The organism is Lutibacter sp. (assembly GCF_021647475.1).
Taxonomy (GTDB): Bacteria; Bacteroidota; Bacteroidia; order Flavobacteriales; family Flavobacteriaceae; genus Lutibacter.
In genome coordinates this window covers 1-48136 of record NZ_JAKIUR010000020.1, presented here as the reverse complement: position 1 = coordinate 48136, position 48136 = coordinate 1, and the positions used below count along the sequence as shown (strand labels likewise).

The window sequence follows — 48136 nt, the reverse complement described above, 5'->3', positions numbered from 1 at the left end:
TACTACTTGATGTCATTGATGTAAATTATTGATTATCAGTATAATATACAAATAATTAATAACTTTGACAACTATAAATCAACTGATTATCTAGCTTTTATCAAAGAAAAAGTGTGAGTTTGCCCTGTACTTAATTGTAGTTCCTTTTTTTTATCCTTAAAATTGATTAACTTGTGTAATTAAATTTAGGTATAACGTTTTAAACTCTTTTGGTTATGTTAGTCTTTAATAAAATATCAGTCCTGAAAAAATTAAGTCTTTTAGGCATCTTTTTTCTAGTTTTTCAAAATTCATTTGCAATAAATACTCTTGTTCAACAACAAGACACCACTAAATTTGTAGTTTACAAAGGTAAAGTTATAGCTAGTAATACACATAAATCGCTAGCATTTGCTACCTTAACCATAGTTGCTACAAATATAAGTACAGTTACTAATACTCAAGGAGAATATCAATTAAAAGTTCCTTTAAAATATATAAATAACAACATTATTATTTCATTTTTAGGGTATACAAGTGAGGTTATAAATTTGAAAGACCTTCCAAGTAAAAATGCAAAAATAACATTAGAAACCTATATTGAAAAACTATCAGAAGTAAAAATTCATTTTAAAGATGCAAAATCATTAGTAGAGAAAGTATTACAAAATAAAGGAAATAATTATCTTGATTTTTTGAGTAATATGACTGCGTTTTATAGGGAAACTATAAAAAAAAGGAATACTTATGTTTCTTTATCTGAAGCAGTAATAGAAATTAATAAACAATCCTATACCAATGAGAGAAATGATATTTTAAAACTGTACAAAGCACGTAAAAGTACAGATTATAAAAAATTAGATACGGTAGCTTTTAAGTTAAAAGGCGGTCCTTTTAGTAATTTATATATTGATATTATTAAAAATCAAAATTCTTTTTTTGCTGAAGATATGTTTGCTATTTATGATTTTACTTTTGGCACTACAACTAAAATAGATAATAAACCCGTTTATGTTGTTAATTTTAAACAAAAACCACGTATTACATCTCCATTATATTACGGGCAACTATTTATTGATGCTAAATCATTTGCCTTAATATCAGCAAAATTTCATTTAAATTTAACCAATAAGGAAAAAGCTAGTCGATTATTTATTGTTAAAAAACCTAGAAATGCTAAAGTTACTCCAATAGAAACCTCTTATCAAGTAAATTACCGTGAAAAAAATGGAAAATGGTATTTTGGTTATAGCCGAATTGAGTTAGGTTTTAAAATTAATTGGGATAAAAAATGGTTTAATACCATTTATAGGACTACCAGTGAATTAGCCATAACAAATTGGCATAAAAATAAAAATAATAAATATTTTAAACCAAGAGAACGCTTACGTCCTTCTGTAATTATGAGTGAAAAAGCATCAGGTTTTAGTGATCCAAATTTCTGGGGAACCTATAATGTTATTGAGCCTGAAAAACCAATTGAAAATGCCATTAAAAAAATTAAAAAACAATTGCGAAACTTAAATTAATCGTTTCAAAAGGAAGCTATTTAAAAAGTAAAATTTGTCAACCTGAATCTGCCAGCATCCGGCGGACTTGTTTCAGGTTCTCATAATGACTAAATAAGATTCTGAAACAAGTTCAGAATGACGGTTTTCAATACTTTTTAAACAGTTTCTTTTTTATTTTATAATCCTAAAACTTTAACTCCCTGTTCAAAAATAACATCCACAGGAATATTAGCATTACTTAACTTATCCAAATCTTTTTGTAAATCTGGTGAAATTTTACCCTTCTCATCAACCAATTTTGTAACTCCAACATAATCACCATTTCCTTGCAAGGTTAATATTAAATTAGACAAATCTTTCATAGCTCCTTCCATTTTTTCATAATTCACTTTATAAGTACCGTCTTCATTTTTGGTGAAAGCTCCTTTTTCTTTAAAAAAATTAAAACGAATCATATTTGCAACTCCGTGTGCACTAGATGCTCCAAAACGAACTGAACGAAAAATACTTGCCATAAAAGTGGTCATATAATCTTTCATATCACCGCCTAATTCACCTTTTTTGTGTAGCTGTTCAACCATATATAAACCTAAAATATCTGCTTTTCCTTCTTCTAAAGCAGATGCTTTTTCTTTTAACGCATTTCTAACAGAACCTTTATTATTTATGGTATTTTTAATTCCTAAACCATGAGCAACTTCGTGAAACATAGTATTTGCAAAAAAGGCATCAAATTTTATGTATTTACGTTGACTTTTGGTTATTAACACATCTGCAATTGGAACTAAAATTTTGTCGAATTTGGCTTGCATAGCATTTTTTAATTGCAATCTTCTAGTTCCTTTTTTTAATTGAACTTGTTCATCATTTGGTAAGTTAATAGCAATAGTTTTACTACCGGCATTGCAATCGCCAGCGTAATAAACCACATCATACGCATTTAAATCGGAATCTGTTCCCGGAGTTTCTTTTTTATAAGCTTCATCAACAGGTAACCCTTTTTGCAATTCAGGTAAAAAGTTGATAAAATGAGCTAGTTTTTTACTCCACTTTTGGTCTTTAACTAAAACATAACCTTCATGTGAAGCTTTGTAGCCAAACAACTGATCTTCATAGGTTTCAATTGGACCAATAACGATATCCAAAGTATTTGTTTTCATATCCATCCAAGCAAAATCACTTGGTTGATAATTATCCGTTAAAAAAGCTTCCGCTCTTAATTTTAAGTAGTTTTTTAATCCAGCATCATCCGCCAATTCAGCAGCTTTTTTTAATAATTCTGAAACTTTCTTAACTTGCTTTTTAAATTGAATGTGATAAGGAATTGAAACTAATTTTCCTTCTTTATCTCTTCTTAAAAAAGTGTATAAACCTGCTTTATTTTCAGCTTCGCTTTTATTAAATTCATCTTTAGTCATATCCTTTGGATAGTAATTTGCTCCTTTTGGTTTTTCACCGATTCCTTCAACAAAAGATTTATTTCCATCTAGCCTATCCCAAGGTCCATAATTAATTTCAGCAAATTTTTTGGTAGCATCATCTTTTATTTTAGCAAATAATGCCGTTTTATTTCCATAAGCTTCATACCAAAACAATTCGTTCATTTTATCGGCTGCTTTAATTAAAATAGGCAACATTTTACGTTGATTTTCCGATAATTTACTTACATCTGCAGTTAATTTAAATGAGGTATATTTATTAAGTTTTTTATCCATTGCATTTATATTTTCTTTTACAGTAACTTGTTTATTGGGTTTTCTTCCTTCTTTGTTTTGATTACAAGAAAACAAAGCTGAAATTATTATGAAGTACATGATGTTTTTCATATTATTCTTGCTTTTTTATATTATTAATTATTTTATCAATACTACTTTTATTTATATTGTATTTTGGATTTAAGCTGTTTTTATCTGGAAATTGTTCAATCATAATTGTTGAAGAAGGAAATGCAAATTCTACACCCAATTCTTTAGCTAATTTTAAAATTGAAATATGTAAACTATGTTTTGAAGCTTGTTCTTTGTTCCAATCTAGTGCTATAAAATACAAGTTTACTAATATTAATAAAGCAGAATCTCCAAAACCTATAAACTCAACATTAAAAGCATCATTACGAGTTGCTGGATGCAATTCAATTATTTTTCGAAGTCCTACTACAAATGCTTCAATAAGTTCTGGAGGTGTATCATAACGCAGCCCCAAATTTGTGGTATATCGCCTGTACGTTCTTAACCCTTTATTATTTACAACCATTTCAGACAACGTACTATTCGGAATTTGATAGACAGAAGTATCTGAAGCCCTAACGGTTGTACTTCTAAAACCAACAGTTTCTACAGTTCCTACAACTTCTCCAGCTTCAATCCAATCCCCAATATGAAACGGTTTATCAACAAAAATCATAATGGTTCCAATCAAGTTTTTTACGGTATCTTGTGATGCTAAAGCAACAGCAATACCTCCAATTGAAGCACCTGCAATTACCGCTGTTGGTTCAACACCAAATAAGGTTAGTAATTTTAAAATTCCTAAGAAAATAACTACTCCTGTTAAAAAATTATGTAGAATAGGTACTAATTGGTCGTCTAATTTATTATGAGTTGATGCCGCAAAATCAGCATAAATACTCATTACAACTTGGACTAATTTTAAGAAAACATAAATCCAAAAGACAGTAATCATAATGTTTATCGCTAAAAATAAAAATGTATTTACATCTAAATTTAATTGGAGCGATGGTAACAATTTTATAATTACCCAACTAATCAACAATAGCACAATAGGTCTTGTTAATTTTTTTAAGGCATTATTTATGCTGTCATTAGATTTATGAATTATCCAAAATTGAAATTTTTTTAAACTATAAAAAACTATTTTACGTAATACATAAAAAAGAAATACACTAATGATAAGCAATACTACTAATCCTAAATATTGCCACAATTCAATTTTAAAAAAAAAATAATGCCCAAATTTCGGAATTACATTTTGAAGTTTTTCGGTGTACCAAGGAAAAACTTCATTATAAAGTTTATCAACTTTACTAATCGTTTCTGAAGAATAATACCAATTTTTTCCTATTTTTTCGACGTATATGTCAGGCATTTGATAAGGAAATAACACATATTTATGCCCTATTTTATAGTTAACAGTATCCGAATACATTTTGTTAGTTGGCACTTTTGTGAAATCAACTCTTAAGCCTTTACCATCTAATATTTTTTTAAGTTTAATGGCTATATCTTCTGCCTTTTTGCCTTTATAACCGTAAATAGTAGCTGCTGCTTTTTCAGGTTCATAAGAGTCTGGTTGTAAAAAATATAAATGTGTATAAATTGTGGAATTTGGACTACTTAAATCAACTTTAACATTATTTTGACCAAATAATGTTGATGAAATAATCAAAAAAAGGAAACCTAATTTTTTCATGTTTTTGGATAATTTTAAACTAAAATCAAATTTAGCATTTTAAATGATTGACCTTGTTGAAGAAATCTATTATTTTTTATATTTCTTTTTATTGAATTTCTTTTTTTTTCTTGAAGTAAAAACTACGGTTTCATCAAAAGTGTTATTTACCTTAACTTTTTTATTTCTTTGCCAGTTATCTGCACCTAACAATTTTGTAACTAAATCATTTCTACCAACTTTTAAAAGCGTGTTTTTAATCCAATTTTTATTCTCTTTTTTATACCAAAAGAAAAAACGATGTTGTTCTTCTTTTTCTACTTTTGATTTTGGAGTTTTTACTAATTTTAAAGTATATGGATGATAACCACTGTAATAAATAACCGTAGCCACCGTCATTGGAGTTGGTGTAAATCCCTGAACTTGTTCTAGTTGAAATCCCATATCTTTAGTTTCTGCCGCTAAATTTGCCATATCTTCCAATTCACAAGCCGGGTGACTAGAAATGAAATAAGGTATTAACTGTAAATTTAATTTCTTTTTAAAATTAATTTTATCGAACTGTTCTTTAAACTTATGAAAATATTTAAATGATGGTTTTCTCATTAATTTTAAAACATTATCTGAAGTATGTTCAGGAGCAACTTTTAACCTACCTGAAACATGTTTTGTTAAAACTTCAACCGTATAATCATCTAACTCTTTAGCATTTGCTTTTTTATTAAATTCTGGAACCAACATATCATATCTAATTCCGCTACCAATAAATGATTTTTTAATTTTTGGATGCTTATCTACCGCCTGATATAATTCCGTTAATGGTTTATGTGAAGTATCTAAATTATAACAAATTATAGGTGAAATACAAGAAGGCGCAACACATTTATCGCAAATTTCCTGAACTTTACCTTTCATTTTATACATATTTGCAGAAGGTCCACCAATATCAGATAAATAACCTTTAAAATCGGGCATTTCTGCTACTTTATCTACTTCTTTTAAAATAGATGCTTTGCTTCTACTTGCAATAAATTTACCTTGATGTGCCGAAATAGTACAAAAACTACAACCACCAAAACAACCACGATGAATATTTATAGAAAATTTTATCATTTCATAAGCTGGAATTGGACCTCGCTTATTATATTTTGGATGTGGTAATCTGGTAAAAGGTAAATCAAAAGAAGCATCAATTTCCTTTTCAGTCATTGTTGGAAAAGGTGGATTAATTACTAAAGTTGAATTCCCAATTTTTTGAAGAACTCTATTTGCATGTATCTTATTAGATTCTTTTTCAATAGTTTTAAAATTTGATGCAAATACTTTTTTATCCTTTAAACAAGCTTCATGTGAATGAATTGTAACATCATCCCAATGTTTATTTTTTGGTATTTTTTCAGATTCTTTTACCAAAAATGAAGTTTGTTTTATAGTTTTTAAACTTGAAAACGGAACTCCTTTTTGCAATAAATGTACTATTTCATGCAACGGTTGCTCACCCATTCCATAAACTAACATGTCTGCTTTTGAATCTTCTAAAATTGATGGCTTTAATGTATTGCTCCAATAATCATAATGTGTAACTCTTCTAAGTGAAGCTTCAATTCCTCCAATTAAAATTGGTACATCAGGAAATTTTTCTTTTAAAATATTTGAATAAACTACACTTGCATAATCTGGTCGAAAACCTTTATCTCCATTAGGTGTATAAGCATCTTTATCTCGTCTTTTTTTACTTGCAGTATAATTACTAACCATAGAATCCATTTCACCTGCGGTTACCGCAAAAAATAAATTTGGCTTACCCAATTTTACAAAATCTTGCAAGTTATCATGTACACTAGGTTGTGGCACAATGGCAACTTTTAAACCATAACTTTCTAAAATTCTTCCTATAACTGCTGGTCCAAACGCTGGATGATCTACATAGGCATCTCCACTAAAAAGAATAACATCTAAATTATCCCACCCTCGTAGTTTTACTTCTTTATTAGTAGTTGGTAACCAATCTGAAAGTTTGTGTATCATATTTTGCAAAAATACAGTAAATAAATCAATTTAAATTATCTAATAAATTCAATAGAAGTGTTAATGAATGTTAAGGTTTGTTAACAATTTAAACCTTATAAAGATCTAAGTGTCTTAGTACTATAAAAACAATTAAAATATACATATTATGAAAAAATTAGTAGGATTATTAGTAATTATGGTTGCCTTATCCAGTTCAATAAATGCACAAGGTAATGGCAAAAGAGGTAATCAAAACTTTACACCTGAACAAGTTGCAACCTTGCAAACAAAAAAAATGACCATGCTATTAAACTTAAATCAAGAGCAACAAAATGCTATTTTTAAAATACAAAAAAATAAAGCAATGGTTCGCCAAGCCATGAGAAAATCTATGTTAGAAAGAAAACTAAATGGAAACACATTGACAACTGAAGAAATGTTTCAATTTAAAAGTAGCCGATTAGATAGAATGGAACAACACAAATTAGCCATGCAAAAGATTCTAACTCCAGCACAATTTACGATATGGCAAACTATGACAAAATCCAAAATGAACCATAGAAAAGGAAATGGTTGCGGAAATAAAAAAGGAGTTAAAGGAAACCAACAAGGAAGACAATGGTTTAATAATTAAATAAATGTAATTTTAAATTTGAATTAATGTGCAAAACGCTTCCAATGGAAGCGTTTTGTTTTTCTTTTTATCCAAAAAATTAATTATTTAAAACTAACGTTTGCCCAATGCTAATTTCATTGGTACTTAAATTGTTCAATTGCATTAACTCATCAACTGATAATCCGAATTTTTTAGAAATAGAATATAAAGTATCTCCTTTAACAACCACATAGTTTTCTACTTTATCCTTTTTAGGTAATTTCTCTTTTTTACCTAACACTTTTCTATCGTATTTATGCAAATTATACTTTTCAATAATGGCAATTAATTTAGCCGGATATCTTCTGTCGGTTGCGTAACCAGCTGTGCTTAATCCCTTTGCCCATCTTACATAATCTCCTTTTTTAAGCTTGAACAATTTAGCATATCTTTTTCTATTTGCTAAAAATTTTGAATGATCTTTAAATGAATTATTCGGATTTTTATACACTCTAAAACACTCATCATTTTTATCATCATCGTGATACACTTTTTGTCCATTCCATCCTTTATGGCATTTAATTCCAAAATGATTATTTGATTTCCGAGTAAGTTCACTATTGCCACTTCGTGATTCTAAAATACCTTGTGCTAAAGTTATACTTGCAGGAATTTTATAAATCCGCATTTCTTCCATTGCAATATCTTTATATTCATTTATATATGCTATGGTAGAAGATTGAAAGGAAGATTTTTTTGCTGGTTTGTTGGTAATTATTTCATCATTTTTAGAAATTTTTACATTTTCAATCCTTTTTTTATTAGAAGATTCAGCAATCTTTTTCTTTGATTTACAGCTTGTTATCAAAACAACACTTAACAATCCTATAATGATGTAATTATATTTCATTCTATTTTTTTATACGTGATAAATTTTTCTTTTTCAAAACAAGATTCATTCCATCAATTCCTTGTAATCCACCGGTATGAATTGCCAAAATTTTAGTTCCTTTTTTAAAATAATTCTTTTTAATTAAATCTATAATACCAAACATCATTTTTCCTGTATAAACAGGATCTAATGGAATTTTAGTTTCTTCTTTAAATTTATTGATAAAAGTAATTAATTCTTCAGAAACTTTTGCATAACCTCCAAAATGATAATCGGTATTTAAACTCCAATTATCATTCCTTAGTACATATTTTTTTATTTCATGTTGAAGAAAATCACCTTTTAAAGCAGGAAAACCAATTACTTTTTGATGTTTTTTAGTAGTATTAATAATTCCAGAAATGGTTCCTCCTGTTCCAACAGCCGAGCATATTACATTATATTGATTATCTTCTTCTATCAAAATTTCTTCGCAACCTTTAACTGCAAATTCATTGGTTCCGCCTTCAGGAACTAAATAAAAATCTCCAAATTTTTCTTTTAACTTGTCAATAAATTCTGATGTAGTTTTATTTCGATAATCACTTCTGGAAACAAAATGAAACTGCATATTATGTGCTGATGCAAATTTTAAAGTTGGATTTTCTTGTAAAACCGTCTCTAAATTATTAGCTAATTCATCTCCTCTAATAACTCCAATGGTTTTAAAATTGTGTTCAAAACCTGCAGCTGAAGTTGCTGCGATATGGTTAGAATAAGCACCTCCAAAAGTTAATAATGTACTTTTTTTTTGTTTAGCAGCTTCTTCTAAATTATATTTTAACTTTCGATATTTATTTCCTGAAATAAAAGGATGCAATTCATCTTCTCGTTTTATAAAAATAGAAATTCCACTATTCTCAGTTTCTGAAAAATTGACTTGTTGAACTCTGCTATTTTTAGTTTTTAAAAACAAACGCTATAAAAATTTAGTTCAATTCCATTTTTTCCTCAAGTAAAGTCCATTCCTCCATCAATTTTTCAACCGTATTCTTTTTTGTTTTATAGTCTTCAAAAAAGTTTGGGTTTGTTGAAGCTGTTTCATAATCTTCAGCTAAAGCAATATCCATTTCTGAAATTTCTTTTTCCAAAGTATCAATTTGAGATTCAATTTTGGTTAATTTATTTTTTAATTTTTTAAGTTCTTTCTCTCCTACTTTTGAAGATTTAAAAGCTTCTTTTTTTGAATTTTTATTCTTCTTTTTTTCAACAACAGTTTTCTTTTCTGCTTCTCTTAAACTCTCAATTTGATGTTGTTCCAAGAAATAGTCAATATCACCTAAATATTCCTTAATTTCTTTGTCTTTAAATCCGTAAACTGTGGTAGCCAACCCTTGTAAAAAATCACGATCATGCGATACTAAAATTAAGGTTCCATTAAATTTTTTCAATGCACTTTTAAGTACGTTTTTTGATGCTATATCTAAGTGATTTGTTGGTTCATCCATTATTAAAACATTGAATGGAGATAAAAGTAATTTACACAAGGCCAATCTATTACGCTCTCCACCGGATAGCATTTTTGCCTTTTTATCAACGGCATCTCCACCAAATAAAAAAGCACCTAACATATCTCTTACTCTTACTCGGTTTGAATCTGTAGATGCATCTTCCATAATTTCTAAAACCGTTTTTTCAGGTTCAAGATATTCAGATTGATTTTGAGCAAAATATCCAATTTCAACATTGTGTCCTAACTTTAAATGTCCACCATGAGCAATTTCACCGACAATAATTTTTGCTAAAGTCGATTTTCCTTGTCCGTTTTGACCAACAAATGCAATTTTACTATTTCGTTCAATTAATAAATTTACATTTTCTAACACATGTTTATCACCATAACTTTTAGATAAATTTTCGGCTTCTATCACTATTTTTCCTGGATCTTTTGACACTTGAAATCTAACATTCATTACTGCATTATCATCTGTATCCACTTCTATACGTTCAACTTTATCTAGTTTTTTTATTAAAGATTGAGCCATAGAAGCTTTGTTTGCCTTAGCTCTAAATTTATCAATTAAAATTTGGGTAGCTTTAATTTCTTTCTCCTGATTTTTTTGAGCCTGAAGCTGTTTTTCCTTTATTTCACCACGCAATAACAAAAATTGAGAATATGGTTTTTTATAATCATAGATTTTACCTAATGAAATTTCAATAGTTCTGTTGGTAATATTATCTAAAAACATTTTATCATGAGAAACCAACATAATGGCTCCTGAATAATTTTTCAAAAAAGTTTCTAACCAAATGATAGATTCAATATCTAAATGATTTGTTGGCTCATCAAGTAATAAAATATCGTTATTTTGTAATAACAATTTTGCCAACTCAATACGCATTCTCCAACCACCAGAAAAAGTATTGGTTAGTTTATCAAAATCTTCACGTTGAAAACCAAGACCTTGTAATATTTTTTCAGTATTTCCTTTATAATTATAACCGCCTAATAGCTCATATCTGTGCGTACATTCATTTAAATCAACCATTAAATCATGATAATATTCGCTTTCATAATCTGTTCTTTCTACCAATTCATGATTGATTTTATCTAATCTGGCTTCTAATTTTTTTATTTCTTCAAAAGCCATATAAGCTTCTTCTAAAATAGTTCTACCTTCCACAAAATCAATATCCTGACGCAAAAATCCAATACGTACTTCCTTATCAAAAGCCATAGTGCCACTTGTACTTTCAATATCTTTTGAAATTACTTTTAGTAAAGTAGATTTTCCTGCACCATTTTTCCCTATCAATCCTATTCTATCACCTTTATTTAATTTAAAGGTTATTCCTGAAAACAAATTAGATCCGGCAAAGGAAACCGTTAAATTGTGTACGTTAAGCATTGTTCTTTTATAATTAAATGTAAATTTGCTTTTTTGTAAAAGCATGCAAACTTACTATAAAAAAGTTTGTTGCTCAATTAAACTTTTATTATTACCATAGAACAGTAATAAAACTAACTGAAAAATGTTTAAAAAAGGATCAAAATTATATAGCATTTTGTTTAACAAATGCCCACGTTGCCAAGAAGGTGATTTTTTAGAAGAAAAAAATATTCTAAAAATTAATAAGGCTTTTAAGGTAAAAGAGCGTTGCTCAAACTGTGGATTAAAATATATGAGAGAACCTTCTTTTTATTATGGAGCAATGTATGTAAACTATGGATTAAGTGTTGGCGTTGCTATTATTACATTTATTATCAGTTATTTAGGATTTAATTTAACACTAAAACAAACTTTTATTCCAATTATATTCGCCATAATTATTACTTCGCCATTTGCAATAAGATGGTCTAGAATTATCTGGATTAACATTTTTGTACATTACCAACCTAATTTGAAAAAAGTTTCTGATATCGATTAATCATAATTTCTTTATCTAGTTCTTTATCATTTTCTAAATGATGAAATAATTGTTTTGCTACCCAAGGAGCAATCATAACTCCACGAGTTCCTAAGCCATTTAGTATTGCCATATTTTTATAAACCGGATGCTTTCCAACTAAAGGTCTTCTATCTTTTACTGTTGGCCTAATTCCAGCACTTTGTGATACAATTTTATAAGGCACATTAATTACCGTTGAAAGTTTATCTATTAGTTCCTGTTTTCCTTCTTGAGTGGTATTTAATGTTTTGTCTTTCCAATTAAATGTTGCTCCAACTTTATAATAATGATTCCCGAGAGGTAAAACAAAAACAGAAGATTTTATCATAAAATCAATATTTAATTCTGGAGTATGTATTGTTAACAATTCGCCTTTGGCTTCTCGCATTGGTAAATAGTTAAAAAACGGATTTTTTGTTAACCCAAATCCTTCACAAAAAATAATATTTTTAGCTGTAATATTTTCATATTCAACTAGATTTTTATTGATTTTTAAAGAATGATAATTAAACCTTTCGTATTTAATTAGGTTGCGTTCCTTTAAATAAAGTTTATAATCATCAAGTAGTAATTTGGTTGATATTCTACCTGTATTTTTTAATTTTCCGAAACCAAAATTAGATAAAATTCCTACTGTTTTTTTATTTATTATTTGAGGAATCATGTAATTTGAGAGCAAAGGTTTATCGCAAGCAACAGTCCAATTGTTTTGTTCTTCAACAGATTTAAAAACTCTATAAATAGCTACAGCAAAATTGTATTTATTTTGTAATAATTGTTCTAATTCTTGATAAAAAGGGATTGTTACTTTAAGTTGTGAATTTGCTTTCCAAACAGGTGTGAATCGTTTTAACACTACAGGATTATACATGCCACTAGCCACCAATGAAGCATTTTGAGAATTATCTTCAAAAACAATAAATGATTTTTTATGTTTTTCTAAAATTCTAGAAAATGTCAAACCAGCTAAACCTAAACCTACAATAATATAATCTACCTCCCTATTTACCATAGTTGTAAAAAAACAAAAACTCCTGCAAATTGCAAGAGTTTTATATCAATTTTTATGTAAGAATTAATAATTCCACATATCTGATTCTTTATCTCTAATATCTTCTTTAATTTTGTTAGATTCCAAAACTTGAAATAAAGCATTTCCTTTTACATAATCGGCTACATCTCTATCTCCATAAATGTTTTCTTCTCTATAAATGATAGAATTAAATCGTCTTGCATTCAGCAGATGATCATAAGAAATTGGATAGGCAGAATTTTTTTGATTAAAAACTTTCATGTGGTGTAGCGCTTTACGTGCATCAGGAAACCAAACCCAAAATATAGGTAATTGTTCTGAAACATCTTCGTTTTCTCTACCCATAGTTTGCACGTCTGGTGCAACAGGAGCTAAAGCAAGTAATCTGTATTTAAGTTCTCCTTGGCGTTTATCAAAATACCAAAGCCCTTTAATTTTAAATCCTTCAATATCTTGAGAAGTCAAATTTACTTTATCAATATATTCATCAATATTGGTACTTCCCGCATTAAGTTCATCAAAACCAGCATCAGTTGTATCTATTCTATATAATTTACTAATAATTTCAGCCTTGCTCATTTTAGCAGTAAAATAAGAATCATCATAAACTTCTGTGATTTCTCCTTTTTTAATACCTCTTAACAATGTATCAAACAATGACCTTCTATCCGTTGAAACACTAGTAGTATCCACTGGATAATAATACGGTAAATTTATACGTTCATTCAAATCAATGTACTCCCAAACTACTTTGGACCAAAGCACATCTCTATCATCAATATAGCCATATGCCAATGGTTTATCATTATCAACTATTAATTGTTCCGCAGTTTTTTTACCAATATCAGAAGGTTTCTTAGCATTTAACAAATTAGATTGTGCAAAGGTTATTTGAACCCATACAGTTGCTAAAATAAAAATTCCAATATTTCTTTTTTTCATCACTTAATTTTTAATTTATTGTATTTCAATACTTACCGCAGAAGCATTTTTAATTTTATAAGTTGAATTACCTACTAACGAAGATTTAATATCAAATATTGTAATTACATCTCCTCTTTTTGCTTTTGCAATAGCTTTTTTAGCTTGAGCATTCATTCTATTTCCTCTAACTACAACGGCAGATTGACCTGGTACTTTTATGGTAAAGGCTGTAGTTTTTAACTTTAAATCAAAATCAAAATCTAATAAAGCTGCCCCAACAGTGGATTTAGTTAAACTAGTTTTAGGCATTTTTACATAACCGTCTTGTTTTCTAATAGTTCCACGAGGAGAAGGAATTCCTTTAATTCTGAATTTTTGAGAAGTGCTTACTGTTTGTCCGTTTGGTAATTTACCTGAAACACTTATCTTAACTTCTTTTCCTTTACCAGGTGTCATGATATATTTACCAATACCTTTGGCTCTTTTTAAACCCATACCTCTAGCGGTAACTAAGTTATCAGGAATACCAGGAATTGAAATAGTCATAGGGTTTGGCACTCCCCTGTAAACCACATTCATTTTATCGGCTGATATTACAGCACTATTTGGTTTTGGAATTACCGCATAAGAACCATTAATTGGAATTTCAACAGGTTTTCCGTTTTCCATAAAAACGAATTTACCTTTTACCTCTCTTTCACCAACTGCACCAGCAGGAAAATCTAAAATGGCTCCACCACCCTCTATTTTTGTAATTGGTTTTCCATTTACAATTACTTCGGAAGGTTTTAAAGAAGAATCATATCTACCTAAAACAATTTTTCCTTTAAAGTTTTCACCTTGAAAAAATGCTGATTTTTCTGGAATTAAAATAGTTTGATAATTAGACATAGAAACATCACTTTCTAATTGTCCTCCTAAAAGATTTCCATATATTTCAGATTGTGTTGTTTTAATATCGGATTGTAAAGATGTGAAATTGGTAACGTAAGAAATTAAAGGAAATCCTTCATATCTATTCATTAACCAAGGTTCCATACCATCTGCTGATTTTTGAGGAGAAGTATCAAATCGTTTTTTTATAGTTGAAGCAAGAGGACTATTTTTACCTACCAAATTAACAATCTCATTTTTATAGTTTTTAATTTGATCTAAAAATTCTTGCCCTGCTTTAGTAACGCCATCTCCTTTAAAAAAATATTCTGTTCCAATATTAGCATTATCCATTTCTTCATAATCTTTTGGATTATCTACTTTTGATAGAAAATATGTTTTTTTAGATTCTAAATAATCATTAAATTTTTTAGATAAAACATCTACTTTTTTAGCCTTTTCATATAAAGCAGCGTATTTTTCTGGTTGTTCTTGTGATTTTGTTGCTAAATTTTGTAATGTAGCACTATTTTTTATCGAGGTGGTTACATTATTATCCGTTAGTTTTTCATTCATATAACCAAAAGCAGATAAAACCTGTTTAGACATATTCATTGCCAACATTGCAATGAATATTAAATACATAAGGTTAATCATTTTCTGCCTTGGTGAAAGTTTACCTGAAGCCATTCTAATTAGTTTTTTGGTTAATAATTTAGTTTAATTAACTAATTAGTTTTTATTAGTCATAGCAGATAACATTCCTCCATAAACACCATTTAAAGAAGATAAATTGGAAGCCATAGATTCCATTTGTTCTTTTAATTTTGATGCATTTTCAACAACTTGTTCATTAATTTCAGTTTGTCTAGAAGAACTTTCTAACTGTACTTTATATAAACTATTCAAAGATTCCATTTGTGCTGCCGCTAAGGATAATTGCTCACTATATTTATTGGTTGCCGCAATAGAATCTATAGCTGGAGCAATGTTTTCTGCTGCTCCTTTAAAATTTTGAATGCTTTCTCCTAAACTCTGCATTAAATTTACATCTAGTTTTGCATCTTTAAGCATTTCATCTAATTTTTGAGATAATAAACTTTGAGATTCTCTAGCGTCTTTTCTGTCCTTATCTCGGGCTTGTCCAGCAGCTAATTCAGGATAGACTAAAGACCAGTCTAGATCTTCATCTACAGAATCAAAAGCAGATATAAAGAAAACTGCTGCCTCTACAAGCATACCAATTGAAAGCATTAATCCTCCACCTGTCCAGTGTTGTAATTTAAACAGAGCTCCAACAATAACCACTGATGCTCCAATTCCATAAGCATAATTAAATAATTTTTTGGTATTTCTAGTTTGTGCCATAATGTTGATTTTTTATCTATTTAGGGTTGTTAATTTTAGTTTTTATTATTATTTGCTCCTAAGAAGTCTTGCACGGTTCTAAAACCAATATAACTTCTAGCAGAATCAGCATATTCATAATCTCTAGTACTCACTTCTAAAAAGTAAGCTACATCTTTCCAGGAACCTCCACGAATAACTTTTCTGCGATTTTTAGTATTTTCTACATTTGGATTCATAGTTGAACCAATGTAATAAGAATCATCATTATATGCAGTGTTTGTCCATTCAGAAACATTTCCTGCCATATTATATAATCCATATCCATTTGGATTGTATGATTTTGCTTCCATAGTATATAAAGCTCCATCTACTGCGTAATCTCCACGATCTGGTTTAAAGTTTGCTAAAAAACAGCCTCTATCACTGGTGGTATAAGGACCTCCCCAAGGATATGTTGAAAATTCCAAACCTCCTCGAGCGGCATATTCCCATTCCGCTTCTGTTGGTAGTCTAAAATATGGAACTGAACTTGGTTTTTTCTTTGAACGTAAAAAATCATTTTTCTTCTTGGTTCTCCAACTACAAAAAGCTTTTGCCTGACTCCAAGTTACGCCTACAACTGGATAATCATTATACGCTTCATGATAAAAATAATCTTGATGCATTGGATCATTATACGAATAATTAAAGTCTTTCACCCAAACAGTAGTATCGGGATATACATTTACAACTTCTTGTTTTATAAAGTTTTTTCGTTCACCTTTATTTCTTGCTGCGGCCTCCCTATCTAACCATGAGTATTTATATTTTAATTTTTTAGTGTCTAGCATTCTTCTACCATCAAAACTATCTTCAATAGGTACATACATAGAATCCATTACTTCTGCATAATATTCATCAGGAAACTCACTCGTATTCCAAATTAAATCCGCATCCCAATTTAAAGCTCTTCCTTGTAATGGTGAGTTAACATCTCCTAAACTTCCATAATTATTCATCATGTATTTTTGATAAGGAGTCATATCGGTTGTATCAATATTTTTAAATTGATAATCTTCAAGAACTTTATTAGTGTCATCGGACATCAATTCAGATAGAAGTGCCAGTTTTGTACGAACGATAGAATCTCTAACCCAAAATACAAATTCTTTATATTCAGCATTTGTAATTTCTGTTTCATCCATATAAAAAGGACGGACAGTTACCGTTCTGGTAGGACTATTTAATGCTCCTGAAACATCTTCATCCTGTTTACCCATAGTAAATGATCCTCCGGGGATATAAGCCATTCCAACAGGCTTTTTTGAATGCCATTTACTTTTAGATTGTACGCCTATTAATTCGCCTTGATCATTAGATCCACAGCTAGTTATAATTAATGCTAATAAAATATAGAAGGGTAATTTCTTCATAATAATTTTCTTATTCCTTTTTGACAAACCTATTACTTATTAATTTAAAAAACAATATTTAATTTATTTTGGTACTCTTAAAAAAATTTAAATTTTCAAACTATTTAGCATTATTTACACAATTTTTTTCAATGTTTTAAGCCATCTATCGGGTATTTCCTGCTGTGTTGCACTAACATAGTCTTGATATGTACAAGGTATTAACGCATGTCTTTTAAATTTATTATTTTTTGTGATATTAATTTCCATCCACCATCTTCCACTTTTATTACTTTTATAAAAATTTAGCAATTGATCTTCTATGGGCACAATGAATTTTTGATAGTTATCCATTAAACCGAAAGGATAATCATTTGCTCTATAATTAACTCCTTCAATAAAATACCAAATCATTTGTGAGACCAATTTTGCTGTAATATTTTTGATGTCAAATTTGGCATTATATTCGTAAATTCCAAAAGAAGAAACTTTATCACTTATACCTGCATACCTAGCTATTGCACAAATTTCTGCTCCAGAAAATCCATTAGGTTCTGCATTTTGATTTGCTGGTGCATCGGCATTTTTTACTGCAGACAAATCAATACTAACTACATCTGCATCTCTTAAAACTGGTTCTACAATTGGCAAATCATTTGTTACTTCACCTAACCTATACGCTTCAAAATATAAACTATCTATTAAATCGATTTCATTTTGTGCATTAAAATAAGTTTGATATCCAATATTAGCATAATTAAATAAATTATTTGGTTCAGTCATAACAATTTTACTTAGAAATGTTTGAGATGTTAATTCATCATCAATATGACCAAAATCAAATTTATTATCTACAGCAACCAAATTAACGGTTTGCTCTAAAGCATCATAGGCTCTATAATTTGCAAAAGTAATATCTTGACTTCCACCAATGATTACTGGAATTATATTTTTTTTAATTAAAGCAGTTAACACTTGTCCTAATGCAAAATAAGTGTCATTTATAGAGTTTCCTTGGGTGATATTTCCTAAATCAGCAACCTGTAAAGACCAATTTCCTGGATATAATTTATATAATTCTTTTCGAATTTCATCCAAATTTGAGCCTGTACCATAGTTACTTACAGAGGCTCTATCTTCTTCAACTCCAATAATTGCAATTTTGATTGTAGATAAATCTGGGAAATTATCTTGTTGAGTATAGACAGCTATGCTTTGACCAAAAGTTTGGTTTGTTTGCATTTTGGCAGAGGCCAATAAAGCTTCGTCAACAGGTTTTAGATATTCAAAATTCATTGCTAGGGGTTAGAATTCTCTTTTTTTATGTGGCAATATACTTAAAAAAAATTATTTTTTGGTGGTTTTTCGCTTTGTAGTCTTCTTTTTCTTGGTATTTTTCTCTATAATAGCTTTAACTTCATTTAAAGTGAGTTTTGTTGCATCAATTGTTTTTGGAAGTTCAATTTTTTGTTTACCCTTAATAATATTGGATCTTCCCCATCGTGCTTTTTCTACTCTAATACCTTCTTCTTCCCAATTATGAAGCACCTTTTCAATTTCTTTTCGTTTTTTATCTTCTATTAATTCGACAATATTATCATGGGTTAAATTATCAAAATCATACTTTTTATTTACATTGATAAAAATACTATTCCATTTAATAAAAGGACCAAATCGACCCACGCCTTTTTGAACAGGTAAATTTTCATAAGTAGCAATTGGAGCATCTGCCTTTTGTTTTTCTTTAATTAATTCAATGGCTCTATCTAAATCAACATCCATAGGATTTTCATCTCTTGGAATAGAAATAAACTTAGAATCAAATTTGATATATGGACCAAACCGACCATTGGCAACAACTATTTCATTACCTTCAAATTCGCCAATAGTTTTTGGTAATTTGAATAAATCCATAGCTTCTTCATAAGTAATAGTACTTAAAGTTTGCCCATTTTGTAAGCTTGCAAATCTTGGTTTTTCTTCATCCGTAGCTTCACCAATTTGTACCATTGCTCCAAATCTTCCTAAACGTGCATATACATTTTTACCGCTAGCTGCATCAACACCTAATAAGCGTTCACCTTTTGCACGTTCAGCATTTGCGGTTACATCTTCAACCATTGGATTAAATGTTTTATAAAAATCTTTAATCATTTGGGTCCAATCTTCTTTTCCTTCAGCAATTTCATCAAATTCAGACTCCACTTTAGCGGTAAACCCATAATTAAGAATGTCCGAAAAATTTGCAACCAAGAAGTCGTTTACGATATTTCCTATATCTGTAGGAATTAGTTTTCCTTTATCCGAACCTACTTTTTCCGTTAATGTTTTAGTTTTAATTTCATTATTTTTTAAAACTATTTGCGTATAATTTCTGTCTATCCCTTCAATTATTTCTTTTACAATATAATCTCGTCTTTGAATAGTTGAAATTGTTGGTGCGTAAGTTGATGGACGACCAATACCTAATTCTTCTAAACGTTTAACCAAAGCTGCTTCTGAATATCGATAAGGAGCTTTTGTGTATCTTTCTGTAGCTGAAATTAATTCGTTGCTTACTTGATCATGAACAGCTAAATTTGGTAATAAACCAGCTTGCTCATCTTCTTCAAAATCAGTTCCTTCTAAATAAACTTTTAAAAATCCTTTAAATTTTATCATTTCTCCATTGGCTACAAACAATTTAGAGTTTTTGGAATTAGAGATTTTTGCAACAGTCCTTTCCAATTGTGCTTCACTCATTTGAGAGGCAAGAGTTCTTTTCCAAATTAATTCATACAATCTATTTTGATCAAAATCAACAGAAACTGTATGCTGATCCATATGTGTTGGTCGGATAGCTTCGTGTGCTTCTTGAGCTCCTTTAGATTTAGTTTTAAAATTTCTTGGTTTACTATAAGCTTCGCCGTAAGATTTAATAATTTCTTCCTGAGCAGCGTTTTTTGCATCTTCAGATAAATTTACACTGTCCGTTCTCATATATGTAATTAAACCTGCCTCATACAAACGCTGAGCTATTAACATAGTTTTAGCTACTGGGAAGTACAATTTTCTTGATGCTTCTTGCTGTAACGTTGAAGTTGTAAATGGAGGTGCTGGTGATTTTTTAGCTGGTTTTTTTTGTAAATCCTCAACTTTAAAATAAGCTTCTTTACACGATTTTAAAAACTGATTAGCTTCTTCTTTAGTTTCAAAATTCTTTGAAATTGAAGCCTTAAATCTTTTATTTTTGTTAGTAGTAAATTCTCCAACTACTTTATAGGATGCTATTGGTTTAAAGTTTTGTATTTCACGTTCTTTTTCTACAATTAAACGAACTGCTACCGATTGAACTCTCCCAGCAGATAATCCTCCTTTAATTTTACGCCATAAAACAGGAGATAATTTATAACCTACTAAACGATCTAAAACTCTACGAGCTTGTTGTGCATTTACCAAGTTATAATCAATTTCTCTTGGATTTTCAACGGCTTTTAATATGGCCTTTTTAGTGATTTCGTGAAAAACAATACGTTTAGTCGTTTCATTTTTTAGCTTTAATTGTTCAAATAAATGCCAAGCAATGGCTTCTCCTTCTCTATCTTCATCCGAAGCTAGCCAAACCGTATCTGCTTTTTTTGCTAAATCTTTTAATTTTTTAACAATTGCTTTTTTATCAGTTGAAACTATATATTTTGGTTTAAAATCTCCTTCAACATCAATTCCGATTTCTTTTGAAGGTAAATCCGCAATATGTCCAAAACTTGATTCAACCTGAAAATCTTTTCCTAAAAATTTTTCAATTGTTTTTGCTTTTGCCGGGGATTCAACTATCACTAAGTTTTTTGCCATAATTCTATTTTTAACTTATTTTAATACCACCTTACTCTTCGCTTTTTTTCTGAGTTTTTGGATTGCAAAAGTATATAGATTTTTTTTAATAGTCCAAATCAAAGTTAAAATCTCTTAAAACAAACCCATAAAATCTATGTTAAATTTCTGCCAATATGTCATATTTTTGAAATATTGGTTATATCTTTGCACCAAATAAAAATGAATATGGGTGACGAAAAAGTAATAGACGAAAAAAAACAAGGACAAGCCCTTTTAACTGAAAAAAAAAGTAAAAATCATAAAAAACTTTTTATAGAAAGTTTTGGTTGTTCTATGAATTTAAATGATAGTGAAATTGTAGCAGCTATACTTTCGGAACAAGGTTATAATACAACACAATTATTAGAAGAAGCCGATTTAGTTTTGGTAAACACATGTTCAATTAGAGAAAAAGCTGAACAAACCATCAGAAAACGATTACAAAAATACAATGCTGTAAAAAAAATAAATCCAACTATGAAAGTTGGCGTTTTAGGATGTATGGCTGAACGGCTAAAAACAAAATTTTTAGAAGAAGAAAAAATTGTAGACTTGGTAGTTGGGCCTGATGCTTATAGAGATTTACCAAATTTATTGCAAGAAGTAAACGAAGGTCGTAATGCCATTAATGTAATTTTATCTAAAGAAGAAACCTATGGTGATGTTTCTCCTGTTCGTCTAAATTCCAACGGCGTTTCTGCATTTGCATCTATCACTCGCGGTTGTGATAATATGTGTACGTTTTGTGTGGTTCCTTTTACACGTGGACGAGAACGAAGCAGAAATCCAAAAAGTATTATAGAAGAAATTCAACAATTAGTTAACACTAATTATAAAGAAGTAACTCTATTAGGTCAAAATGTGGACAGTTATTTGTGGTATGGTGGCGGTTTAAAAAAGAATTTTAAAAACGCAACGGATATTGCCAAAGCCACTGCGGTTGACTTTGCTCAATTACTTGATTTAGTAGCTATAGAATTTCCAAATACTCGTTTCCGATTTTCTACCTCAAATCCGCAAGATATGAGTTTAGATGTAATTAAAGTGATGGCAAAACATGCTAATATTTGTAAATCAATTCATCTTCCAGTACAATCAGGTAGTACTAGCATGCTTCAAAGAATGAATAGAAAACACACTCGTGAAGAATATATAACCTTAATTGAAAACATAAAAAAAATAATTCCTAATTGTTCTATTTCACAAGATATGATGACTGGTTTTTGTGGAGAAACTGAAGAAGAACATCAGGAAACACTTAGTTTAATGGAAGTTGTAAAATATGATTTTGGATTTATGTTTGCCTATTCTGAACGCCCAGGAACTCCAGCAGCAAAAAAAATGAAAGATGACGTTCCTAACGAGATTAAAAAAAGAAGATTAAATGACATCATTCAATTACAACAAAAACACAGTTTATTTAGAACTCAACAGTTTCTTGGTAAAACTGTGGAAGTTTTAATTGAAGGAAGTTCAAAAAAATCTGATTTACATTGGAAAGGTCGAAATTCACAAAATGTAGTAGTAGTTTTTCCTAAAAGAAATGAAAATATCGGAGATTTTGTTAATGTATTTATTGAAAATTGTACTTCTGCCACATTAATTGGTAAAAAAATATAAGTTATGGAAAATTTACAAACCATTAAACAACGATTTGAGATTATTGGAAATAATACACACTTAAATCGTGCTTTAGAAAAAGCGATTAGAGTTGCTCCAACTGATATTTCTGTTTTAGTAACTGGTGAAAGTGGTGTTGGTAAAGAAAGTATTCCAAAAATAATTCATCATTTATCACACAGAAAGCATGCAAAATATATTGCTGTAAACTGTGGTGCAATTCCTGAAGGAACTATTGATAGCGAGCTTTTTGGTCATGAAAAAGGTGCTTTTACTGGTGCAACTACAGCCAGAAAAGGTTATTTTGAAGTTGCCGATGGCGGAACCATATTTTTAGATGAAGTTGGTGAATTGCCTTTAACCACACAAGTAAGATTATTACGTGTTTTAGAAAATGGTGAATTTATAAAAGTAGGCTCATCAAACGTACAAAAAACTAATGTTCGTATGGTGGCTGCAACTAATATAGACTTACATAAAGCAATTTCAAAAAGTAAATTTAGAGAAGATTTATATTATCGTTTAAGCACCATTGAAATTCATTTACCACCTTTAAGAGAACGAATTAGCGACATTCATTTACTTTTTAGGAAATTTGCTTCAGATTTTGCTCAGAAATATAAAATGCCTACGGTTCGTTTAACTGATGATGCTGTAAAATCTTTAGAAAATTATGGTTTTCCAGGTAATATTCGTCAGTTAAAAAATATTGCAGAACAAATTTCTATAGTAGAAGAAAATCGAGTGGTTAATGCCGCAATATTGTTGCAATATTTACCAACTAAAGGAACTAATTTACCTTCCATAATTTCTCAAGAAAAAAATGCTACCGATTTTGCTACCGAACGAGAAATTATGTATAAAATTTTGTTTGATATGCGTAATGATATAAACGATTTAAAAAAATTGACCTTAGATTTAATGCAATCAAATGATGCCTCTAAAGTGAAAGAAGATAACAAACATCTTATTCAAAAAATATATCACGAAGATCCAAAAAATAATCCTATTGAAAATAAAGTTGAAGTAGTTAGATATTCCGATAACGATACTAATTCAGGAAATTTTGAATACGCTGAGACTATTGATGCCGATGAAAGTTTATTTTTAGAAGATAAAGAAATTGAGTTGATAAAAAAATCATTAGAACGCAATAATGGAAAACGGAAATTAGCCGCAACCGAATTAGGCATTTCAGAAAGAACCTTATATCGGAAAATAAAACAATACAATTTGTAGTTAATTTAATATCTTTGAGCCTTATTTGTACTACCACAAAACCTATTAATGAAAAAATATAGATTTCTATTCCTAATTTTAACCTTATTTATCGCACAAAGTTGTGGCATTTATTCATTTACAGGAGCTAATATTAGTTCTGATGTTAAAACGGTACAAATAGATTATTTCCCTAACAATGCTATTTTAGTTGAACCAACGTTGAGTGAAGCATTTACACGTAAATTACAAGACTTATTTTTACAACAAACTAATTTAGATTTGGTTAAAGCAGGTGGCGACTTACAATTTGAAGGTGAAATTACAGGTTATAAAATTAACCCTATGACCGCCACTGCACAACAAACAGCTGCACAAAACAGATTAACTATTACTGTAAACGTTCGTTTTTTTAATAATAAAAATGAAGAAGACAATTTTGAGAGAACGTTTTCTCATTATTATGATTATGATGCAAAGGCTCAGCTAACAGGTGCCGTTTTAGATGATGCTTTTACTGAAATTTTAGAACGAATTACCCAAGATATTTTTAATGCTTCCGTAGCAAAATGGTAACTTAAATGAATGCAGATAGGTTAACATATTTAATAAATCATCCTAATAATTTAACATCTCAAGATATTGAAAAATTAGAGAAAATAAAAAAAGAATTTCCATATTTTCAATCTGTAAAAGCCATTCAATTAAAAGGATTATACAACTCAAAAAATTACAAATACAATGAATCCTTAAAAAAAACTGCGGCCTACACTATTGATAGAAATATACTTTTTGAATTTATTACTTCAACTCCATTTTTAGCAAGAAAATCACAAACAAAAGGTAAGAACAAAAAAATAATTTTAAATCCGATTAAAAAGGACACCTCTTATCTTCCAAAAGCAGTAATAGAACAAAAAGATACTGAAATTGAAACGCCAAATAAGGAAACTGATATTTTAGAATTAGGAAAGCCCATTAAATTTAATAGTACTGAGCCCCATACTTTTAATGAATGGATGAAGTTAACAACTCAAAAACCTATTCAACGGGGAAAAAAATCTATTGATAAATTAAAAATTATTGATCAATTTATTAAAACAAAACCAAAAATTAAACCCATAGCAAAACAACAAACAATAATTGATGTTTCAACAGAAAGCACTGCTGAAAATGAAAATTTAATGACTGAAACTTTGGCGAAAGTATATTTAGAACAAAAAAAATATGCAAAAGCCATGCAAGCTTATCATATTTTAAGTTTGAAATATCCAGAAAAAAGTAGTTTCTTTGCAAACCGAATAAAAGCAATTAAAATTTTACAAATAAATAAATCATGACTTTTACATTATTTTTAATCTTAATCATTATTGTAGCATTATTGCTAATACTAATTATTATGGTACAAGAACCAAAAGGAGGAGGATTATCTTCTTCATTTGGAGGTGGTGGAACACAATCATTAGGAGGCGTTCAAAATACCACCAACTTTTTAGACAAAAGCACATGGACATTATCTATCGTATTAATGGGTTTAATTTTACTTTCAAATTTTGCTGCACCGCATTCAAAAACAGCAACTCAAAGTTCTGAAGTTAAAAATACTATCGAAAATAGAGAAATCCCTGTTGCACCAGTAGATTCAAAAACTAATACAAGTTTACAAGATTCTTTAAAATAATTGAACAGAATTTTTATAAAAAAAATGCCAACGTAAATGACACGTTGGCATTTTTATATTAACATACTTCCTATTAAAAGTACATTTGTCAGTTTTTATAAATTGGCATACTTTTGGTCAATAAAATTGCTATAATTAATAATTAAACTTAAAATAAAATGAGTAAAATTAATATTAAACCGTTAGCTGATAGAGTTTTAATAAAACCTTTAGAAGCTGAAACAACTACAGCATCAGGACTTATAATTCCAGATTCAGCAAAAGAAAAACAACAAAAAGGAACTGTAATTGCAGTAGGTAACGGCACCAAAGATGAAGCAATGACTGTAAAAGTTGGCGATACTGTTTTATTTGGAAAATATGCTGGAACAGAACTTGTTTTAGAAGATACTGAATATTTAATTATGAGAGAAGCTGATATTTTAGCAATCGTTTAATTTAAAAAAAATAAAAAATGGCAAAAAATATAATTTTTGATATAGAAGCACGTAACGGTTTAAAACGTGGTGTAGATGCTTTAGCAAATGCTGTTAAAGTAACCTTAGGACCAAAAGGTAGAAATGTTGTTATTGGAAAAACCTTTGGCGGACCACAAATAACAAAAGATGGGGTAACCGTAGCTAAAGAAATTGAATTAGAAGATACTTTAGAAAATATGGGAGCTCAAATGGTAAAAGAAGTTGCTTCTAGAACCAATGATTTAGCTGGTGATGGTACAACAACTGCTACCATTTTAGCACAAGTAATTGTAAAAGAAGGATTAAAAAACGTTGCTGCTGGTGCAAATCCATTAGATTTAAAACGCGGTATTGACAAAGCTGTTACAGCAATTGTTAAAAACTTACAAGAACAATCTCAAGAGGTTGGAAACAAATTTGATAAAATAAAGCAAGTCGCTTCCATATCTTCAAATAATGATAAAACTGTTGGCGATTTAATTGCAGAGGCTTTTCAAAAAGTAGGCAAAGAAGGCGTTATTACTGTGGAAGAAGCAAAAGGAACTTCAACTTATGTAGATATTGTTGAAGGAATGCAATTTGATAGAGGTTATCTTTCTCCTTATTTTGTAACCAATGCAGATAAAATGTTAACTGATTTAGAAAATCCTTACATTTTATTATTCGACAAAAAAATTACCAATCTTAAAGATTTATTACCAATTTTAGAACCCGTTGCAAAAAATGGTAAACCTTTATTAATTATTGCGGAAGATGTTGAAGGCGAAGCTTTAGCTACCTTAGTAATGAATAAATTACGAGGAGCATTAAAAATTGCAGCAGTAAAGGCTCCAGGATTTGGAGATAGAAGAAAAGCAATGTTAGAAGATGTAGCTATTTTAACTGGTGGAACCGTAATTTCTGAAGAAAGAGGATTATCTCTTGAAAAAGCTACTTTAGAATTGTTAGGTACAGCCGAAAGAATTACTATTGATAAAGACAATACTACCATTGTAAACGGAGCAGGAAATGCAACTGATATTAAAGCAAGAGTTGCACAAATTAAAGCTCAAATAGAAACTACAACTTCAGATTACGATAAAGAAAAATTACAAGAACGCTTAGCTAAATTAGCTGGTGGAGTAGCTGTTTTATATGTTGGAGCTGCTAGTGAAATTGAAATGAAAGAGAAAAAAGACCGAGTAGATGATGCTTTACACGCAACGCGTGCAGCTGTTGAAGAAGGTATTGTTGCTGGTGGTGGTGTAGCTTTAGTTAGAACAAAAGAAGTTTTGAAATCTATTACCACAGATAGTTTAGATGAAGTAACTGGAATTAAAATTTTAGATAGAGCCATTGAAGAACCATTACGTCAAATTGTTGAAAATGCAGGTGGTGAAGGTTCCGTTGTGGTTGCTAAAGTTATTGAAGGAAAAGGAGATTTTGGATACAATGCCAAAACCAATGAATACACAAAAATGTTTAAAGCAGGTATTATTGATCCAACCAAAGTAACTAGGATTGCGTTAGAAAATGCAGCTTCAGTTGCTGGTATGATTTTAACTACAGCTTGTGCATTAGTGGATATTAAAGAAGAAGCACCTGCAGGAGCAGGAATGCCACCAATGGGAGGCGGAATGTCAGGAATGATGTAAAAATATAATTATATATAAAATAAATATGATATTAAAAAATCCGAGGTTTTAAATCTCGGATTTTCTTTTATTACACAGCTTTTAGGATAGAGTCCTAATTAGTATCTTTAAACCCGAGTTCGATATAAGAAAATAAATACTGGGTTGAAAATCAACAAGCTACGTCATTGCGATGAATGAAGCAAAGCGGAATAAGGAAGCAATCTCATTTTTATGAAAAGATTACTTCAAATTATAGCACTACGTTTATAATTTTCGCAATGACATTTTGATTTTCAGTTATTTAAATAAAATCCTTAGGTCGAACTAAGGTTTTAAATAATTTCTATCGGCAATAATCAACCAACTTTTTTAGTTGTGATTCATCATAATGTTTGTTTATCTTACTTTAGATTCATATTCTTATGAATATATAATTGGATTTGGATAAAAAGCCGCAATTGCAAACCAATAACTAACTACAGATTTTGCCATTTTCAACTGCTCCCCTGCTCTAGGACCAGATAATGCCTTTCCAAAAACAGACCAAGAATTGCCTTCATCATCGGTAATAAATACTTCCAAATCATTAAAAGCATAATTGAAATTTAAATTAGAATTGGCAGAATCTAATTCAAAAGCCGTTATTAACTTATCATTTCCAACCACTAAATAATCAATTCCATTGAAAGTTTGTTTTATGGCTTTCCCTCCTATGAATTTAGAAAACTGATACACTTTCGATTTTTCATCATTAATTAAAGCAAATACTCGTTCTTTATTTGGTAAAGCATCATTAGTTGGTGAAGCAGTAAAAAGGAAAAAATCATTATTTGTTTTATAATCTCCATAAGGGTATAAATCATAATTTCTTGAAAATCCTGTATCTAAACTTAAAACTTTTGAAGTTGGATATAATTTTTTCCAAGTTCCCCAATTAGTTTCAATAACTTGTTGAAGTTCTGGTTTATGACCTATTAGTGTACCATTCACACATAACAATTTTAGTTGAGACCAGTTACTATCTGTATTTCTATCATATAAAATTAAATTGGCATTATACAGTAACCCTGATACGCCAAATTCTGATTTAGTTCTATTGGTTAAACTTTCCCACCCAAAAGCTGTTCCAGTTAATGGACAATATGAAATTGTTATGGCATCACTTTCAAATTCATCATTTACAATTTCATGCCAGTCTAAAATTAAATGTGGATATGCTCTTACCTCATCACCAACCACAATTCCAATTACTAAATCTTCATCTGTTAAAAAATTAGTATTAGGATCATCTACATCCAAAAATTTAGGATTATCAATGGAAGGAATTCCGTCTTTTCCAGGGCCTCCATCTTTTACTTCTGAAATTGGTATTAACCAATCTTGTGAGTTAGTGCCTCCTCCTTGGTTATTACCATTGTTTCCTGAACTTCCACCATTATTATTGCCTGTATTATTACCAGATCCTGTTGAAGCAGTATTATTAATATCATTAGTGCTTCCTCCGCAGGAAACAAGTAACAACACCATAATAATCACATAAAAATTCTTTGTTTTCATAATAGTTAGTTTTTTAAAATATTAATTATTTCATTTTTTGGAGCTATTGTATATAATATTCCAGAAGTTAATCTATAAGTTGGTGTTAATTGTGTTCCTATTACATTACTATAAATAGGGATTTCTATTTTAGTAGAAAATTGAAGGTTTGAACTTATTTTTATTGAGAAATTTGGAATAATAGACACCCAATTTCCTCCTGTGCTTTCAATATTAAATCCACCTATTTTATCTTGTTGGGCATTTCTATATTTAAAAGACATGCTTGGTGATGTAACCGTTTTAAGCCAAATAAATTGATCAGAAAAACTTAAAAAAAATTGAATTTCATTTCCAAATTTATACTTAGTATCTCCAAAGTAAGAAGGATTAGTTCCTGTATTCCTATAAATTAACCTAGATGATACACTTAATGAAGGTCTAAAATTTAAAGATTTTGAAAAAGCCGTATAATAAATAAAATCCCAAGCATTACTTCCTGGTTGTAAATCGGCACTTAAAGTAATTCCTCCCGAAGTTTTTTTGGTTGAAGATCCTAATGGAATTTTAGTTCCAAATCCCACATTAAAATTAGAATTTTCTCCTAAGAAATCACCAAAATTATATTTAATCAAAGCAATTGCATCTCCTATTCCAGATGTTTCATCAATATTTTTATTGCCAAATTGTGAAATTTTACGTCGTTGATTCACCCAAGTAAAAAGTCCTTCAACCGCTAACCTATTGGAAATTGCATAATTAAAATTTAAAAGAACAGAATGTGTAATACGTAATCTTGCATTATCATTTAGCTTTTCTGAGCCACTATTTAAAGTATTTAAATTATTATAATCGTAATTTATACCTATTTGAGTAGTTCCTTTTTCTAAAATTGGTAAACCGATACTATTGCTAAGCGGTATTCCTCCAGAACAACATGTCTGAGCAATGCTATTATTTATTAATAATAAAACAATTATAATAACAAAATTAAACTTCATATAAAAAATCCTTTTTAATAAAGTCGAGCTAGTTATTTAAACCTTACTCAAAAATTAATAAACTGTAAATCAGCATCTTTTATCCTAAAAAATTTGATACATTAAAAATTAGATTATATATTTAACGTTTAAAATACTTTCCCCCTCAAATTTCCCCAAAAAACAAATTCGATTTTTTTATATTGAATGTTAAAATTATTGCTGTTAATTAGCTTTTATGCTAACTAATCTAAAAGAGAAAAAATATGAAATTCACCAAATTAGCAATCCTTTTTACCTTTATTATTGGATTGACCATTTTAGGAGATAAATCTAGGAATATTACGATTCCTAAAAGTTCTTTAAATCAAAAATTATTAATTAACAATAATTGTAAAACTACCATATCTGGTAAAATTTTAGATAAAGAAACTAAAACACCAATTTCAAACGCTCAAATAATTTTAATTTCAAACGGACAAGAAATTAAAAAGATTAATGTAAATGAAAAAGGAACATATTCTTTTAAGTTAAACTGTGGCAATAACTATAAAATTAAAGTAAAAGCTGCTTCTTACTTTAATATTGAATATCTTCTAACAACATCAAAAAATAATTCAGATTCCATTTTTAAAAATTTCTTATTAGAAAAAAAATGTTATCAAACTATTACAGGAACCATTATTAATGAATTTTCAAATAAAACTGTTGATAATGCAATTGCAACCTTATATTTAGATGGTGAAGAAATTGAAACTACTCAAGTAGATAAAGTTGGTATTTATAGCTTTAAAGTTAAGTGCAATTCTAATTATTATATTATTGTTAATAAATTAAATTTTATTAATGATCTGTTTGAATTTTCAACTTCAACTTCATTAAATAAAATAATTAAACACGATTTTATTTTAGAACCTGAATGCATACAAACTATTTCTGGAGTTATTAAAAATAAAGTCACTTTAGAACCCATAAGTTCCACCTTAAAATTATATCTTAATAATATTGAAATTGAAACTATAAATGTTAATAATGATGGTAATTTTTTAGTGAAATTTCAATGTACAACTAATTATAAAATAGTTGCTAGTAGACCTGATTATAAAGAAGATAGCTATAATTTTTTAACTGATTATACTGAAAATAAACAACCTGATTATTTTCATTTAAAAAAAGATTTATTTTTAGAACCTAACCAATGTTTTCAAGTTGTTTTAGGAAAAGTTTTAGACAAAGAGACTGAAAAAGTTATTCCTAATGCGCAGGTATCTTTATATTTTCAAAATCAGGAAATTAAAACTTTTCAAACTAATTATGATGGTTCTTATTTTTTTAATGTAAAATGTAACGATAGTTATGATTTAGTCACCTCAAAAGAAGGAATGACAACAGAAACAGTAAATTATATTGCTAATGAAAAAAAAGGAGATAATAAAACCCTAAATATTTATTTAGAAGCTAAAAATTGTGATCAAATAGTAAATGGAGTTATCATTGATAAAAACACCAAATTACCAATTTCAAATACCAAAGTTACTTTACTTGAAAATAATCTCTTTGTAAATTCAGTAAAAACAAATCAAAATGGAGCGTATTCCTTTCATATTATTTGTGATACTTCCTATAAAATTGAAGCGACTAATGCTGAGTACAACAAAAATAGTATTGATTTTTCTTCTGATAAAACAAGAAATGCTACTATTTCTAAATCCATAGCACTAACTCCGCTAGATTGTAATCAAGTAATAACTGGAATCATCACCGATAAAAACACCAAACAACCTATTGCAAACACAAAAGTTTCTTTGTTTGAAAATAATGCTGAAATAAATTCAATAAAAACTTCTGATAATGGGGAATTTAACTTTACCATTAATTGTAATTCTTCCTATAAAATTGAAGCAGAAAATACCGAATATAGCAAAAATAGCATTACTTTTTCTTCGGATAAAACAAGAGATGATAACATTTCTAAATCTATAATACTAACTCCGTTAGATTGTAATCAAGTAATAACTGGAATTATCCTTGATAAAAACACCAAACAACCTATTGCAAACACAAAAGTTTCTTTGTTTGAAAATAATGCTGAAATAAATTCAATAACTACTTCTGATAATGGGGAATTTAACTTTACCATTAATTGTAATTCTTCCTATAAAATTGAAGCTACTAATACTGAATACAGCAAAAATAGCATTACTTTTTCTTCTGATAAAACAAGAAATAAAGTTGAAAAAACACAAATAATATTAGACAAAAAAGAATGTAAGCAATTGGTAACTGGTATCATTAGAGATAAAATTAATAAAACACCTTTACCAAATACTACAATAACTTTATATCAAAACAATAAAGTAATTGGCACTAAAACTGTTGGTGAAGATGGAAAATATAAATTTAAATTAAATTGCCAATCAACCTATAAACTTAGCGTATTTAAAAATAATCAACTAGAATCTTTCCGAATTAAAACAGCTGTTGAAAACGGAAGAGTCCTTCACTTAAACTTTGACATTGAACCTTTAAATTGTGTTCAATATTTAAATGGTATCGTAACGGAAAACATTTCTAATAATGCCATTCCGGGTGCTGAAATAAAGCTACTTATAAGTAATAAAGAAGTGAAAAAAACTTTCTCCGATTCAAACGGAACCTTCTATTTTGAATTGGATTGTAAAAAAAACTATGTAGTTATTGCCTCTAAAACAAATTACACTTCTGAAAAGAAAACTGTAAGTACTATCACTAAAATTGGGCATCCTCATACTCTGAAGTTTTCACTAGAGCCGATAATAAAAGTAAAAGAAAAAAATAGAGTTAAATATATAGAAACCAAATCTATAAATTTTGATTTAGATGAATTTGAATTAACCAAAGAAGCAAAAATAGAATTGAATAAAGTAGTTTTCAATTTAAATCAAAATCCAAAGTTTAAAGTGGAAATTAATTATTATACTGATAGCCGAGGACCTGATGAATACAACCTTGAACTAACTCAGAAAAGAGCAGATGCTTCAAAAGATTATTTAATATCTAAAGGTGTAAATCCATCAAGAATAAAAGCAACAGGTTATGGCGAAACTCATTTACTTAATCGCTGTAAAAACAATGTAAAATGCACTGATGCAGAACATGCAATTAATAGAAGAACTGATTTTATAATTATACCAAATTAGAAGAATAAAAAAGAGATCGTCTAAAAGTTTTGAAAACCGTCATTCTGAACTTGTTTCAGAATCTCATTATGAGAACCTGAAACAAGTTCAGGTTGACGAAAAGTTTACTTTTTAGACAGCCTCTTTTTTTTATAAATTTATATTAAATATTAAACTTTTCCTTTACAATTTTCTTTACAACCTTTTGTATTATATTTTGCACATACCTTATTATTTGAACTGGTATTACCTTTACAAACACTTTTCGTTTGACAATCCGTTTTCCCTTTGCAAGCTGTTTTCGTTTGACAATCCGTTTTTCCTTTGCAAGCTGTTTTACCCTTGCAATCTGTTTTTTCTTTGCAATCCATTTTTCCTTTACAACCTTTACCACAATTTTTGTAATTCATTTTGCAACTTACTTTAGTTGAATCCGTAGCCTTATTACTAGATGCTACTTTTTTAAGCTTCATATTGCAAACCGGACAATTACCTTCTTTGTCGTACGTTTTTCCATGTTCACAATCCATCGGACATTGATAAACTGCACTTGCCATTTCTTTATGGTTATGCATTTCTTGTTTTTCAACTTTAATCTCCTTTTTTTCTTTTTTCGCTTCTTTATTACAAGAAACCATAATAACTGCTACAGCGAAAATTGCGACTATAACGTAAGTGATTTTTTTCATTTTTAAAATTTTATGTTAATCTTGATTTCTGACGAAAATAATAAAAAAATCAATATCAATTTAATTTTTTAAGTTTTTTAAGTTTTGAAAATAAAATGCAGGAAGTAATAGTAATAATAAAATAGGATGAATTAAAATTCTACGCACATAAAAAAGTAGCAAATAACCATCTCCTTGATTGAATTCTAAAATAGCCATTAAGCAAATAATCAGAATAATAAATAAATAAAAATATACTTTTGAAGCAAATAAAATCATTTTTATATCTTGAAAAATTACATAAATAACACCAATAGAAACTACACTATTTAAAAAGTATCGAATAAATGTACTCACAAAAAGTAAGCCTAAATTTAGAGAAGGAATAGGCTGATATAAATAATCTGATTTAAAATAATTTGCTAATGGATCATATAAAATGGGAGCGATAAATTCTCTAATAGCAATTAAGAAGAGAACTAAAATAATTAAACTGATAACTTTTAAACTATTTTTCATCTTTTAAAAGAAGCGAATTTTTTAACCCAAATAAACCAAAGTAAAAATGTAAGTCCATAAATTAAAAGTGGAAATATAATTTCGTGCAAGGTTTTTTCATATTCAGGATATTTATAAATGGCAATAGAAATAATAGCAATTCTAACAATATTGAAATAGTAAATTAACAAACTACCACCAATTATAAATAAAATAGTGTTTTTAAAACTTCCTTTAAAGGCGATAATAAAAGCGATATATAAAATAATAATACTAACAGAATTACATCCTTCAATAATTCTAGCAACCAGTTTGTTATTCACTAAAATATTTATAGAAACTTCTTTTGTATGTTGCTCCATAGAAACGTGATAACCTACAAAATTTAATAAATTTTCCGTTTGATTTGCAACATTTTTAGTAATTGGTGCACAAGCAAAATAAGGTTTTTTTACCTGATTTTCATTTAAATACCATGCATACAATACAAAAAGTAAAGCATAAACACCAAAAAATTTTATTAAAAAATAAATAACAGATTTATTACTTTGCACTTAAAAAGAATTTTATTTTTGCATAAAACTACAAAATACTATGCACTTTTCTGAATTAAAAAAATCCATTTCTTATATAATTGAAAACAATACTAAAACTTCAATCAAATTACAATCCATTTGTAATTTATTAAAAAATGAAGTTGAATATTACAATTGGGTTGGATTCTATTTTAAAAATGAAGCTAAAAATGAATTAAAACTTGCTGAATTTGCAGGTAAACCAACAGAGCATACTATTATCCCTTTTGGAAAAGGAATTTGTGGTCAAGTAGCTGTTAGCAACCAAAATTTTGTAGTTCAAGATGTTACAGAACAAAACAATTATATTTCTTGTGGATTGCAGGTTAAAAGTGAAATTGTAGTTCCTATTTTTGTTAATAATGAAAACATTGGGCAAATTGATATTGATTCTCATACTAACAACCCTTTTTCTAAAAAAGACGAGGACTTTTTAGAATATGTTTGCTTAAAAGTTGCTACACTTTTTTAATTTCATAATAATAACCTGAGTTCGACCTAAGGATTTACTTTAAATAACTGAAAATCAAAATGTCATTGCGAAAATTATAAATGTAGTGCCATAATTTGAAGTAATCTTTTCATAAAAATGAGATTGCTTCCTCATTTCGCTTTGCTTCATTCATCGCAATGACGTAGCTTGTTGATTTTCAACCCGGTATTTATTTTCTTACATCGAACTCAGGTTAATAGCTATTTATTAAAAATTTAACTCAAAAACAATTTTTAGTTTCATTAAGCTAACTATATTTGCACTTATTTTTACTAACCCTATTTTAGTTGACCATGTTAAATAAAAAACCTATTAAATATGTTCGTAAAAAAATTGCTACACTAAATAATAAATTGAAAAAGAGTAAACCAAATATTAATTTAGAAAATTATAGTGAAATGGTGGAAAATTTTCATAAAAAACTTAAAGAGAATTAACCACCGTTAAGTATTGTTTAAGCAACTGATTATTATTAGCTTTGCCAAAACAAACAACACACTAATGAATACTACTAAAAAACCGAAAACTGCCTTAATATCAGTATTCAACAAAGATGGATTAGCTCCAATTGTTAAAAAACTTGCAGCGTTAAATATTGAAATTTATTCCACTGGAGGTACTGAAAAATTCATTAAAAATTTAGGAATTAATGTTATCCCTGTGGAAGATTTAACTTCCTATCCTTCTATTTTAGGAGGAAGAGTTAAAACATTACATCCAAAGGTTTTTGGTGGAATTTTGGCTCGAAGAGAAAATGCTGAAGATTTATCACAACTTGCAACTTACAAAATTCCTGAAATTGATATTGTAATTGTAGATTTATATCCGTTTGAAAAAACAGTTGAAAGCGGTGCTTCTGAACAAGAAATTATTGAAAAAATTGATATAGGAGGAATTTCATTAATACGAGCTGCCGCTAAAAATTTTAAAGACGTAATTTGTGTTTCTTCAATTAATCAATATGAAGATTTTGAAAAACTTCTTTCTGAAAACAATGGAGAAATTTCTTTAGAAAACAGAAAAGCATTTGCCGCCAAAGCATTTGCAGTTTCCAGTAATTACGATACTGCAATTTTTCATTATTTAAACAAAAACGAAACAGCTTTTAGAGCTTCTTTTGATACAGTTTCAACACTCCGATATGGTGAAAATCCACATCAAAAAGGATTGTTTTATGGTAATTTAAATGATTTGTTTGATAAACTTCACGGAAAAGAATTATCCTATAATAACTTATTAGATGTTGATGCCGCAGTAAATTTAATGAATGAATTTAAAAATGATACACCAACATTTGCCATTTTAAAACATAACAATGCGTGTGGGTTAGCACAAAGAGATACTTTAAAACAAGCCTATATTGATGCTTTAGCCGGAGATCCAACTTCTGCTTTTGGTGGCGTTTTAATTTCTAATAAAGAAATTGATGTAGCCACGGCAACAGAAATTCATAAGTTATTTTGTGAAGTGGTTATTGCCCCTAGCTATTCAAATGAAGCACTAGCTATTTTAAAAGGTAAAAAAAATAGAATTATACTAATTCAAAAAAACGTTCAATTACCAAATGCCCAATATAGAACAGCTTTAAACGGAATTCTTTTTCAAGATAGAAACAACAAAACAGATAACCAAAGCATTGTTACAAAAGCAACAGATAAAAGCCCTACGGATAAGGAGTTAGATGATTTATTTTTTGCATCTAAAATTTGTAAACATACCAAATCTAATACCATTGTGTTAGCAAAAAACAAACAACTTTTTGCAAGTGGAACTGGGCAAACAAGTCGTGTTGATGCTTTAAATCAAGCTATTGAAAAAGCCAAACATTTTGGATTTAATTTAAGTGAAGCCGTAATGGCAAGTGATGCTTTTTTCCCATTTCCTGATTGTGTAGAAATTGCACATAATGTTGGAATTGATACGATAATTCAACCTGGCGGATCTATTAAAGATCAATTATCTATTGATTATTGTAATAAAAATAAAATGTCTATGATATTTACAGGAACACGTCATTTTAAACACTAATTTTAGTAACTTTGAAAGATTTCAAAAAATAATTTAATAAAAAGGTATATTATATGGGTTTTTTCGACTTTATGACTGAAGACATAGCCATTGATTTAGGTACTGCAAATACGCTTATAATTCATGATGGTAAAGTAGTTATTGATGCACCATCAATTGTAGCTAGGGATAGAAGTACAGGAAAAATTATTGCAATTGGTAAAAAAGCCAGTTTAATGCAAGGAAAAACGCATGAAAATATAAAAACAATTAGACCTTTAAAAGATGGTGTAATTGCCGATTTTGAAGCTTCAGAGCAAATGATAAAGGAATTTATTAAAGGTATTCCTACTATTAAAAAACGTTTTTTTTCTCCTTCATTACGTATGGTAATTTGTATTCCTTCAGGAATTACTGAGGTTGAAAAACGTGCAGTAATTGATTCAGCTGAACATATGAATGCTAAAGAAATTTATTTAATTCATGAACCTATGGCAGCTGCTATTGGTATTGGCATTGATATTATGCAACCAAAAGGAAATATGATTATTGATATAGGAGGTGGTACTACAGAAGTTGCCGTTATTGCTTTAGGAGGTATTGTTTGTGATAAATCTGTAAAGGTTGCTGGTGATGTTTTTACATCAGATATTACCTACTATATGCGCACACAACACAATTTATATATAGGTGAGCGAACTTCTGAAAAAGTTAAAATTCAAGTAGGTTCAGCTACTGAAGATTTAGAAAATCCGCCTGAAGATATGCTTGTTCAAGGACGAGATTTATTGAGTGGAAAACCTAAACAAGTTCAGATTTCCTTTAGAGAAATTTCAAAAGCTTTAGATAAATCCATTTTACGAATTGAAGATGCCGTTATGGAAACCTTATCCAAAACACCTCCAGAATTAGCAGCCGATATTTATAATACTGGAATTTATCTAGCAGGTGGTGGTTCTATGCTAAGAGGATTAGACAAGCGTTTATCAAGAAAAACAGATTTACCCGTTTATGTCGCAGAAGATCCGTTAAGAGCTGTAGTTCGTGGAACAGGTATTGCATTAAAAGATCTTGAAAGGTTTAAAAATGTGTTAATGAAATAATAAATTTTCACATCTCAATATATGCAGCAATTATTTTATTTTATTCGAAAATTTAGATACTTTCTGTTATTTTTATTGTTAGAAATTATTGCTTTAACGCTTACTATCCAAAATCATTCTTATCAACAAAGTAAATTTATAAATTCAGCTAATTTTATTAGTGGTGGCATTTATAATAAAGTAAGTTCAATTACTGATTTTTTCAACTTAAAATCTGAAAACAAACGATTATCAGAAGAAAATAATCATTTAAAAAATTGGATAGAAAAAAACAAACAAATAACTGTAAATAAGATTGTTACATCTATTGATTCCAATAATTATTCACAAAAATATCAATATATTTCTACCAAAATTATTAATAATAATTATTCAAAAAGAAATAACTTTTTAAGTTTAAACAAAGGAACTAAACAAAACTTAAAAATAGATTTAGGAGTTGTAAATAGTAAAGGTATTATTGGAGTTATTAAAAATATTTCTGCTAATTATGCTACTGTTTTATCTATTTTAAATAGCAATTCTAAAATTAATGTTCGTCTTAAAAAAAGTTTTCATTTCGGAACTTTAGTTTGGAATGGTAAAAATTATAATGTTGTTCAAATTACTGATATTCCAAGGCAGGCAGTTATTAAAGTTGGTGACACTATTATTACTGGTGGAAAATCTGCAATTTTCCCAGAAGGTATAAAAGTTGGAGTTGTTAAAAACTTTAAGTTTGAAAACAATCAATATAAAGAAATTAATGTTTCTCTATTTAATGATATGAGTGCATTAAGCTATGTTCAAGTAATTATTAATTATCAAAAAAACGAACAAAAAAAAATAGAACAAAACAACTTTGATGAATAACGTAGTTTTTAAAAATATGGTTCGGTTTATTTTACTTGTTTTATTTCAAGTATTAGTTTTTAATCATATTAATTTTTTTGGGCACATTAATCCGTTAATCTATATAACTTGGGTGGTTTTATTTCCTATTAAAAAAAATAAAAATTTACTATTACTTTCAAGTTTTTTTCTAGGTATTTTAATTGATGCTTTTTCAGATTCAGGTGGAATTTATACCGCAGCTATTTTATTTATAGCCTATTATAGACTTCCTATTTTAGAAATGGTATTACGGAAAACCGATTTTGATTATGTGCTTTTTAATATAAGAAATATTCCCATTAACAAATTGTTATTATATATAACTATTTTGACTTTATTAGATACTTTTATTGTATTTTTATTAGACTACTTTAGTTTATCTGATATAGGTATAATTATTTCTAACACTATTTTAACAAGTATATTTACCATATTACTCAGTTTTTTTGGAATTTTATTATTTACTAAAAAAAATAAATGAAACGAAAAGGACTTTTATATTTCTCCATTATTTTAATTGGATGTGTATTTTTAATCAGGCTTTTTTACTTACAAGTTTTAGATAATGCGTACCACAATCCGATAAAAAATAATTCTGCCGTAAAGGTAAAATACAGTTACCCTGAACGAGGTTACATTTATGATAGAAATGGTGTATTGCTAGTTGCCAACCAATTATCTTATGACATTATGGTAATTCCAAGAGAAGTTAAACCATTGGATACCATTGAATTCTGTAGCTTATTAAAAATCACTAAAAAAGATTTTATAAAAAAATTAAATCGAGCAAAACACTATTCTACCAGAATTCCATCAACATTTTTAGCTCAAGTATCCAAAAATGACTATGCTTATTTACAGGAAAAAATGTATAAGTTTAAAGGTTTTTATATTCAAAAAAGATCACTTAGAGAATATCCTATAAATTCTGCTCCAAATGTTTTGGGTTACATAAGTGAAGTAAATGAAAACATAATTAAAAAGAAATCTTATTACCAACTTGGTGAATTAATTGGAACTGCTGGCGTTGAAAAAACCTATGAAAACGTATTAAGAGGCACAAAAGGAGTTCAATTTATACAACGCAACCGATTTAATAAAGAAGTAGGATCTTATAAAAACGGAATTTATGATACTTTACCTATTCCAGGTAAAGACATTAATATTACTATAGACACCAAACTTCAACAATACGGTGAGGCTCTAATGAAAAATAAAAGAGGAGGAATTGTTGCCATTGAACCAGCAACTGGTGAAATTTTAGCTTTAGTATCTTCACCAACTTATAATCCTAATTTAATGGTTGGCAGAGATCGATCTAAATATTTTACAAAGCTATATTTAGACACTATAAATAAACCATTGTTAGATAGAGGTTTGCAGGCGTTATATCCACCGGGTTCTCCGTTTAAAATTATGATAGCTTTGGCAGGATTACAAGAAGGAGTAATTACTCCTGCCTCAACAGTACGTTGTTTTGGTGGTTACCGTTATGGTAACAGAAAAAATGCTTTTATGAGTTGCCATTGTAGCACCCATGGATCTCCAGTAAATTTAGATAAGGCAATTTATAGATCCTGTAATACTTATTTTGCCACAACATATCGAAAAATAATAGAAAAATACCCAACTTCAGCAGAAGGCATGGATGCATGGAATAAAGATATAACCAGTTTTGGCTTAGGAAAATTTTTAAATAATGATTTATCCGTTGGAAAAAGAGGATTGATTCCAAATGGAAATTATTACAATAAATGGTATCCAAATGTTCGTTGGACAGCAACTTATAATATTTCTAATGCTATTGGGCAAGGTGAAATTTTAACTACTCCAATTCAATTAGCAAATATGACTGCTGCTGTTGCAAATCGTGGATTTTATTATACACCACATATTATAAAAAAAATACAAGGAACAACAATTCCAGAAAAATTTAAAAAAATTCATAAAACAGCTATTGATAAAAAATATTTTGAGCCAGTAATTAATGGCTTATTTAATGTTTTTGAAAAAAAACACGGCACAGCACATTCTTCAAGGGTAAACGGAATTGAAATTTGCGGAAAAACAGGTACTTCTCAAAATCCACATGGACAAGACCACTCTATTTTTATAGCATTTGCACCTAAAGACAATCCAAAAATTGCAATTGCAGTTTTTGTGGAAAATGGTTATTGGGGATCACGTTGGGCTGGTCCAATTGCTACCTTAATGATAGAAAAATATTTAAAAGGAAAAACAAGTCGCCCTTATCTAGAAAATAGAATGTTAACTGGAAGTTTGCAAGATGAGTATGACAAGCAACTAATTGAAGAAGAAAATGAGAAATAGAACTAACAATATTTTTTACGGAATAGATTGGGTTTTAGTACTGCTTTACTTAGCACTCATTTTTTTAGGCTGGTTAAACATTTATGCAGCTTCTGTTTCCGAAAATCATACTAGTTTAATAAATTTTTCCACTGAATACGGAAAACAACTGATTTGGATTGGCTTAAGTTTTCCTTTAATAATTTTAATATTAATTTTTGATGCTAAATTTTATACTAAATATGCCTCTTTAATCTATTTAGGTAGCTTATTATCCCTAATTGGTTTATTTATACTAGGAAAAAATATAAATGGAGCAACTTCATGGTACAGTATTGGTGGAATTAGCATTCAACCTTCAGAATTTGCAAAAGCAGCTACAGCGTTGGCTATTGCAAAATTAGTGAGTGACAAACAGTTCAATTTAAAAAAGCTCAACACTCAATTTCAAGCATTTTTAATTTTGTTTTTACCAGCCATTTTAATTACCCTTCAACCCGATCCTGGTTCTGCTTTAGTATATACAGCTTTTATATTTGTTTTATACAGAGAAGGATTACCTCTTTATTACGTTTTATTAGGTTTTATTTCTGCTACACTTTTTGTAATTACACTCTATTTTGGATATAAATTAACATTATTAGCTTCTCTGATTGTATTTTCTATCATTATTTTATATTTTGTTTTCTACAGAACTAAAGCTTTAAAAAGAGGTTGGCTCCGTTTAGTAGGTATTTATTTAATTGCCATTTTTTATATTTTTAGTGTTGATTTTGTTTTTAATCATGTTTTTGAACAACGACATAGAGATCGGTTTAATATTCTTTTAGGAAAAACTACCGATATAAAAAGTATTGGATATAACACTAACCAATCGGTTACTACAATTGCATCTGGCGGCTTTTTTGGTAAAGGATTTTTGCAAGGTGAACGCACCCAAGGAAATTTTGTACCAGAACAACAAACCGATTATATTTTTAGTACGGTTGGTGAAGAATGGGGTTTTGTAGGAAGTGCTACAGTAATTCTCTTATTTGTAGTATTTTGTTTAAGAATTATTCATATTGCTGAACGACAAAAATCAAAATTCAGCAGAATTTATGGGTACAGCATTGCCTCTATATTTTTTATGCATTTCACTATAAATATAGGAATGGTAACAGGCTTGTTACCTACAATTGGAATTCCACTACCATTTTTTAGTTACGGAGGGTCTGCTCTTTGGGGATTTACCGTTTTGTTATTTATTTTTATAAGATTAGATGCTAACCGAACCAACGAATGGTGATTATATAGTACAAAAAAAGCATCCCTAATTTAGGATGCTAATTATTTTATTAAAGTAGAAAGTGCTACTAAAGTGCAGCTACAAACTTCGCTAATTTAGATTTAACATTACTCGCTTTATTTTTGTGAATAACATTATTTTTAGCTAGCTTATCAAGCATTGCAACTACTTTTGGAAATAATTCCTCAGCTTCTTTCTTTTCAGTTAAAGCACGTAAATTTCTAACAGCATTACGTGTAGTTTTATGCTGATATTTGTTTCTAAGTTGCTTAACTCTATTACTTCTAATTCTTTTTAATGCTGACTTGTGATTTGCCATTTTAAATTTTTTATAAATTTTGTAGTCCGTAGGGGAATCGAACCCCTGTTACCAGGATGAAAACCTGGCGTCCTAACCCCTAGACGAACGGACCATTGTTAAACTATTACTTTTATTTCGTTATAGCGGATGCAAAAATACAACTATTTTTTATTCTGCAAAACTTTTTAAAATAAAATTAATATGCTTTTGCAAATAAAACTCTTTGCTCTGATTTTTCACCAGAAAATACACACTTTCCTTCTTCTTTTTTATTATTTAAAGGAATACATCTAATAGTTGCTTTGGTAAGCTCTTTTATTTTTTCTTCTGTTTCATCTGTACCATCCCAATGTGCAGAAACAAAGCCGCCTTTAGTATTTAAAACTTCTTTTAACTCTTCAAAAGTTTCTACTTCTGTAATATGAGTATCTCTATAGTTTAATGCTTTATCAAATAAATTTTGTTGAATTTCTTCTAAAGTTGTTACAATATAATTTTCTATATTTTCTTGTGAAATAGTGTTTTTTTCTAATGTATCTCTTCTAGCTACTTCAATAGTGCCATTTTCTAAATCGCGTGGACCTATTGCCAAACGCAAAGGAACACCTTTCAATTCATACTCCGCAAATTTCCACCCAGGTTTAAAAGAAGTTCTATCATCAAATTTTACTGACACTCCAAGTTTTCTTAATTTTTTAACAATTTTATCAACCCTTTCAGAAATTAAATTTAATTCTTCTTCCGTTCTATGAATTGGAATTATTACGACTTGTATAGGTGCCAAATTTGGAGGCAATACCAAACCCAAATCGTCAGAATGCGTCATAACTAATGCTCCCATTAATCTTGTAGAAACTCCCCAAGAGGTTGCCCAAACATATTCTCGTTTTCCTTCTTTTGAAGTAAACTTAACATCAAAAGCTTTGGCAAAATTTTGTCCTAAAAAATGTGAAGTTCCTGCTTGTAACGCTTTCCCATCCTGCATTAAACCTTCAATGCAGTACGTATCAATAGCTCCAGCAAAACGCTCACTTTCAGATTTCACCCCTTTTATTACTGGCATTGCCATATAATTTTGAGCAAAATCAGCATAAATATCTAAAATGGTTTTAGCTTCTTTTACTGCTTCAATTTTAGTCGCATGTGCCGTATGACCTTCTTGCCATAAAAATTCTGTTGTTCTTAAAAACAATCTCGTTCTCATTTCCCAACGGACTACATTTGCCCATTGATTTATAAGTAAAGGTAAATCTCTATAAGATTGAATCCATTTTCTATAAGTATTCCAAATAATAGTTTCAGAAGTTGGCCTAATTATAAGTTCTTCTTCTAACTTAGCTTCTGGGTCAACAATAATTCCACTACCATCTTCTGCATTTTTTAATCGATAATGGGTTACTACCGCACATTCTTTAGCAAATCCTTCTACATGAGCAGCTTCTTTACTTAAATATGATTTTGGTATAAGTAATGGAAAATACGCATTTTCATGTCCTGTTTCTTTAAACTTCTTATCTAATTCCGCTTGCATTTTTTCCCAAATTGCATAACCGTAAGGTTTTATTACCATACAGCCTCTTACTCCTGAATTTTCGGCTAAACCTGCTTTTACTACAAGTTCATTATACCATTTGGAATAGTCTGTTTCTCTAGTTGTTAATTTCTTACTCATAATTAAAGTTTGGCATAAATATTGCAACTTTTTTATCAAAAAGTACTAATTTTGACAAAACTAATTCTTTTTTGATTGTTCAACAATAAAAAACTAAACAGATTATGAAAGTTTTAAAATATATTAACAAAAAAGGCTCTAAAATTAGCTTACTAGCTATTTTAACACTGAGCTTAATTTCTTGTGGCACTTATCAAAGTGCGTACAATACAGATGATGATGGCATTTATGCTTCTGACAATCAACAACAAGAAGTAGTAGTTATTGAAAATAATAATTCTAATTTTGATCAAAATTATTTTTCTCGCCAACTAGAAGATATGAAAGATGTTGATGAAAATGATTCTTTCACCAATATAGATGATTATGTTTCTGATGCTAATGTAGATAAGTATCAAAATGATTCTATTGAAAATTTGGATAATGCTCCTTGGGAATATTCAAAAAACGTAACCGTAACTATTGATAATGGTTATTATGGTTATAATAATTATTGGTATAATCCTTTCTATTATAATTATTATAACTACTACCCATATTATTACGATTATTACAACAATTTTTATCCAAGCTATGGATATCCTTATTATAGTTATAATCCATTTTATTACGAGTATTATGGCTATTATGGAAATGGATTTTATGGAAATTACTATTCTCCATACTATAATTATTACTCACCATATTACAATAATTACAGATACAATAGATATTATAGACAATATGACAGTTATGGTAAACGAACCGCTTACAATACTCATAGAAGAAACTTATCAAGAAGTACTTCTATAAGGAACAATTCTACAAATAGATATTCTACCAATAAGCGTAGAACAACAACTTCTACAAGAAGAAACTCTACAAACGCTGTAAATAGAACTTATAGAAATTCTAATGGTTCTAATAGAAATAGACAAATAAATCGTCAACCAACAAGAAGTTATAATAACACTATCAGAAGAAGTCAAAGTCCTAATAGTAGCCCAAGAAGGTCTGTAACTAAGACTAGAAGAAATATGGCTCATAATTATTACCCATCTTCTGAGCGTAATAACCCAAGATATTACACAAGAACTAATTCAAGGAAAGTTAAAGAAAATCCAAAAAGTACAGTAAGAAAGAGTTATTCTTCAAATAATAAAAAAAGAAGAAGTACTAATTATAATTACACAAATACAAAAAAAAGGTCTAGTTCAAATAACACTTCTTATAATAGACCGACAAGAAGTTACTCAAACAGTAGTAGCAACCAAAGAAGTTATTCAAGACCTTCAGCCTCTGCAAGGTCATCATCCTCAAGTAATAATTCATCTAGAAGAAGTAATAGAAGAAATTAAAAAAACACAATCATGAAAAAATTATTTTTAATAGCAATGTTAAGCATTGCCTACATAACCACGGCTCAAACTTTAAGTTATAATGATATTGGAGTATTGTTTTCACACGAAAACACAAACGGAACAGCACGTTTTAATGCAATGAGCGGAGCCTTTGGAGCTTTAGGTGGAGATATTTCAGCAATGGATATTAACCCTGCCGGAGCGGCTGTTTTTTTAAAAAGTGAATTTGCAGTTTCGTTAAACAACAGAAATACGCAATTAAACGCTAATTATTACGGAAACAATGAACAAACGGAAAATGATTACACTAATCTTTCACAAGCTGGTGGCGTTTTTGTGTTTAGAAATTTTCAGGGAAATCAAGGTTGGCAAAATGTAGCTATTGGATTTAATTATAGCATTTCTAACGATTTTGAAAATCAGTGGTTTGCAAATGGCAATAGTGGCTTTGCACCAATCACAGATTTATATGATAATAATCCTGTTGTTTACGGAAATTCTGACGGTCAACATATTGAAAATTATACTAGTGGAAAAACCGATAAATACACGTTTTCTATCGCTTCAGAATATAATGATAACTTATATTTAGGAGCCGCAATAAGTACTTACAATGTAAATTATTATCAAAATGTACTTATTGAAGAGTATAATAATGATGGAAGCGGTAATACTTTTGACGTATCGCAAACCCAAGAATTAAGCACTTATGGTGATGGATTCTCATTTAATTTAGGTTTAATTTCAAAACTAAATGAAAATGTCAGATTAGGTTTGGCTTATCAATCTCCTATTTGGTACACTTTATCGGAAGATTCTATAGATTATGACGTAAGTATTTATGAAAATGATATTAATACAATTAATGATTATTCTGGCGATAATGCTTTTGATTATAAACTTAGAACACCAAGTAAATTAACAGGAAGTTTTGCTTATATTTTTGATAAACAAGGATTAATAAGTGTAGATTATAGTTATAAAAATTACAGCAACATAACACTTACCAATGCCAATTTTTCAGATGAAAATCAAGCTTTTAATACAGATTTGAAAGGCGTTGGAGAATTGAGAATTGGTACCGAATGGCGTTTTGATAATATTTCTTTAAGAGGTGGTTATCATATAGAAAAAAGTCCTTATAAAAATGCGTTGAGTTCTGATAATATTGACGGTTTTTCATTAGGAGCAGGATTTAAGTTTAAAGGTGGAAACTTTGATGTTGCCTATCAAAAATCAAGTTACACAGCACCATACAATGTTTATCCTCAATACAACCAAGTTGATGCTACAAACTTAAATATTGACAATTCTAAACTAACGGCAACCTTAGTTTTAAATCTTTAACTTTAACTCGTTGTGCATTTTGATAAAATTTCGTCAATTCCTTTAGATTAGCAAACTGATAAAAACATTTAAATTTGTTAAAAGAAAAAGAATGGGGTGAACTAGGTCAGTTCGTAGTTTTTGATAACTAACACTCGTATTAGTCCC

Annotated in this window: 40 protein-coding genes and 1 tRNA gene; 20 read left to right on the top strand and 21 right to left on the bottom strand. The window is 29.0% G+C overall.

Annotated features, from left to right (window positions below):
* Nucleotides 1-215 precede the first annotated feature (215 nt).
* Nucleotides 216-1508 (top strand): carboxypeptidase-like regulatory domain-containing protein, encoded by a 1293-nt coding sequence (locus L3J60_RS06620; protein WP_291974708.1) that lies wholly within the window; start codon nucleotides 216-218, stop codon nucleotides 1506-1508.
* A gap of 158 nt (nucleotides 1509-1666) precedes the next feature.
* Here the strand turns inward: L3J60_RS06620 and L3J60_RS06615 are convergent, their stop codons facing one another.
* From L3J60_RS06615 to L3J60_RS06605, 3 genes are all read right to left on the bottom strand, one after another.
* Nucleotides 1667-3304, bottom strand: coding sequence for a Zn-dependent hydrolase (locus L3J60_RS06615; protein ID WP_291974707.1), 1638 nt, complete (start codon nucleotides 3302-3304; stop codon nucleotides 1667-1669).
* 13 nt (nucleotides 3305-3317) lie between these two features.
* The gene (locus L3J60_RS06610; protein ID WP_291974706.1) at nucleotides 3318-4919 is read right to left on the bottom strand and encodes a mechanosensitive ion channel family protein; all 1602 of its coding nucleotides are present in this window, start codon (nucleotides 4917-4919) and stop codon (nucleotides 3318-3320) included.
* Nucleotides 4920-4988: 69 nt separating this feature from the next.
* Nucleotides 4989-6926 carry a YgiQ family radical SAM protein gene (locus L3J60_RS06605; protein WP_291974705.1) on the bottom strand — a complete coding sequence of 646 codons (1938 nt, stop codon included), beginning with the start codon at nucleotides 6924-6926 and terminating at the stop codon, nucleotides 4989-4991.
* 148 nt (nucleotides 6927-7074) lie between these two features.
* Here L3J60_RS06605 and L3J60_RS06600 point away from each other — a divergent pair, with 148 nt between their 5' ends.
* A complete protein-coding gene (locus L3J60_RS06600; RefSeq protein ID WP_291974704.1) occupies nucleotides 7075-7542 on the top strand; it encodes a hypothetical protein in 468 nt (155 codons plus the stop codon).
* Nucleotides 7543-7621: 79 nt separating this feature from the next.
* Here the strand turns inward: L3J60_RS06600 and L3J60_RS06595 are convergent, their stop codons facing one another.
* The 3 genes from L3J60_RS06595 to L3J60_RS06585 form a co-directional block, all read right to left on the bottom strand.
* The gene (locus tag L3J60_RS06595) at nucleotides 7622-8413 is read right to left on the bottom strand and encodes a glucosaminidase domain-containing protein (protein ID WP_291974703.1); all 792 of its coding nucleotides are present in this window, start codon (nucleotides 8411-8413) and stop codon (nucleotides 7622-7624) included.
* 1 nt (nucleotide 8414) lies between these two features.
* Complete coding sequence (locus L3J60_RS06590; protein ID WP_291974709.1) at nucleotides 8415-9284, bottom strand: pyridoxal-phosphate dependent enzyme; 870 nt, start codon at nucleotides 9282-9284, stop codon at nucleotides 8415-8417.
* Between the two features lie 79 nt (nucleotides 9285-9363).
* Complete coding sequence (locus L3J60_RS06585; protein ID WP_291974702.1) at nucleotides 9364-11283, bottom strand: ABC-F family ATP-binding cassette domain-containing protein; 1920 nt, start codon at nucleotides 11281-11283, stop codon at nucleotides 9364-9366.
* Between the two features lie 124 nt (nucleotides 11284-11407).
* Between L3J60_RS06585 and L3J60_RS06580 the strand changes: the two genes are divergently transcribed.
* On the top strand, nucleotides 11408-11803 hold the full coding sequence (locus L3J60_RS06580) for a DUF983 domain-containing protein (protein WP_291974701.1): 396 nt from the start codon (nucleotides 11408-11410) through the stop codon (nucleotides 11801-11803).
* Here L3J60_RS06580 and L3J60_RS06575 read toward each other — a convergent pair.
* The 7 genes from L3J60_RS06575 to topA all read right to left on the bottom strand — a co-directional run bounded on the left by L3J60_RS06575 (nucleotide 11772) and on the right by topA (nucleotide 21226).
* Nucleotides 11772-12836, bottom strand: a complete 1065-nt coding sequence (locus L3J60_RS06575) for an FAD-dependent oxidoreductase (RefSeq protein WP_291974700.1) — start codon at nucleotides 12834-12836, stop codon at nucleotides 11772-11774. The genes L3J60_RS06580 and L3J60_RS06575 overlap by 32 nt on opposite strands.
* A 63-nt stretch (nucleotides 12837-12899) precedes the next feature.
* Entirely contained in the window at nucleotides 12900-13799 is a 900-nt protein-coding gene (gldN, locus tag L3J60_RS06570; protein ID WP_291974699.1) for a gliding motility protein GldN, read from the bottom strand.
* A 15-nt stretch (nucleotides 13800-13814) separates the two neighbouring features.
* Nucleotides 13815-15344, bottom strand: a complete 1530-nt coding sequence (gldM, locus tag L3J60_RS06565) for a gliding motility protein GldM (protein ID WP_291974698.1) — start codon at nucleotides 15342-15344, stop codon at nucleotides 13815-13817.
* Between the two features lie 42 nt (nucleotides 15345-15386).
* Nucleotides 15387-16022, bottom strand: a complete 636-nt coding sequence (gene gldL / locus L3J60_RS06560; protein WP_291974697.1) for a gliding motility protein GldL — start codon at nucleotides 16020-16022, stop codon at nucleotides 15387-15389.
* 35 nt (nucleotides 16023-16057) lie between these two features.
* A complete protein-coding gene (gene gldK, locus L3J60_RS06555; protein WP_291974696.1) occupies nucleotides 16058-17416 on the bottom strand; it encodes a gliding motility lipoprotein GldK in 1359 nt (452 codons plus the stop codon).
* 114 nt (nucleotides 17417-17530) lie between these two features.
* Nucleotides 17531-18691 (bottom strand): formimidoylglutamase, encoded by a 1161-nt coding sequence (locus L3J60_RS06550; protein WP_291974695.1) that lies wholly within the window; start codon nucleotides 18689-18691, stop codon nucleotides 17531-17533.
* A gap of 51 nt (nucleotides 18692-18742) precedes the next feature.
* Entirely contained in the window at nucleotides 18743-21226 is a 2484-nt protein-coding gene (gene topA, locus L3J60_RS06545; RefSeq protein ID WP_291974694.1) for a type I DNA topoisomerase, read from the bottom strand.
* A 207-nt stretch (nucleotides 21227-21433) separates the two neighbouring features.
* Between topA and miaB the strand changes: the two genes are divergently transcribed.
* The 7 genes from miaB to groL all read left to right on the top strand — a co-directional run bounded on the left by miaB (nucleotide 21434) and on the right by groL (nucleotide 27858).
* A complete protein-coding gene (gene miaB, locus L3J60_RS06540; RefSeq protein WP_291974693.1) occupies nucleotides 21434-22867 on the top strand; it encodes a tRNA (N6-isopentenyl adenosine(37)-C2)-methylthiotransferase MiaB in 1434 nt (477 codons plus the stop codon).
* Nucleotides 22868-22870: 3 nt separating this feature from the next.
* A complete protein-coding gene (locus tag L3J60_RS06535; RefSeq protein WP_291974692.1) occupies nucleotides 22871-24106 on the top strand; it encodes a sigma-54 dependent transcriptional regulator in 1236 nt (411 codons plus the stop codon).
* A 48-nt stretch (nucleotides 24107-24154) separates the two neighbouring features.
* Nucleotides 24155-24661 (top strand): LptE family protein, encoded by a 507-nt coding sequence (locus L3J60_RS06530; protein WP_291974691.1) that lies wholly within the window; start codon nucleotides 24155-24157, stop codon nucleotides 24659-24661.
* 5 nt (nucleotides 24662-24666) lie between these two features.
* A complete protein-coding gene (locus L3J60_RS06525; protein WP_291974690.1) occupies nucleotides 24667-25425 on the top strand; it encodes a hypothetical protein in 759 nt (252 codons plus the stop codon).
* On the top strand, nucleotides 25422-25766 hold the full coding sequence (gene secG, locus L3J60_RS06520) for a preprotein translocase subunit SecG (RefSeq protein WP_291974689.1): 345 nt from the start codon (nucleotides 25422-25424) through the stop codon (nucleotides 25764-25766). Before L3J60_RS06525 ends, secG begins: the two co-directional genes overlap by 4 nt.
* Nucleotides 25767-25924: 158 nt before the next feature.
* Nucleotides 25925-26203, top strand: coding sequence for a co-chaperone GroES (locus L3J60_RS06515; protein ID WP_291974688.1), 279 nt, complete (start codon nucleotides 25925-25927; stop codon nucleotides 26201-26203).
* Nucleotides 26204-26220: 17 nt separating this feature from the next.
* Nucleotides 26221-27858 carry a chaperonin GroEL gene (gene groL, locus L3J60_RS06510; protein ID WP_291974687.1) on the top strand — a complete coding sequence of 546 codons (1638 nt, stop codon included), beginning with the start codon at nucleotides 26221-26223 and terminating at the stop codon, nucleotides 27856-27858.
* A gap of 402 nt (nucleotides 27859-28260) precedes the next feature.
* Here the strand turns inward: groL and L3J60_RS06505 are convergent, their stop codons facing one another.
* Both L3J60_RS06505 and L3J60_RS06500 read right to left on the bottom strand, forming a co-directional pair.
* Nucleotides 28261-29397: a DUF3179 domain-containing protein gene (locus L3J60_RS06505; RefSeq protein ID WP_291974686.1), complete on the bottom strand. Its 1137-nt coding sequence runs from the start codon at nucleotides 29395-29397 to the stop codon at nucleotides 28261-28263.
* Between the two features lie 5 nt (nucleotides 29398-29402).
* Nucleotides 29403-30377 carry a hypothetical protein gene (locus L3J60_RS06500; RefSeq protein WP_291974685.1) on the bottom strand — a complete coding sequence of 325 codons (975 nt, stop codon included), beginning with the start codon at nucleotides 30375-30377 and terminating at the stop codon, nucleotides 29403-29405.
* A gap of 245 nt (nucleotides 30378-30622) precedes the next feature.
* On the opposite strand from L3J60_RS06500, the gene L3J60_RS06495 reads away from it, so the two are divergent.
* Nucleotides 30623-33535 carry an OmpA family protein gene (locus tag L3J60_RS06495; protein ID WP_291974684.1) on the top strand — a complete coding sequence of 971 codons (2913 nt, stop codon included), beginning with the start codon at nucleotides 30623-30625 and terminating at the stop codon, nucleotides 33533-33535.
* Nucleotides 33536-33684: 149 nt separating this feature from the next.
* Here L3J60_RS06495 and L3J60_RS06490 read toward each other — a convergent pair whose 3' ends face one another.
* From L3J60_RS06490 to xrtF, 3 genes are read right to left on the bottom strand one after another with little or no spacing between them, the layout of a single operon-like run.
* The gene (locus L3J60_RS06490; RefSeq protein ID WP_291974683.1) at nucleotides 33685-34203 is read right to left on the bottom strand and encodes a heavy metal-binding domain-containing protein; all 519 of its coding nucleotides are present in this window, start codon (nucleotides 34201-34203) and stop codon (nucleotides 33685-33687) included.
* Nucleotides 34204-34263: 60 nt separating this feature from the next.
* Complete coding sequence (locus tag L3J60_RS06485) at nucleotides 34264-34701, bottom strand: exosortase F system-associated protein (protein ID WP_291974682.1); 438 nt, start codon at nucleotides 34699-34701, stop codon at nucleotides 34264-34266.
* Complete coding sequence (gene xrtF, locus L3J60_RS06480) at nucleotides 34698-35234, bottom strand: exosortase family protein XrtF (protein WP_291974681.1); 537 nt, start codon at nucleotides 35232-35234, stop codon at nucleotides 34698-34700. The genes L3J60_RS06485 and xrtF overlap by 4 nt, the downstream gene beginning before the upstream one ends.
* A 40-nt stretch (nucleotides 35235-35274) precedes the next feature.
* Here xrtF and L3J60_RS06475 point away from each other — a divergent pair, with 40 nt between their 5' ends.
* From L3J60_RS06475 to rodA, 7 genes are all read left to right on the top strand, one after another.
* Nucleotides 35275-35727: a GAF domain-containing protein gene (locus tag L3J60_RS06475; protein WP_291974680.1), complete on the top strand. Its 453-nt coding sequence runs from the start codon at nucleotides 35275-35277 to the stop codon at nucleotides 35725-35727.
* A 522-nt stretch (nucleotides 35728-36249) separates the two neighbouring features.
* Nucleotides 36250-37776, top strand: a complete 1527-nt coding sequence (purH, locus tag L3J60_RS06470; RefSeq protein WP_291974679.1) for a bifunctional phosphoribosylaminoimidazolecarboxamide formyltransferase/IMP cyclohydrolase — start codon at nucleotides 36250-36252, stop codon at nucleotides 37774-37776.
* 53 nt (nucleotides 37777-37829) lie between these two features.
* Complete coding sequence (locus tag L3J60_RS06465; RefSeq protein ID WP_291974678.1) at nucleotides 37830-38858, top strand: rod shape-determining protein; 1029 nt, start codon at nucleotides 37830-37832, stop codon at nucleotides 38856-38858.
* Nucleotides 38859-38879: 21 nt separating this feature from the next.
* Nucleotides 38880-39710 (top strand): rod shape-determining protein MreC, encoded by an 831-nt coding sequence (gene mreC / locus L3J60_RS06460; RefSeq protein ID WP_291974677.1) that lies wholly within the window; start codon nucleotides 38880-38882, stop codon nucleotides 39708-39710.
* Nucleotides 39703-40212: a rod shape-determining protein MreD gene (locus L3J60_RS06455; RefSeq protein WP_291974676.1), complete on the top strand. Its 510-nt coding sequence runs from the start codon at nucleotides 39703-39705 to the stop codon at nucleotides 40210-40212. Before mreC ends, L3J60_RS06455 begins: the two co-directional genes overlap by 8 nt.
* The gene (gene mrdA, locus L3J60_RS06450) at nucleotides 40209-42062 is read left to right on the top strand and encodes a penicillin-binding protein 2 (RefSeq protein ID WP_291974675.1); all 1854 of its coding nucleotides are present in this window, start codon (nucleotides 40209-40211) and stop codon (nucleotides 42060-42062) included. Before L3J60_RS06455 ends, mrdA begins: the two co-directional genes overlap by 4 nt.
* A complete protein-coding gene (gene rodA / locus L3J60_RS06445; protein ID WP_291974674.1) occupies nucleotides 42052-43329 on the top strand; it encodes a rod shape-determining protein RodA in 1278 nt (425 codons plus the stop codon). The genes mrdA and rodA overlap by 11 nt, the downstream gene beginning before the upstream one ends.
* 67 nt (nucleotides 43330-43396) lie before the next feature.
* Here rodA and rpsT read toward each other — a convergent pair whose 3' ends face one another.
* From rpsT to proS, 3 genes are all read right to left on the bottom strand, one after another.
* Nucleotides 43397-43648 (bottom strand): 30S ribosomal protein S20, encoded by a 252-nt coding sequence (gene rpsT / locus L3J60_RS06440; protein ID WP_291974673.1) that lies wholly within the window; start codon nucleotides 43646-43648, stop codon nucleotides 43397-43399.
* Nucleotides 43649-43670: 22 nt separating this feature from the next.
* Nucleotides 43671-43742 (bottom strand) — tRNA-Glu (locus L3J60_RS06435).
* An 84-nt stretch (nucleotides 43743-43826) separates the two neighbouring features.
* Complete coding sequence (gene proS, locus L3J60_RS06430) at nucleotides 43827-45302, bottom strand: proline--tRNA ligase (RefSeq protein WP_291974672.1); 1476 nt, start codon at nucleotides 45300-45302, stop codon at nucleotides 43827-43829.
* Between the two features lie 104 nt (nucleotides 45303-45406).
* Here proS and L3J60_RS06425 point away from each other — a divergent pair, with 104 nt between their 5' ends.
* On the top strand, nucleotides 45407-46639 hold the full coding sequence (locus tag L3J60_RS06425; RefSeq protein ID WP_291974671.1) for a hypothetical protein: 1233 nt from the start codon (nucleotides 45407-45409) through the stop codon (nucleotides 46637-46639).
* Between the two features lie 12 nt (nucleotides 46640-46651).
* A complete protein-coding gene (locus L3J60_RS06420; RefSeq protein ID WP_291974670.1) occupies nucleotides 46652-47989 on the top strand; it encodes an outer membrane protein transport protein in 1338 nt (445 codons plus the stop codon).
* Nucleotides 47990-48136 lie beyond the last annotated feature (147 nt).

Coding starts and splice junctions, on each gene's coding strand:
- L3J60_RS06620 (WP_291974708.1), top strand. CDS start 216: ATGTTAGTCTTTAATAAAATATCAGTCCTGAAAAAATTAAGTCTTTTA.
- L3J60_RS06615 (WP_291974707.1), bottom strand. CDS start 3,304: ATGTACTTCATAATAATTTCAGCTTTGTTTTCTTGTAATCAAAACAAA.
- L3J60_RS06610 (WP_291974706.1), bottom strand. CDS start 4,919: ATGAAAAAATTAGGTTTCCTTTTTTTGATTATTTCATCAACATTATTT.
- L3J60_RS06605 (WP_291974705.1), bottom strand. CDS start 6,926: ATGATACACAAACTTTCAGATTGGTTACCAACTACTAATAAAGAAGTA.
- L3J60_RS06600 (WP_291974704.1), top strand. CDS start 7,075: ATGAAAAAATTAGTAGGATTATTAGTAATTATGGTTGCCTTATCCAGT.
- L3J60_RS06595 (WP_291974703.1), bottom strand. CDS start 8,413: ATGAAATATAATTACATCATTATAGGATTGTTAAGTGTTGTTTTGATA.
- L3J60_RS06585 (WP_291974702.1), bottom strand. CDS start 11,283: ATGCTTAACGTACACAATTTAACGGTTTCCTTTGCCGGATCTAATTTG.
- L3J60_RS06580 (WP_291974701.1), top strand. CDS start 11,408: ATGTTTAAAAAAGGATCAAAATTATATAGCATTTTGTTTAACAAATGC.
- L3J60_RS06575 (WP_291974700.1), bottom strand. CDS start 12,836: ATGGTAAATAGGGAGGTAGATTATATTATTGTAGGTTTAGGTTTAGCT.
- gldN (WP_291974699.1), bottom strand. CDS start 13,799: ATGAAAAAAAGAAATATTGGAATTTTTATTTTAGCAACTGTATGGGTT.
- gldM (WP_291974698.1), bottom strand. CDS start 15,344: ATGGCTTCAGGTAAACTTTCACCAAGGCAGAAAATGATTAACCTTATG.
- gldL (WP_291974697.1), bottom strand. CDS start 16,022: ATGGCACAAACTAGAAATACCAAAAAATTATTTAATTATGCTTATGGA.
- gldK (WP_291974696.1), bottom strand. CDS start 17,416: ATGAAGAAATTACCCTTCTATATTTTATTAGCATTAATTATAACTAGC.
- L3J60_RS06550 (WP_291974695.1), bottom strand. CDS start 18,691: ATGAATTTTGAATATCTAAAACCTGTTGACGAAGCTTTATTGGCCTCT.
- topA (WP_291974694.1), bottom strand. CDS start 21,226: ATGGCAAAAAACTTAGTGATAGTTGAATCCCCGGCAAAAGCAAAAACA.
- miaB (WP_291974693.1), top strand. CDS start 21,434: ATGGGTGACGAAAAAGTAATAGACGAAAAAAAACAAGGACAAGCCCTT.
- L3J60_RS06535 (WP_291974692.1), top strand. CDS start 22,871: ATGGAAAATTTACAAACCATTAAACAACGATTTGAGATTATTGGAAAT.
- L3J60_RS06530 (WP_291974691.1), top strand. CDS start 24,155: ATGAAAAAATATAGATTTCTATTCCTAATTTTAACCTTATTTATCGCA.
- L3J60_RS06525 (WP_291974690.1), top strand. CDS start 24,667: ATGAATGCAGATAGGTTAACATATTTAATAAATCATCCTAATAATTTA.
- secG (WP_291974689.1), top strand. CDS start 25,422: ATGACTTTTACATTATTTTTAATCTTAATCATTATTGTAGCATTATTG.
- L3J60_RS06515 (WP_291974688.1), top strand. CDS start 25,925: ATGAGTAAAATTAATATTAAACCGTTAGCTGATAGAGTTTTAATAAAA.
- groL (WP_291974687.1), top strand. CDS start 26,221: ATGGCAAAAAATATAATTTTTGATATAGAAGCACGTAACGGTTTAAAA.
- L3J60_RS06505 (WP_291974686.1), bottom strand. CDS start 29,397: ATGAAAACAAAGAATTTTTATGTGATTATTATGGTGTTGTTACTTGTT.
- L3J60_RS06500 (WP_291974685.1), bottom strand. CDS start 30,377: ATGAAGTTTAATTTTGTTATTATAATTGTTTTATTATTAATAAATAAT.
- L3J60_RS06495 (WP_291974684.1), top strand. CDS start 30,623: ATGAAATTCACCAAATTAGCAATCCTTTTTACCTTTATTATTGGATTG.
- L3J60_RS06490 (WP_291974683.1), bottom strand. CDS start 34,203: ATGAAAAAAATCACTTACGTTATAGTCGCAATTTTCGCTGTAGCAGTT.
- L3J60_RS06485 (WP_291974682.1), bottom strand. CDS start 34,701: ATGAAAAATAGTTTAAAAGTTATCAGTTTAATTATTTTAGTTCTCTTC.
- L3J60_RS06475 (WP_291974680.1), top strand. CDS start 35,275: ATGCACTTTTCTGAATTAAAAAAATCCATTTCTTATATAATTGAAAAC.
- purH (WP_291974679.1), top strand. CDS start 36,250: ATGAATACTACTAAAAAACCGAAAACTGCCTTAATATCAGTATTCAAC.
- L3J60_RS06465 (WP_291974678.1), top strand. CDS start 37,830: ATGGGTTTTTTCGACTTTATGACTGAAGACATAGCCATTGATTTAGGT.
- mreC (WP_291974677.1), top strand. CDS start 38,880: ATGCAGCAATTATTTTATTTTATTCGAAAATTTAGATACTTTCTGTTA.
- L3J60_RS06455 (WP_291974676.1), top strand. CDS start 39,703: ATGAATAACGTAGTTTTTAAAAATATGGTTCGGTTTATTTTACTTGTT.
- mrdA (WP_291974675.1), top strand. CDS start 40,209: ATGAAACGAAAAGGACTTTTATATTTCTCCATTATTTTAATTGGATGT.
- rodA (WP_291974674.1), top strand. CDS start 42,052: ATGAGAAATAGAACTAACAATATTTTTTACGGAATAGATTGGGTTTTA.
- rpsT (WP_291974673.1), bottom strand. CDS start 43,648: ATGGCAAATCACAAGTCAGCATTAAAAAGAATTAGAAGTAATAGAGTT.
- proS (WP_291974672.1), bottom strand. CDS start 45,302: ATGAGTAAGAAATTAACAACTAGAGAAACAGACTATTCCAAATGGTAT.
- L3J60_RS06425 (WP_291974671.1), top strand. CDS start 45,407: ATGAAAGTTTTAAAATATATTAACAAAAAAGGCTCTAAAATTAGCTTA.
- L3J60_RS06420 (WP_291974670.1), top strand. CDS start 46,652: ATGAAAAAATTATTTTTAATAGCAATGTTAAGCATTGCCTACATAACC.